The organism is Enterococcus alishanensis (assembly GCF_019218635.1).
Classification (GTDB): Bacteria; Bacillota; Bacilli; order Lactobacillales; family Enterococcaceae; genus Enterococcus_A; species Enterococcus_A alishanensis.
Map to the genome: position 1 here is coordinate 1 of NZ_JAHUZB010000006.1, position 57671 is coordinate 57671.

Here is a 57671-nt window from a genome sequence, read left to right on the forward strand (position 1 = left end):
TGTTCCTATTAATAGGAACGCCCTACACATTTGGTTCGTCTTATTCGTTCAGTTTTCAAAGGTCTATTTCTGTTGCATCAGCAACTTTTATATCTTATCAGATTTCAAAATTAAAGTCAAACACTTTTTTGAAATATTTTTTAAGATTTTTTTGAATTGCTTCAATGCGACTTTGTTAGAATAGCTGATTTACAGCCGTCTGTCAACAAGTTTTTTAAACTTTTTTTGAGCGACTCGCGCTCTTTTTAAGACATAAGATAATATACCAACATAATGCCTTAGGGTCAATCAAAATCTATACTTTTTTTGATATTTTTTTAGATGCGATTACTAATAAAAAAGTTCGATAAATCGTTCGGAAAAACATAAAAAAAAGCCCGAATTTTCTTTTTTAGAGAAAATTCGAACGTGTTTTTTTCTAGCGCATGGTTGGGAAAAGTAATACATCACGGATTGATTGGACATCAGTTAACAACATTACTAAACGATCAATCCCAATTCCTAATCCACCGGTTGGCGGCATACCATATTCTAAAGCTTCTAAGAAATCTTCATCCACACCATGGGCTTCATCATTTCCTTGTTCTTTTTCTTTTTCTTGTTCTTCAAAACGTTGTCTTTGGTCAATTGGATCATTTAATTCAGTAAAGGCATTGGCGAATTCGCGACCAACAATAAATAATTCAAATCGATCAGTAAAACGCCCATCTTCCGCATTTTTCTTTGCAAGCGGCGACACTTCTACTGGATGCCCAAAAATAAAGGTCGGTTGTTCCAAAGTTTCTTCAACAAAAGTTTCAAAGAATTCATTGATAATGTGGCCGACTGCCATGTTATTATTGATTTCTACATCGTGGGCTTTAGCTAGTTCACGAGCTTCTTCAATCGACATTTCTGGCCAAAAATCAACACCAGTTTGTTCTTTTATTGCATCTAACATATGGATTCGTTTAAATTCTGAACCCAAATCAATAGAAGCACCATCATAACTGATCGTAGTTTCTCCCAAGACATTTACTGCGACATCACGAATGATGCCTTCTGTTAAATTCATAACATCTAAATAATCGAAATAAGCAGTATAAACTTCCATCATAGTAAATTCAGGATTGTGTGTTGTATCTAAACCTTCATTTCGGAAGACCCGACCAATTTCATAAACTTTTTCCATACCACCAACGATTAACCGTTTCAAATGTAGTTCCAAAGCAATACGCAGATATAAATCAATATCCAAAGCATTGTGATGAGTAATAAATGGACGAGCAGTCGCACCACCAGCTTCATTGTGTAATACAGGTGTTTCGACTTCAATATAACCTAAACCATCCAAATAACGGCGGATTTGACTAATTATTTGACTGCGTTTTGTAAAGCGGTCAAAGCTTTCACGGTTTGAAATCAAGTCTAAATAGCGTTGGCGATAGCGTTGTTCGACATTGGTTAGACCATGATATTTTTCTGGTAATGGACGTAAAGCCTTTGTTAATAGTGTGATTTCTTGGGCTTTAATAGAAACTTCACCGGTATCAGTTTTCATAATTTCACCAGTCACACCGAAGAAATCACCTAGATCGCCTTTTTTAAAAATAGCATAGGGTTCTTCGCCAACTTCATCTTTACGGACATAAATTTGAATTTGGCCTTCACGGTCTTGTAAATGAGCAAAGCCCACTTTCCCTTTACCCCGTTTGGTCATCATGCGTCCAGCAACAGTTGCTGTTAATTGCATTTCTTTTAATTCTTCTTTGGTATCTTTATCATATTTTTCGTGTAATTCTTTTGAGTTTGCTGTGCGTTCAAAACGTTTACCAAATGGATCGATGCCTTCTGCTTGCAAGTTTTCCATTTTTTCACGGCGCACTAACATTTGGTCGTTCATTTCAGTTGTATGTTCCTCAGCCACGGATATTCCTCCTTAAAAATAGTTGTTCTTTCCTATAATGCCAATCAATTTAAAAAAAATCAAGGCGTAAGAGAGATTCTCTTACCCTTGATTGGTGATTTAGCCAATTTTTAATCGTGCTTCACTAACATCAGCAAAATTATCTAGTAAATCCAGCATCACTTGGCGGTCTTCCGTTTTATTAATTTTCGCTTTGACTTTAGCAGCTCGAGAAATGCCTTTTAAATAATAGCTAGCATGCTGACGAAACTCACGACAAGCGATTTTTTCACCTTTTAAATTGATTAACCGTTCTAAATGTAGTTTTGCTGTTTCGATTTTTTCTCTTGGTGTTGGTTCAGCGATTAATTCACCTGTTTCCAGATAATGTTGGGTGCGATGAATCATCCAAGGATTGCCTAGTGCTGCTCGCCCAATCATTACAGCATCAACACCAACTTCTTCAATCATTCGTTTGGCATCTTCGGGAGTTTTTATATCGCCATTTCCCATGAATGGAATGGAAATCTCGTTGGCAACTTCTTTTAAAATTTCCCAATTGGCTTTCCCTTCATACATTTGTACACGGGTACGGCCATGCATTGCAATAGCGGAAGCACCGGCTTTTTCTGCTGCCAAGGCATTCTCAACTGCAAAAACGTGTTGATCATCCCAACCAATCCGCATCTTGACCGTCACTGGAATATCCACTGCCTGAGAGACAGCTTCTACCATTTCATAGACTTTATCGGAATCTAATAACCATTTAGCACCAGCTTCAGCTTTAATTACTTTATTGACGGGACAGCCCATATTAATATCGATCATGTCAGCTTTCGTATTGGCTTGAACAAATTCCGCTGCCTCTACCAAAGAATCCTTACTACCGCCAAAAATTTGAACACTTAAAGGATGTTCTCGTTCATCAATGTGTAACATCTCTAACGTTTTTTTATTTCTAAAGTGAATTCCTTGGTCACTAATCATCTCCATCACCACTAGACCAGCACCAAATTCTTTGACAGTCACTCGAAACGCTGCATTAGTAATTCCAGCCATCGGTGCCACTACGACCCGATTAGGAATCTCTACGTTACCGATTTTCCATGTACCACTCAACGGTTTCACTACGCTTCCCCCAGTGCTGCTTGTTTCAAGACTTCTAGATCAGCTTCGCTATATTCATATTTGTCGCCACAAAAACGGCAAACGGCTTCCGCACCATGATCTTCATCAATCATCGCTTGAATTTCATCGGCTCCTAAAGTAATGATCGCCTTCGCAAATTTTTCTTTGGAAGAATCACATTTGAATTGAACAGGCATTTTTTCCAAGAAATTAATGTCATCGGTTGCTAATAAATTTTGTAAAATTTCTTCGGGTGTTTGACCTTCATCCAGCAAATTAGAAATCCGCGCTGTTTCATTTAAACGGGCTTCAATTGTGTCGATGACTTCATCTGTCACTCCCGGCATCATTTGAATCATAAAACCGCCAGCAGTTTTAATCGTGTCATCGGTATCAACTAATACAGAAACACCGACAGCAGATGGCGTTTGTTCAGAGACGGCTAAATAATAAGTAAAGTCTTCGCCAATTTCACCAGAGACAATCGGTACTTGACCAGAAAAAGGATCTTTTAAGCCCAAATCTTTAATGACAGTGAAGAATCCTTGCGTTCCTACTGCCCCACGAACATCAATCTTACCAGCTTCATTCAATGGCAAACTAATATGGGGGTTATCGATATAACCTTTTACATCACCTTGGCCGTTACTATCCACCACAATCTGACCCGCTGGACCATCACCTTGCACTTTAACGGTTAATTTATCGTCTCCTTTTAACGTTGCACCTAACATTAACGCACCTACCATCGTTCGTCCCAGTGCGGCTGAAGAGGTATTCCAAGTATCGTGACGGCGTTGAGCTTCTGCTACAGTCGAAGTTGCATCCACTGCATAAGCTCTCACATAGCCATTATATGCTAAAGCTTTTACTAAATAATCTGTCATTATATTCTCCTTTGTATGTAAACAAGATTCGCCATTCATCTTACTAGGTGTCGCCATTTTTTTCAACTGACGAACTTCTTTCTTAATAGAAGTACAAAAAAAGACGAAGGAAAATTTCCTCCGCCTCATTTTAATTATTGTTGATCATCACTAGTATCATCTGGTTCAATTGGGCCTGCTGGTTTTTCATCAGAAGCTTGTTTTTCAGCATCCTTTTGTTCCAAGGCGCGTTTAGCTTCTTCAAAAGTTGTTGCGTCAGCTTTCTCACTTGGATATAAGCTGTCGTTTTCAGGCATCTTGCCATCTTCAAACAATGATTTGATTGCTTTGGCATCTAATGTTTCGTACTTCAATAGCATTTCTGCAATTAAAGCATGTTGTTCGCGATGAGATTCGATGATTTCATGTGCTTTATCATGAGCATCCATCAAGATCTTACGAACTTCTTCATCAATTTCAAAAGCAACTTGTTCTGAATAAGCTTTAGTTTGTCCATAATCACGGCCAACAAAGACTTGATGATTGCCTTCGTATTGAACTGGACCAAGTTTATCACTCATTCCGTATTCAGTCACCATGCTGCGGGCTAAACCAGTTGCTTGTTCAAAGTCATTAGAAGCACCTGTTGATTGTACGTTGAAGATGATTTCTTCAGCTGTCCGACCACCAAGTAAACCAACGATTTGTTCAAACATGTCATCTTTAGTCATTAACATTTGATCTTCTTTTGGTAAAGCAATCATGTAACCACCAGCGCGACCACGTGGAATAATTGTTACTTTATGAACGACACGGGCACGGTTTAACACCATCCCAATGATGGTATGACCGGCTTCATGGTAAGCCACCATTTTGCGTTCACGTTCACTAATCACACGATCTTTCTTCGCTGGTCCAGCGATTACGCGATCTTCCGCTTCATCTACATCAGAAGCATCAATTTTTTTCTTGTTACGACGTGCAGCTACTAAAGCCGCTTCATTTAAGACATTTTCCAAATCCGCACCGGCAAAACCTGGTGTTTGTTGGGCAACGACTTTCAAATCAACATCGTCTGCTAAAGGTTTGTTACGAGAATGGACACGTAAAATGGCTTCCCGACCTTTAACATCTGGACGACCAACTAAGATTTGACGGTCAAAACGTCCTGGACGAAGTAAGGCTGGATCCAATACGTCTGAACGGTTCGTTGCAGCAATAACGATGACACCTTCGTTGCCACCAAAACCATCCATTTCAACTAGCAATTGGTTCAAGGTTTGTTCACGTTCATCGTGTCCGCCACCCATACCAGCGCCTCGTTGACGACCAACTGCATCGATTTCATCGATAAAGATAATCGCTGGTGCATTTTTCTTCGCAGTTTCAAATAAGTCACGTACTCGACTGGCACCGACCCCAACGAACATTTCCACAAAGTCAGAACCAGAGATTGAATAAAATGGTACGCCTGCTTCACCAGCAACTGCTTTAGCTAATAAAGTTTTACCAGTTCCGGGAGGTCCTTCTAGTAAGACCCCGGCAGGAATGCGGGCACCTAATTCAACGAAACGACGGGGATCTTTTAAGAATTCCACGACTTCTACAAGTTCTTGTTTTTCTTCTTCTGCGCCGGCTACGTCAGAGAAACGGACGCGATTGGCTTTTTTATCGGCTTCTTTGGCTTTCGATTTACCGAAGTTCATCACTCGGCCATTGCCGCCACCGCCGCCACCTTGTTGACCCATAATCATGTAGAAGAAGAAAATCATGATTAAGATTGGTAGGAAGCTGACTAATAATGTCACCCACATGCCGCTAGATGATTCTTCAGCTACATCGGCTTTGACATTTTGGTCACTGGCTGAACTAGTAATTTGGTCTAAAGTGGAGTCATTTGGTAAAGCAATTGTTGTAAAGCGAGTAGTATTAGAATCAGTTGATCCGATAATACTTAAACCGCCGCTGTTTTCAACTTTTTGGCTTTCTTTATACTCCCCAGTAATCCGGTACACACCGCCAGCTGGTTGGATCGTAAAGTTTTTTACTTTTCCATCTTCTAATTGTTCTGTGAAGGTAGAATACTCGATATCTGACGAAGATGAGCGATTGTCTCCAAATAAGAAATAGACAACCATCACCATTGCCAAGATTACGAGGATGTAATAGAGGGCGTTTTTGACCCCCTTATTATTTTTGTTCATAGGGTTCCTCCTCGAAGTTCTGATTCAAATTTGTTTTATCAATCCTGACCAATACAGTATATCATATAGTCTTTCTTAGCTGTCACTAATTTGATTGATAAACTTCTGGTTTTAAAACTCCAACATATGGTAAATTACGATAATCCTCAGCGTAATCTAAACCATAGCCGACAACGAATTCATTTGGTACATCAAAACCAACAAAATCGGCAGTAATATCTACTACACGGCCTTCTGGTTTATCTAACAAAGTCACAATTTTTACCGATTTGGCTTTACGATATTTAAATAAGTCTACTAAATAACCTAAAGTCCGACCGCTATCGATAATATCTTCTACAATTAAAAGGTCGCGACCTTCAACATTTGTATCTAAATCTTTGACGATTTTCACCTCGCCAGAAGAAACCGTTTGATTGCCGTAACTTGAAACATCCATGAAATCCATTTCCATATGAATGTCCATCTCCCGGCAGATATCTGCCATAAATGGTACAGCACCTTTTAAAATGCCAACTACCAGAGGGTTTTTATCCGCATATTCAGTGGTTAATTCTTTTCCTAATTCGACACAACGCTTTAAAATATCATCTCTAGAAACTAAGACTTTTTCGATATCGTTTGCTAGCATGCGTGTTCTCCTTTCATTCTCAAACTTAATCAAAATAATCAAGTATGTAGAGTATTTTATCAGTTTCCAAACTATTACTCAAACAAGAATTAACAAAAGGTAAAATTGCTAATATTTCTCCATTGGTATCTTCCACCAACCAGGCTTTCTCCCGTAAATCCACAGAAATTTTTTGATCAATAAAATAACGTGAAACCTTTTTTCGTAAATCTTTAGTTAGTTGAATACGATCGCCGGTTTGACGCTTGCGAATCGTTAGTGGAAAAGCCGTAGTTGCTGGTAAAAAAACTTGAAAGTTAGCCTTTTCAGCACTTATTTGCGTCTTTTTCCGTAAATTAAAACATGTACCATCTGACAACTTTTTTTCTTGGTGGAGGCCGATTTGAAAACTTTCTGTCACAACCATTTGTTTAGGCGTCAATGAAAATTGCTGATAACTTCTACGAAACTGCCAATCATCGCCTAAATCTTGCGACCATTGACTCGGTCCATCGTTAATTAAGGCCAGCATTTGTTGTAACTGTTGTTGAGAAATAAGTAAATTTGTATCTTCGGCAATCATTTGAAAGAAAAATTGCAAAAAATAATAACGTGAAGCACTTATTTCAGGCAAATCTGATAACTTAAAATTCCAACCTTGATCAGTTTTTTTAACGTTGTTTAAATTTTCTTTTAGTCCCCATTTCAGAGCCGTTTCAGCATCATTTAACTGTTGCTGGAACTGTTGAATGTGGCGTAAAAATTGTGGGTTTTCGGCTTTCAAAAGCGGAACTACCTTTTGTCGAATCCGATTGCGAAAATATTGTTCACTTTGATTACTAGCATCTTCAAAATAAACCAGTTGATTTTCTTTCGCATAGGAAATTAACGATTCTTTAGGTTCATTTAGTAAAGGTCGTAATAATCTCCCTTTGGTAAAAGGTTGAATTCTCTGAATACCCGCGTGAGCTTGTAAGCTACCACCACGAACTAAGCGCATCAACATGGTTTCAGCTTGGTCATCACTATGGTGAGCCGTCACTAAAAGATCATAGTTCTCTTTTTCCATCACATCTGCGAAAAACTGATAGCGAAATTTGCGGGCGCCAGCTTCCATGCCTTTTTCAACTGGTTGTTGCCACAGTGTTTGATAGAAAGGTAGTTTTTTTTCGCGACAATAATTTGCCAAAAATACTGCTTCTATTTCGGATTCTGCTCGCAACTGATGATTCACATGAGCAACTCCTATTGGCAATGCAAGTTTCTCCAATAGATCAAGTAAAACCATCGAATCCACACCAGTTGAAACAGCTACTAAAATTTTTTGAGCTGTAAATAATTCTGGGTTTAATTTTTTTAAATTTCTTTCCATCATATCCCTCAATTACAAAAAAAGCCGAGACAAATTTGTCCCGACTTGATTGATTCACTAGCTACGACGACCGCCACGGCCACCGCGTTTTCCTTCTGTATTACGGCGCAATGATAATAAGCGATCATCGCTGTCTTTCAAAAAGGAACTCATTAATGTATCGAAGTCTTCTTTTTTGTTGCCAAAATCTTTGTTATTGCCTTTTGAAAAGTTACCTTTATTTTGTGGTTTGCTAGGTCGTGTATCGCGACGTTCTCGGTTGAAAGTTTTTTTCTCAGGTTGCGGTCTTTCTGGTTGATCTTCCGCTTTGCGAATTGATAAACCGACTTTTCCGTCATCACCAACTGAGGTCACTTTGACCGTCACTTCATCACCAACAGTTAATACATCGTGAATATCTTTAACAAAACCATTTGAGATTTCGCTAATATGGACTAACCCAGTTTTCCCTTCACCTAAATCAATAAATGCACCAAAATTAGTGATGCCAGATACTTTCCCTTGTAGTTTTGCTCCTACTTCGATTGACATAAAAAGATTGTTCCTCCTACTTTATTTCCCAATTTATTATTCACTGCAACATTGCAGTTTCAGACTTTTGTTTTATTTTGCTGAGCTGTTACTTGAACTATCAGTCGATTCTTCTGGTAAAACAAAAATCAATTCACCATCTTTTGAGTAGTAGTAACGACTACGGGCCAATTTCGCAACATAATCGTCATTTTTTAATAAAGCGACTTCTTGTTGTAATGTTTCAACTTTATCATCTAATTTAACTGACTCTGCCTGGGTAGTTACTTTGATATCTTGTAATTCACTCAATTTTTGGCGCTCACTAAAAATCTGAACACCCATCACAATAAAAATAACCGCAGCAACCGCAAAGAAAACAGCTAAACGTCGCCGTTTAAAAATTAATTGACGGTGTTCTTTTTGAAACTTTTGAAATTGTTTTTTTGTGTAGGGATTACTAATCGTGGCAAGTTTTTTCTTTTCTTCTGCCATATAACGACTCCCTTTCGATTAATTTTCTCAACTATTATAACAACATTAAAGTTCATTGTCTATGTCATTCGTTGACTAATTCTCGTTATCTTCTCTACGTGTTTCGCTAATAATGCGATACATTTTCGCGGCATCTTCTTTTTTAGTTGATTCGTGTAACGCTTCCACAGCTACCTCTAACACTTTATTTCCAAATTGAATTTTAATCGTATCATCAACTTTAACTTCACTAGAAGACTTAGCTAGTTTTCCATTTACATAGATTCGACCTTTGTCTGCTACTTCCTTTGCAACAGAACGCCTTTTAATAATTCTCGAAATTTTTAAAAATTTATCTAAACGCATGTAATTTCCTACTTTCTTAAACGTAATCGCAATATTTTTTTACCAAATGGCAACATTAACCATTCACGAATACTCAACAAGTGTAACCGAATCGCTGCAAAAACAAAAGTCCCTCCACCGAGCATCACACCAATTAAGCAAATAATTAAGGTGGCTAGCCGTGATTCAACTTGCCCAAATAATATTTGTAAACCACCATAATAGCCAAATAGGCTAGCTGCCATTAGTAATAAGCAATAAATCAGATGCCGCAAAAAGCCTTGCTGATTTAAGTACTTCAAATTACCTAAAGCTGATTTTTTCTGCAAAAATAGCAGTGCTGCCAATAAACCTAATAAGGTAGCCAAACTAGCACCTGCATTTCCCCAAAGTTTAGTCAGCCAAATAGTCGTCAATAATTTAATCACTAAGCCAATTCCTGCCGCTTGAAAGGAGCTGCGATAAGAATTTTGGGCTTGGGCAATACTTTGATAAGCCTGAATCATCGCCATCAAAAAAATGGCAAAGACAAATATCACTAAAGTTAAATTGCCCCGATAATCTTTAAACAATGTGTAATTCACATAAGGCAAAAGCAACGCTAAGCCTAGCGAGGCTGCTGCTGCAATCCCACAAGTCAACCGTAGAAAAGTACCACTGGTTTGTTTAAATTTATTTTTTTCCTCACCAGATAAGTACTTTGTTAATAAGGGTAAAAAACTAGCACTTAAGGCTAAAGCGACTACTAAACCTAATTGAACCAAGGGCTGACCGCGATCATAAATTCCTTTAGCAACTTGTGCAGCATAGTCAGTTAAACCGTGATCAACCAAAGCTTTTTTAACAGTGAAAGAATCAATCAATTGAAACAAGATTAAAAATCCACTGTAAACAGTCATTAATCCTCCTTCAATCGTCATTCGTTTTATTAACTGCCAAGGTGCCGTAGCTTTTTTAAAGCCAATCGCATGACTATTTAATTTTCTTTGATAATACGCCAAAATCAAACAACCACAAATACCCCCAAAAACTGCTCCCGACATAGCAAAAACACCGGTCTGATAAACATCCCAAGCATATTTTTGAAAACACCAAGCAGCAGCTAAAATAATACTGACCCGAACGATTTGTTCCACCACTTGAGAAATGGCCGTTGGTACCATCTGCAAACGTCCTTGAAAACCGCCACGAGTAATGGACAAATAAGGCATTAATAGAAAAGTAAATGAAACTACTTGAATCAAAGGCGTTAATTGTTGATCACCCATTAGGCTTGCCAACATGGGACTCGTAAAAAAGACCATCGCCCATAAAAAAATCCCTAGACTACTTATAATCGGAAATAATTCTTTTAAAGCAGTTGCTTCATCCTTTATGCTGTTTCTTTCGGCGACATATTTCGAAATAAATTGAGGCAAACCAGATAAGGCTAGTGTCATCGCCAAACCATAAATTGGATAGACTTGTTGATACACATAAAAGCCTACATCCCCTGCTAAGTTTTGGTACGGTACGCGATAAATTGCACTTAAAATCTTGGCGACAAAAGATGCTAACGTCAAAATAAAGGCGCCTTGCATCATATTTTTCATGTCTTTATTCACCAAGGCGACCACCACCTACTCTTTGTACTTTTGTTCTCGTAAAGCTGCGATAAACAAGCCAATTTCACGTAACCAGACAGCTTGATCCATATTTTTATCAATACTTAATTTAATGACCATCTGCTCTTTTTCAACGCCCAGAGTCGCTTTTAATTTTGTCGCCGAGAGAGCCTCAAAAATTTGTTCAACTTGATAAGCTTTGGTACCAGCTTTACTCAAAGCAATCCGAATCTGATTGTCATTTTTCACGATACTTTCCACCAATGCCCGGTCGCCGTCCATCTTAATTTGACCAATTGTCAATAAGTGGGCGACCTCATCAGGATAATCTCCAAAACGATCAATCATATCTTCTTCTACTTCATTTAGCATATCGCTACTTTCCAATTCACGAATCCGTTTGTAGATTTCAATTTTTTGTCGTTCGTCTTCAATATAGTCACCAGGAATATACGCATCAATGCCCAAATTAATTTCAACTGAAGTCTTTTCAATTTGAACATTTTTTCCTTGTTTACGACTGACTGCTTCACTTAACATTTGTGAGTACATATCAAAACCAACGGCATCAATAAATCCATGCTGTTGTGCGCCTAATAAATTCCCAGCGCCTCGAATTGATAAATCCCGCATGGCGATTTTAAAACCAGAGCCCAACTCAGTAAAGTCTTTAATCGCTTGTAGTCGTTTTTCACTGACTTCATTTAAGACTTTTTGCTGTTCATACATGAAGTAAGCATAAGCTACCCGATTACTCCGTCCTACGCGACCACGTAATTGATACAAAGTAGATAAGCCCATATAGTCGGCGTTTTCAACAAACAAAGTATTCACATTAGGGATATCTACACCCGTTTCAATAATCGTCGTCGTCACCAAAATATCATATTGACCATCGATAAAATCAAGCAAAGTATTTTCCAACTGAACTTCCGTCATCTGCCCATGAGCAAAACTAATTCTGGCATCGGGAACCAACATTTGCAATTCTTCGACTTTTCGTTCAATTGTTTCCACCCGATTATATAAGTAGAATACTTGACCACCACGTGCCAACTCCCGTTCAATCGCTTCTCGAATCGCCCCCGGGTTAAATTCCATTACATATGTTTGGATCGGATAACGATTTTCTGGTGGTGTTTCAATGACAGATAAATCTCTCACACCTAGCATAGACATATGCAAAGTTCGAGGAATTGGCGTAGCTGTTAAAGTTAAAACATCGACTTGAGAGCGTAATTGTTTTAATCGTTCTTTATGTTTTACACCAAAACGCTGCTCTTCATCGACGATTAGTAAGCCTAAATCGGCAAAGTGGATATCTTGTGACAACAAACGATGGGTACCAACCACAATATCAATTTGACCTGTGCGTAGTTTTTCAATCGTTTCATTTTGCTGTTTTTTTGTGCGGAACCGACTTAATACGGCAACATTCACTGGGAAATTCTCAAAACGTTCCAGCATGGTTTCATAATGTTGCTGCGCCAAAATCGTTGTGGGCACTAAAAAGGCTACCTGTTTATTTTCTTTGATGGCTTTAAAAGCACCTCGCAAAGCCACCTCAGTTTTACCAAAGCCGACATCTCCTACTAACAAGCGATCCATTGGTCGTTTCTTCTCCATGTCGTGCTTAATTTCGGCACTAGAGCGTAATTGGTCATCGGTTTCGGTATAAGGAAAAGCATCTTCGAATTCTTTTTGATATTCATCATCTGGACCAAAAGCATAGCCAACTTCAGCCTCACGTTTGGCATACAATTCGATTAAATCATCGGCAATATCTTCAATTCGAGCAGAAACCTTACTTTTGGTTTTGCCCCATTCACTGCCACCAAGTTTATTAACTTTTGGCGGTTTCGCTTCAGAAGAAACATATTTTTGGATTAAGTTTAACTGAGTAACCGGAATAAACAATTTATCATCTTTTTGGTAAAGAATCGTCATGTAATCTTGGTGAACGCCATCGATTTCAATTGTCTCCATACCGATATACTTACCAATCCCATGATTAGCATGAACAACAAAATCTCCGGCTTTTAACTCATTATAACTTTTCAAACGCTCTGCATTAGAAATCGTCTGACGGCGTGCCCGTTTTTTTGTTACCTTTTGGAAAATTTCTCTTTCTGTTACGACCACCAATTTTTCTTGAGGTAATTCAAAACCACTTAAAACAGTTCCTTGCATGATTTGAGTCTGTTCAACTAACAAATCATCTGGTGTCGTTTGAAGGGCTTTGATTTCAACATCATGAAATTCTTGGGTTAATTTTTCTTTACGTTCATCATCGAAAACATAGAAAATTACCGTTTGGCCTTGTTTTTGCCAACGGTCTACCTCAGTTTTTAGTAAGTGCATTTGTCCAAAAAACTGTTGCATCGAACGATATTGAAAATGATGCAATCCTTCAAAACGCAGATTGCCCATTCCTTTTTGAAAGAGTGAGAAGAAAGTGGTCGTCAAGTTTGTTTGCTTTAATAAATCAATTAAATTCTCACCAAAAACTTGTTCTGAAAACACACGCAATTCAGCAATTTTTTGGGTTTGCCATTCAGCTTCTTCTCGTTCGATTTCACGATTGGTTTCCAATAAGCGGGTATAATCATCCACATAAAGGAAACTTTCTGAATTAAAATAGTCCAATAATGAATTTTTCTTACTATATAATAGGTCAGTATAGAAACGCGCATTTTCTGTTGGAATCCCGTCTTGCCAGCTAGCGATCAGTTGACCATAATAATCACTTAAAAAATCCTTATCATTTTGATCTTTCGTAACTACTAAGCGGTTCGATAACAACTGATTAACTTTTTCAGCGCCTTGCTTCAAATCTTCATCTGAAAAAACCAATTCCGTTGTCGGTGCAATCAAGACTTCTTGTAAATTCTCCACTGAACGTTGTGTATCAGCTTCAAAATATCTCAAGGAATCTATTTCCACATCAAATAACTCAACACGAACAGGGTATTCGGTAGTTAACGGGTAAATATCAATAATACTTCCCCGCATACTGAATTCACCGGGTTTTCCAACCATACTTTGACGTTCGTAACCCATTAAAACCAATTTTTGCGGTAAATTTTCTAAGTCAATTTCACTACCAATTTCCCATTTAAGCTGGCTAGCTTGCCAAGTTTCTGGGGTGGGTAAATATTTCCGCAAGGCAGCAGCTGGCACAATATAAATACCCTTTTCTTGCTGACTTAATGCCGTTAGGGTTGCCACCCTTTCACTTCGAGCTTCTGGTGAAGCAAAAGCCATCTCAGCTGACAACACTTCATCCACTGGGAAAACATGAACATCCTCAGTCAATTGGCGTAATTCTTCCGCCAATTGACCGCTGTAATACAAGTTAGGCACAACAATTATTATTTGATTTTGGAAAGTTTGAAAACTTCCTGCCATTACTAAAGCTTTAGCTGAACCAGACAATCCAGTGACTAATTGACGTTTGGCTTTTGCGGCTAATTGTTGTTGCCACTCTTTAACCAAAGAACTTTGATTAATAAATTCTACTATATTCATAAAAGGACTCTCCTAGTTAAAACGATTCATCGTTTGGACGAAGTCGTCAGTCTCTATGTAATCTTCAATTGCTTCTTTAGCCCGCATAACTGTATCAGTGATAATAGCTGTTTCTTCATTATTAAAAGAGCTTAATACATGATTGACAACTGTCTTATTATTCGACCGTCCAATTCCAATTTTCACTCGATCAAAAACAGATGTCCCTAAATGAGAAATTATACTTTTTAAACCATTATGTCCACCGGCACTACCTTTTTGACGCAAGCGTAATTTTCCTAAAGCCAAATCCAAGTCATCTGATACAACCACCAACTCTTCTGGATAAACACCAAAGTACGTCATCAACGGTCCCACCGCACGACCAGATTCATTCATAAAGGTTTGCGGCTTCACCAATAAAATCTTTTCACCATTAATAAAAAAGTCAGCTACTTCTGCTTCAAAAGTATTCTTTTTAAAAGTTGCACCATGAGATTTAGCTAATTCATCTACCACCATAAAACCCACATTGTGTTTGGTATTTTCATATTTCCTACCAGGATTTCCTAATCCAACAATCATTTTCATTTATTTTTCCTCACTATCTTAAACATGACAAAAGGCTGGATAATCAAAATGATTATCCAGTCGACTGGTTCATTATAGCACAAACTGCCACTTTTTGACGGTAAACGCTCCTGCTAAAATAGGTTTTTTTTACTAGATTTTCCAAAAACTTTATAATTCTTCTATCCCTTTTAATCGATACTAAAACGGTTTCTTATGAAACAGCAAAAAAAACTGTACTAATTGATGTGTTATTACGTGACAAATTTCATAAACTAGTGTTATTATCACACCAGTGAAAAGTTTATTTGAAGGGATTGGTCTAAATGACTGCCAACACAGTTAAAAAAGCACATCAAAAAGTGATCTTAGTAGGGGATGGCGCTGTCGGGTCAAGTTATGCGTTTGCTTTAGTCAACCAAAACATCGCACAAGAAATTGGCATTATTGATATTGATAAAAACCGCACAGAAGGAGATGCTATTGATTTATCACATGCATTAGCTTTTACTTCTCCTAAAAAAATATATTCAGCAAGTTATGCTGATGCCCATGATGCCGATTTAGTTGTCATCACAGCTGGCGCGCCACAAAAACCAGGTGAAACTCGTTTGGATTTAGTAAACAAAAATTTACGGATCAACAAAGGTATTGTAGAACAAATTGTTGCTTCAGGTTTTGACGGTATCTTCTTAGTTGCCGCAAATCCAGTCGACATTTTAACTTATGCCACTTGGAAATTCTCAGGTTTTCCTAAAGAACGCGTAATCGGTTCTGGTACTTCATTAGATACTGCTCGTTTCCGTCAAGCCATTGCTGAATTAGTCGACGTGGATGCACGTAACGTCCATGCTTACATTTTAGGTGAACATGGTGATTCAGAATTCCCAGTTTGGTCACACGCAAATGTTGCCGGCTTGCAAATTTACGAATGGATTAAAGACAATCCAGAAGTTAATGAAGAAGAATTAGTCAACCTATTCTTTGGTGTTCGAGATGCAGCTTACGAAATTATCGAGAAAAAAGGCGCAACTTTTTATGGAATCGCCGTAGCTTTGGCAAGAATTACTCGCGCTATCTTAAATGATGAAAATGCAGTTTTCCCATTGTCTGTTTATTTAGAAGGGCAATATGGACAAAATGATATCTTTATCGGAGCTCCCGCTGTTGTTAACGCCAAAGGAATCCAAAATATCATTGATGTACCATTAACTGATTCTGAACAAGAAAAAATGGATGCTTCGGCAAAACAATTAAAAGAAATCATGGATAAAGCTTTCGCTGATTTAGAAAATGAAAGTAAATAAATGAAGCTATTAGAAACTGTTGAGAAAATTCTCAACAGTTTTTTTAAATTTTACATTTAATTCAGACAGATGGCTCGCTTTTTCATATCAATATGTTATAGTAAATTGCGTACATATCTTTTTAGAATAAGGAGTTATTTCTAATGAGCCGAGCAGAAAAAAGAAAAAATTCAAGAGGCAAAAAAGGACTAATCATTGGATTAGGTTTAGTAGCCGTTGTGATTGTTGGTGGTTACTCCATTCGCAGCGTCCATTATAGTCAAAGATTTTTACCTAATACTGAAGCTAGTGGCGTTGATATCAGCAATTTAACTGTTGACGAAGCCAATCAAAAATTAGAAAAAGAACTTTCTGATACAGCTTTCATGATCAAAATTGATGGTAAAAATTGGAAAGAAATTAACCGTGACGATGTTGGTTGGAAATCTGATTATACTTCTGATTTGCAAAATATTAAATCAGAACAAAATCCATTTTCATGGGGCACTCAATTGGTTTCAGCGGCTAGTACCACTGATCTAGAAAATACAACAGTAGATTCTGATCAATTAAATGCCGTTGCTGCAGTAGTTAGAAATGATATACAAGCAACGAATGAAAGCCGCACACCCTCGACTGATGCAACCATCAATCAAAACGATAGTGGTGACTTTGAAATTGTTGCCGAAAAACAAGGAACCCAGATCGATGTAGATAAGGCTGCCAAAGCTTTCGAAAGTGCCGTTGAATCTGGAAAATCAACTATTGATTTTTCAAATTACTATACCAAGCCAGCTGTTACTAGCAATTCAACTAAGTTAAAGAATACTTTATCTAGCATTGATAAAATTGCTAATGTCAAAGCAACTTACAGCATCAATGGAGAATCGATTCAGATACCGTCAGAATCAATTAAAAGTTGGTTAACTACTGATGAAGCTGGTAACGCAACATTGGATCAAGAACAAGTCACAAACTATGTCACAGAATTAGGCAACAAATATAACACTAGTACGAACCCAACTAAATTTACTAGCACTAGACGTGGCGAAGTAGAAGTCCCGGCTGGAACTTACGGTTGGACGATTGATACAGAAGCAGAAGTAACTGCTTTAACTGATCAAATTTTAGCAGGCGAAAGCTTCACTCGTTCACCAAAAACAAATGGTTCGACAACCGCTGATCATAAATTAATTGACAACACTTATGTTGAAGTCGATTTAGAAAATCAGCACATGTGGTTCTATCAAAATGGTGAATTAAAACTTGAAACTGATATTGTCAGCGGAAAACCAACCACACCAACTCCTGCAGGTGTAAATTATATTTGGAGCAAGGAAACCAATACAACTCTACGAGGCACAAATGATGATGGCAGTAAATATGCCAGCCCAGTAAGTTATTGGATGCCGATTGATTGGACCGGTGTTGGTATTCACGATTCAGACTGGCAAAGTGCTTACGGTGGTAGCCGTTGGTTAACTTACGGATCTCACGGTTGTATTAATACCCCACCAGGTGTAATGAGCCAATTATTCGGGATGGTTTCTGTCGGTGTACCAGTCTTAGTCTTTTAAAAATAAACGCTTAGTCCATTGTGACTAGGCGTTTTTTATTGCTGCAAAACACAATAAAAGGACTGATCAACGACCAATCCCTTTTGCCTTATTTATTCTGCTGAAGTAAAGACCTCTGACACATCATCGTCATCTTCCAGTTTATCAATTAATTGTTCGAGTTTTTCTTTTTGCGCAGTTTCTAAAGCAACTGTCGTTTGCGGCACCATTGTTAATTCTGCTTGTGCCAAAGTTAAACCGTCAGCTTCCAACTGATCGCGCACAGTCGTAAAGTCTTCAGGTGTTGTATAAATTTCAAAAACCTCTGGCGATACTTCCAAATCTTCCCCACCAGCTTCTAACACATCTTCAAACATTTGATCTTCATCAATAGCTAGTCCCTCACGCTCAATCACAATATATCCTTTTCGATCAAACATATAACTAACCGAACCCGTTTCACCTAAATTGCCACCATTTCTGGTGAAAGCTACTCGGACATTGGTTCCGGTCCGATTACGATTATCTGTCAAAGTGTGAACTAAGACGGCTACACCTCCAGGTCCATAACCTTCATAAGTAATTTCGTCATAATTTTCATTATCGCCAGCAGAAGAAGCTTTTTTTATTGCACGATTAACATTATCGTTTGGCATGTTCGCCGCTTTAGCTTTATCCATTACCAATCTTAATGAGGGATTATCGGACGGATCAGGACCACCAGCTTTGGCAGCCATATAAATTTCTCGCGATATTTTTTGGAAAATCTTCCCTCTTTTGGCATCTTGTGCATTTTTTCGCCCTTGAATATTGTGCCATTTGCTATGTCCTGACATACTTCATTCCTCCTAAATTATTCATCTTAATAATTGTCTCGCGAACCAGCATTTCCGTCAAGAATAAATCATTTTCTTCGTTGTTTGAAAGATAATATTATCGTAAGAATGACCGTTGCTGTTAATGCACCCACCGCATCCAGCATAACATCTTGAAATAATGGTGTTCGTCCACCAGTTAGCATTTGGTGAAATTCATCTGTTGCTGCATATCCAGTAGCTGCCAATGTAGCAAAAATCAGACTTAAGCCCTTAGCGGAATTTTTCAAATTTGGATATAATCCTAAATATAAGCTACCACCTAATACAAAATAAGTGAAAAAATGCGCGCCTTTTCGAATGAAAAATTCGATAAATTTACTATAACCTTGTGCCTGAATACTTACTTCGCTATCTCCGTACTGAAATGCAATTTGGCTCAGTTGAGTTTTAAAAGGTTGCGTAGTTAAAAATTGCTGAATCGTCGATACTTGACTTTGTTCTTGATAAGTCATCGATGAACTATAAAATAAAATTATCATTACTGCTAAAGCAACAACAAAATAAAGTCGCCCATTACGATGGTTTTTTATAAATAATTCCTTCACTTGATACTCCTTCTAAGATACAAAAAAACTGAGCCAAGAAGACTTGGCCCAGTTTGTATAGTTTTGAATTAACCTAAAACATTCACAGCAAAGCTTGGTGCATAATAAGCAGTGCTTCCGATTGTTACGCTTTCGCCTGGTTGAGGTGCATGGATATATTGTCCTCCACCTAATGCGATTGCTACGTGGTAAGAACCACCTTGGCTACCCCAGAAATATAAATCTCCCGGTTGAGCAGCACCTACTGAGATAACTGTTCCAGCTGATTCTTGAGGAACTGTCCAGCCACCGATACTCATGCCAACTTGTGCAAATACGTAAGAAGTGAAACCTGAGCAGTCAAATCCTGAAGGAGTTTTTCCGCCCCATACATAAGGAACACCGATATATTGTTGTGCAATTGAAGTAATTGATGCGCGTGATGCACTTGCTCCAGTACTTGGTGCTGGTGTAGGAGTTGTTGGTGCTGGCGTTTCAACTACAGGTGTTTCTACTGCTGGTGTTTCAACTACAGGCGTTTCTGTAGTATTTGTATTGTCATTGCTTACTTCTGGTGTTGAAGGTTCAGTCACACTCGGTGTAGTTGGTTCAGTTACACTTGGTGTTGTTACTTCAGTTGCTGGTGCTTCAGTTGTAACAGAAGTAGAGCTTTCACTTGATGCTTGTTGTTGTGCTGCTTCAGCTGCTGCTTGCGCATTTGCTGCCGCTTGTTGTTCTGCTGCAACTTGTTGTTGCTCAGCAACTGCTGCTTGTTGTTCTGTTTGTAGGCTTGCTTTTTCATCTTCTGCTGTTGCTTGATCAGCAGCATAAGTTGTTTGTTGTACTTTCAAATCAGCTTGCGCTGAGATTAAGTTACCTTTTTGTTGTTCTAATTCAGCTTGGTTAGCTTGAATTTGTTGTAATTGTTGTTCGTTTTCAGCTTGCTTTTGTTGAACTGCTTCTTTATCCGCTTTTTGTTGTTCAACTAAATCATTGTTCGCTTTAACAATTGTTGTCATCGCTTGAATGCGACCAACAGCATCTGAGAATGATTCTGCATTTAATACCACGTCAACTACATTTGTAGAATTTTGTCTTACTTGGACTTGACGTGCTTGTTTTTGGATCATTGCAGAACGTTTGTCAATGCGCTCTTGTAAAGTAGTAATTTGGTCTTGCAAGTCTTGAGAATTTGCTTGCAATTCTGATTGTTGGGCTAATAAATCTTGTGCCTTTGTATTAATGTCTGCAACGTCTGATTCTAATGAACTGATTTGAGACTGAGCGTCAGTCTGTTGGTTTTGTAAACTAGAGATTTTTGAATCTTGATCGGCTATTTTACTATCAAATTCATCGGCTGAAGCTGCATATGGAGCTGCTAGGGCACTTAATGTTACTGTAGTTAGCATTAATGCTGATAACAAACTTTTTTTCACTTTATAAATCCTCCGACTACTGTTTAAGTTTTTTATTTTTGAATTTTATTAGACTTTTTTTCTAACACAATGCAAAGGATACCACAGCTTTGTGTCATAGAGATAATAGCTTTGTTACAAAAGTGTTTCATTTCAAATATAAATTGTTGAGGGTTTGTCACAATAAAAAAAACAAAGGATTGCCCTTTGTTTTTTTCTCTTCATACGATTTGATCAATGACTGCTAAATCAGAAATTGGCATCCTCGTCTGGGTTATTTAAAATCGCTTCGATTGGAATAATTACAATAATAAAAACCACAATGTTGGCAATCAAACTTGGCCACAAATTTTGAGTAATAAAGTACAACAGATTCACTGAGACCAACCTAAAAACTAGCTGCAGCAATAACAACGCCACATTCCAAATTGTCACAAAAATAATCATACCAAAAAACATGGTAAAAATATTTTGATGAATTATCTTGCCAAATTTATACATTAACCAAACAATAAGTGGCATCACAGCCGCATAAATACCAATCATACCTGTGTAATAAATATCGATAATCATTCCGATAACAATCATAGTAATGATTAAAAATTGTTCGTTGACTAATTTAGAAATAACTAATAAAAAAACCAAGGTAAGATGAACACTTACTAAATAGCGGTTATCAAAAAAACTAGCTATTACTGATGAGATATGGGCATCTAGCAGTAGTGAGAGAAATAAAATGAATGGAGCTAAAATTTTTACTTTGTCTTGTCGAATCATTCGCTAGCATCCACCGATCGTTGAATAATTGTCACTACTGAAAAATCAAACATATCGGCATAAGGTTTGATATAAATTTCTTTTGCCAAACCATAACCAGTCGTTTTGACTTCGGTTACTTCACCAATTGGCAAGTTCGCTGGCGAGTTACCTCCCAAACCTGACGTTTGCACGATATCCCCTTTTTTAATATCAGAAGTTTCTGTTAAGTCATCAGCGATCAACTCTTGTTTTTTCTTACGATAGCCAGACAAAACTCCATAACTATCACCATCATCCGTTGAAATTTTAACTGGGAAACGATTGACGTCATTGCTGTCAGTCGTTAACAACTCCACTTTAGAAGAATTTGCACTAGCTTCTACTACTCTTCCTACTAGTCCCGCTTGAGACATTACCGCCATATCTTTTTCAATACCATCGGTGGTTCCTTTATCCACCACCAAATTATCTTGCCACGAATTTGGTGAGCGGGTAATGACATTGGCAGTTACTTTATCGTAATCGCTCAAAGTTTCGTTTAATTCTAATTCATCTTGTAATTGACTAATTTCTTTTTCTTGGTTCTTATTACGCTGTTCTAATTCTTCGTATTCATCAATTTTTTCTTTTAAACGTTGATTTTCAGTATATGTTTCAGTCAAGTTTGAGACTGTGTCGATTCCCTCAACAATCCAACGACCAGGCGCAGAGATAACTTTATCGACCGCACCGACGATGTCATTGACACCAGATTGGAGCACATTTGTTTTAGAACTTTTCGAGCGCGAATACGCCGTCAAGCTTACTGTTGCAATCACCACGATGATAATGATCAAGATGATGATGATATTTTTATTTGGATTGAACTTTTTCACGTAGGCACCTCAAGATATTATAAATATAGATTAAATTTTACCACTAAATTAGGCTTAACTAAAGGATTGACAGTCGCCTTTAAAGAATTTTATTATCTCAAAAAATAAAAAAAGATTGAGCAAAAATTCTCAATCTTACGCGTCTTTATTTTGGGTGATCGCCACAATTCCACTAGTAAATGAAACCGTTGCGGGTTTTCCAATAAATTCGTTGCTTCCTAAACTGATCGGAGTGGCAAAATTAGTTTGAGTCAAAGTATATTTGGCCTCATTGATTATTAAATTATCAACAGCAGTCAAACAAATAATACCTAGATATTTGGTTTCAGGTAATTGCTGAATCAAATGTTCGCCTGGCGGTAAATAAGAAAAATGATTTTGTTTATCTTGAATGACTAATTGTTGTAGAAACGGAAAAAAGCGTGGTTCCAATCCTAACCACAAATTCGACAACAGATGATCTAAGCGGCCACCCGTTGCGCCGATTAATTTAATTTTAGCGTTTGGAAATTTTTCAAAAACCTTGCTCACAGCTAATTGCGTATCCGTTTCATCTTTTTCTGCCGGCGAAGTAAGAATCTCTTTGGCTTGCGCAAATACAAACCCCTGCTCTTCTTCGGTCAGTGAGTCGAAATCACCAATTGTTAGATCAGGAATGATATTTCGCTCTAGTAAAAATAAATTTCCGCGGTCAATTCCTACAACATAATCAAACCCATCAACGGAAAAAGCTGGCCAGTCTTCCGGACTTCCGCCAGCTACTAATAACACATTCATTACTGAATCACTTCTCTTAAATCATCAATCGCTTTTTTAATATCTTTAGCGCCGTAGATGTAAGAACCTGCTACAAAAACATCGGCGCCCGCTTGGCGACAAAGTTTTGCTTCTTCTACTTTGATGCCACCATCGACTTCGATTTCATAATGATAACCTTGTTCTTTTCGCAACGCTGCTAATTCGGCAATTTTATCTAATTGATTTTCAATAAAGCCTTGACCACCAAACCCTGGGTTAACAGTCATAACTAAAACTTGATCACAGTCAGCCAAAACGTATTTTACATCTTCCACTGGTGTACCTGGATTCAGCACTACTCCTGATTTAACACCAGCTTGTTTAATCATTTGAACAGCGCGGTGTAAATGAGGTGTTGCTTCTGCATGCACCATGATAATATCTGATCCTGCTTTAGCGAAATCCTCAATATATTTTTCTGGATCGCTGATCATTAGGTGGACATCCAATGGTAATTTGGTAATTGGGCGTAACGCTGCAACCACGCTAGGACCAAAAGTAATATTCGGTACAAAATGACCGTCCATTACGTCGACATGAATATAATCCACACCATAACCTTCCACAAGTTTTACATCTTCTCCCAATTTGGCAAAATCCGCGCTTAAAATCGATGGTGCAATTTTCATAATACCTACTCCTTTTTCTTTTTATATACTGGACGTCGTTTTTCGATGTCCTGTAAAAATTGTAAATAATTATCATAACGAGATTGGGCAATTTCCCCCTGCTCTACTTCGGCTTTGACCGCACAACCTGGCTCTTTCACATGACGACATTCTCTAAACCGGCAATTGACAGAGGCTCGCACAAATTCAGGAAATTCTTTAGGTAAAGTTTCAGAGGTTAAATCCAAAAACTCAATCGAGCTAAATCCCGGTGTGTCAGCTACTAAGCCACTAAATATAGCTAGTAACTCAACATGTCGAGTAGTGTGTTTACCCCGTCCCAGCGCTTCCGAAATTTCTCCAGTAGCCAAATCTAACTCGGGCACCAATTCATTTAAAAGAGTTGATTTTCCAGCACCTGATTGACCCATAAAAACTGTCAGTTTATTTTTAAATAACGATATTAATTTATCTTTTTCATCTAGCCCCGCGATTACAGAGTAACCAATGCCTTGATAGAGTTGCTTAATTTGATTAGCTAATGGCTGATCTTTAGCCAAATCAACTTTTGATAAATATATAACTGGTTCGATATTTTTTTCCTCTAAGGTGACTAAAAAACGATCCAGTAAATTATAAGAAAAATTCGGTTCAACTAAACTAATAACTACGACACCCAAATCAACATTTGCCACTGGTGGTCTGACTAATTCATTTTTTCGCGGTAAAAGTTCCAGCAAATATCCCTCACTGTTTTTTTCACTACTAAAAACAACTTCATCACCAACCAGCGGTGTCAGCTTTCTTTTTCGGAAATTTCCTCGACCTCGCGTTTGATAAGTTTGACCATTACTGTATACATAATAAAAACCACTTAGCGCTTTGCGAATCTGTCCTTCGATGATATCGCCTCCGTTCTTTTCACTTCGTATTGTATCATAGTTTGTTGATTTATTATTTGAATTTAATCATTTAAGTAAAAAATACCTTCCGCCAAATCAAGGCGAAAGGTATTTTAAAAGAAATTAACTACTGCTTGAAGAACTACTTCCACTGGAGACAACGACATTAATTGTTTCTCCTGATTTAATTGTGGCACCACCACCTGGGCTCGTTCGAATAACATTGCCTACTGGAACTGAGTCCGAGGCTTCTTCACTAATTGAAGCAGTTAAGCCTAAACCTTGTAAATAACTTTCAGCGGCTGCGCGACTAGAACCGACCAAATCTTTTAAGGTAAGTTCGCCTGAACCGCTTGAAACGACAACATTTACTGTGCCGCCCTTTTGAACAGTTCCACCACCGCCAGGGCTCGTCCGAATGACTATACCAGCCGCAACAGAATCAGAAGCTTCTTCACTGATTGAGGCGTTCAGACCCAAACCTTGTAAATAACTTTCAGCAGCCGACTGACTAGAACCAGTTAGTTCATTAATCGTGATGTAGTTTGAACCAGAGCTCACTTTTAAAGTCACTGTATCTTCAGCTGAAACTTTACTACCGTTTACTGGCGATTGACTAATTACTTGTCCAACAGGCACCGTTTCACTACCTTCATCCGTTCGATTAATCTGACTATCACTCAAACCTAATTCGATTAATGCTGCATAAGCTTCATCGTAGGTCATCCCTTGATAATTGCCTAGTTTATATGTTTTAGGTCCACTAGAAACTCTGAAAGTTATTGTATCTTCCTTAGGATCTAGCTTTTCTCCCGCTTTTGGTGATTGACTAATAATATCCCCTTCAGCAACTGTATCACTAGCGCTACGTCTAACTTTGATATTTCTTAAAACAAAACCACGTTTTTGCAAGTCACTTTGAGCAGAGGTTAAAGATTCTCCCTTATAATCTTTCAAAGTAATTTTTTTCGAGCCTGTACTAACAAATAATTGAACTTCAGAATTACGATTGACACTTGTTCCAGCTTCGGGACTAGTGCGAACTACATTGCCTTCGTCGACAGTATCATCAGCGATTTCTATAACTTCACTGTCGACCGTAAGATGAGCATTTTCTAGGGTTGAGGTTGCTTGCTCGACCGTCATATTCTGTACTTGCGGTACCGAAATATCTCCTCGGCCAAAAGCAAAATAACCAATCCCTAGCAGGGCTATTAAAGCGATAATCCCACCAATAATCAATCTTTTTTTCCGTTTATTTTTCTTTTTAGGCTTATTGTTCTTTTTTGGTTTTGTCGATTTTTCCAGTTCAACTTTAGGTTCTGGCATTACTTCAGCTTCGGCTTCAATTGGGGTAATTGCTTTCGTTTCCCCCATCATTGCCATCGGTGTCCAAGGCATTTGGTTGAGCCCCGCACTAGTTAATGCTACTGACAAATCAGCTGCCATCTCATCCACCGTTTTATAACGATCTGCTGGATCTTTAGCAGTTGCTTGTAAAACAATATTTTCAAGAGATTGAGGAATTTTAGGGTCCAATTGTTTTACTGAAGGAATCGGTTCTTGAAAATGTTTTAAAGCAATTGTTACCGCTGATTCCCCATCAAAAGGTACATTACCAGTAATTAATTCGTATAAAATAATCCCTAATGCGTAAATATCTGATTGTTTGGTAGCCATACTTCCACGGGCTTGTTCTGGTGATAGATAATGCACTGAACCCAGTAAAGAATTGGTCTGAGTTAATGAAGTCTCTGACAATGCAATGGCGATTCCAAAATCAGCAATTTTCGCGACGCCTTCTTCATCAATTAACACATTTTGTGGTTTTAAATCCCGATGAATAATGCCGTGTTCATGAGCCAAACTAACTGCTGATAAAATCTGCTCCATGATATCCACAATTTTTGCATAAGGAATTGGGCTGTGGGTTTGAATATATCGCTTCAAATCCATTCCTTGCACAAATTCCATAACTAAATATTGCATGCCACCCTCTTCATCAACGTCATAAACACTGACAATATTCGGATGAACTAATTCGGTTGCAGCTAAAGCTTCCCGCTGAAAACGTCTGATAGCTGTCTGGTCATTTTGAAAATCAAATCTTAGTACTTTGATTGCAACGTCACGATCTAATATTAAATCATGCGCTAAAAATACATTCGCCATGCCTCCACTACCAATACTAGCCAAAATTTTGTAGCGTCCATTGACTAGCGAGCCGATGTTTATCATGACTGATCCTCCTTCTCAAAGTGAATCAGCAAAACAGTAATATTATCAGAACCGCCCGCTTCATTAGCCGCTGAAATGAGACTCTTGGTTTTTTCTTCGATTGTCAAATCACTCGTAATCGTCACTAAAATGTCTTCTTCACTGACCATATTAGTCAAACCATCTGAACATAATAACAAGTAATCGCCTGTCTGATAAGTAAACTCAGAAACATCCACTTCCACACTTCCGAAAACACCGATGGAACGAGTCAGAATATTCTTTTGTGGATGGACCGCCGCCATCTCTTCAGTAATTTCTCCTGACTTCACTAACTCATTGACTAGGGAATGGTCATCCGTTAGTTGAACGATTGTGTCTTCGCTAATTTGATAAGCGCGACTATCTCCCACATGAGCCAAGGTAAAGCCATCTTCAAATAAAGCAGCTGAAACAATTGTTGTTCCCATTCCCTTGAGACTTTCATTAGTGTTTCCTTCATGATAAATTGTTTCATTCTCTTTTTGAATTTCGGTTACAAACCATTCATTGATTGTCTGATCATCAGAGATATTTGATTGGCTCCATGCTTCTCCTAAACCATCAACAATCATCTTACTGGCAACATCGCCAGCTTGATGCCCGCCCATACCATCAGCTAAAATTGCTAATTTCAGATCTGCCTGATTAGTAAAAACATTCGCGTAATCTTGATTAGTGTGGCGTCTTTTGCCAATATCTGATTGAAATTGAATTTCCATAACAGGTACTTCACCTCTACTCTTTTTTTTCATTCCGCAAATAAAAAAGCCGTCAGTCATAAAATCTTGTGGGTACAAGGTTAACATTTGATCTTTGATTTGCTCAGCAAGTGTCTCATTCACAGCTAAATCAATCTTCTCGAATTCTGGATGATCTTGCAAAAAGCCAGCAACCACTTGTTGATTTTCTTCAGGTGCAATTGTACACGTACTGTAAACTAAAATACCATCAACTTTTAAAGTTGGCGCACAGCTGTCTAAAATAGCCCGTTGAATTTTTGGTAATTGGACAAAGTCGGCCGATTTTTTTTGATATTTCAAATCGGGTTTACGACGCATTAAGCCTAAACCTGAACAAGGCGCATCAATTAAAATACGATCAAAAGATTCTCGCTGAAACCGATTTTCCACCTCTCTTGCATCCATCTCGATTGTTTTAATTTGCTCTGAGACGTGTAGACGTTCGGCATTTTCTCTTACTAATTTTAACTTATGGGCATGAATATCTAAAGCGGTAATTTCTCCAGTGCCATCTAACAGTGCTGCAATATGGGTGGTTTTTCCTCCAGGTGCAGAACAAGCATCTAGAACTTTTTGCTCTTTTTCCAATTCCATTACTGGTGCAACCAGCATTGAGCTTTCATCTTGAACCGTTATCAGGCCTGCTTGGTATAATTCACTACCTGCCAAAAAGCCTTTTTCAGCAACGATTCCGTAAGGTGAAACCAAGCTTTCCCAAGCATCAATGCCTTCTTCCGCTAATTTATTCAAAGCCGCTTCCCGACTAATTTCCCTTAAGTCTACTCGAGCACTAACATGACTAGGTTCTAATAATGACAAACCTAACTCTCTAGTCTCTTCTTTGCCGATTTCTTTAATGAATTTTTCGACTAAAAAGCGAGGCATACTGATTTCAGTCGCCAAACGCTCGATTGGATCTTTGATCGCTTCAATCTCTGGAAAGCCACGTCGCTGCATGCTACGTAATACACCGTTAACGAATTTACCAATTCCAGCATTTCCCTTGGCTTTGGCAATTTCGACGGCCTCATTTAAAATGGCGTGGTCTGGTACCCGATCCAAATAAATCATTTGATAAGCAGATAATTGTAATAATTGATTGACCCAAGGTTCAACTTTTTTTGCTCGTTTGATGAAAGGGGCCACAAAATAAGCCAACGAAATTTGACGGCTTAAAGTGCCGTAAACAATCTCTGTTAACAAAGCTGCATCTCTTTTATCAACTTGATTTTTTTTAATTAATTCATTTAATAATAAATTAGAGTAGGCACCGCCATGGTTGATTCGCTCTAGAGCTTCCAAAGCGGTAAATCTAACGGAGTGCAATAATTTTTTAGGAACTTTTGCCATTATTCTACCTTTTGTCCTTCTTGAACTTTTTGTCCACTACCATTTAAAAACGCTTGAATTGTTTGTTGCGCCTTGCCTGCTGGTTGTAATTCATCGATTTGTAAAACGGTCCCTTCACCACTAGCTATTTTCAAAGCTTTTTTACTCCGTTCGATAATTGTACCAGGAGCTTGATCGGTTTTTTCAGCTGTGATTGTGGCTTTAAGAATTTTCCAGTGGGTACCTTGGTAAGACGTATAAGCAACTGGCCAAGGATGCATGCCGCGAATTTGATTATTAATTTCAGTTGCTGTTTTTTGCCAATCAATCACTTCTTCTTCCCGCGTAATATTTGGTGAGAAAGTCACTTGGCTTTCATCTTGCGGAGTAGGTTGCAAAGAACCAGCCACAATCTTTGGTAAAGTAGCTAATAATAACTCTTTTCCGACACTACTTAATTTGTCAAACATCGTACCAACATCATCTTGATCAGTAATCGGAATACTTTTTTGACTGTAAACACCGCCAGCATCCATTTTTTTGATCATTTCCATGATGGTTACACCGGTTTCTTTTTCGCCATTAATGATGGCGTAATGAACTGGCGCACCACCGCGATATTTTGGTAATAAAGAAGCATGCACGTTGATTGCACCAATTTTTGGGACTTTCAATAGTCGTTCTGGTAAGAATTGACCAAAAGCAGCTGTCACGATTACATCCGGCTGCAATTGTTCAATCTGATCTAATTCTTCTGAACCACTAATTTTTTCTGGCTGTAAAACCAATAAATCGTGTTTCAACGCAGCCTCTTTAACAGGCGTCGCAGTAATTATTTTTTTACGTCCCACTGGTCGATCTGGTTGCGTGACGACGGCTAAAACCTCATAGCCTTCAGTCAACAAACCTTCTAAAATAGGCACAGAAAAAGCTGGTGTACCCATAAATACTATTTTAGTCATCTTCGTGTTCCTCCATATATTTTTCTAAATCGGCTGGCGCAATTTTTTCAATCATTTGGTCGATAAACAATTTACCATCTAAGTGATCAATCTCATGTTGGAAACAACGAGCTAGATATCCATAAGCAGTCACTTCCATTTGATCACCCTCACGATCGTAATAACGGATCGTAATTTCATCTGCTCGCTTGACCGTTCCAAAAGTTTCTGGAATCGATAGACAGCCTTCTACATCAATTGTTTCCCCTTTTTTTTCGATAATTTCAGGATTAATCAGATCAAAGCGGTCGCCCTCTTCGATTTCAACTACCGCAATCCGTAAGTTACGTCCAACTTGTGGTGCCGCGATGCCAATCCCATCATGAGCCAGCATTGTTTCATACATATTATCTAATAAATCAATCAATTCGTCCGTCATATAAGGGACTTCTTCCGCAACTTTTCTTAATTTATCATCCGGATGCAGTAAAATTGGTAAACGCATATTTTCTCCTTTAAATAAAATACATCGGTTCATTGTCTAAGGCAATTAACAGTCCTTGTCGTTGATCCTTTTGACTCGTCTGTAAAATGTCTTCCAGCACCGCATGTAAATTAGGTTCGTGTTTATATTTAATAATCATTTGGTAATAGTAACGATTTTTAATCCGCATAATAGCCGCCGGAGAAGGTCCTAGCACAATACTTTGAGGACTAAGCGAACTTTTTAGTTGTTCCGCCAATTGGAAAGCCTTTTGGGCTGCTTTGATTTCTTCTTGGTGAGAAACGGTTACTTTGACAGTGAAATAATAGGGCGGATAAGCTGTCTGATGGCGCATCCGCATTTCCATTTGATAGAACTTTTCATAGTCATGTTCTTTTGCCAACTGAATTGTATAATGCTCCGGATTAAAGGTTTGAATGACTACTTCACCGGCTTTTGCACCCCGGCCTGCACGACCGCTAACTTGGGTAAGTAATTGGAAAGTCCGCTCGCTAGCTCGAAAGTCAGGTAAATTTAAAGCCGTATCGGCATTCAAAACACCTACTAACGTTACATTAGGATAATCCAGTCCTTTCGCAATCATTTGCGTCCCTAGTAAAATATCAGCCTCTTTATTTTCAAAAGCAGTTAAGATTTTTTCGTGAGCTCCTTTACGGCGTGTCGTATCGACGTCCATTCGTAAAATTCGTGCCTCTGGAATGAGCTGTTCTAACTCTTCTTGGACTTTTTCGGTACCTGTACCAAAATAACGAATTTTATCTTTGCCACAATTGGGACAGCGATGAGGAATTCCTTCTTCATGTCCACAATAATGACAACGCATCGTTTTCGTATCCATATGTAAAGTTAACGAAATATCACAATTGGGGCAAGGTAAAACATAGCCACAATCCCGACACATCACAAAGGAAGAATAGCCACGGCGGTTTAATAGTAAAACACTTTGTTCACCCTTAGTTAAGCGATCTCGAATTTTCATTTCTAAACTGGCTGAAAACGCCGAATTCAAGCGATTTTTCATTTCTTCCCGCATATCAATAATTTCTGTTTGCGGTAAGGTAGCTTGCGGATTGGCTCTTTTGGTTAACGTTAATAATTGATAAACACCTTTTTGGCTCCGGGCCCGCGATTCTAGTGAGGGTGTTGCTGAACCTAAAATGACAGGACAATGATGAAATTTTCCTCGCCAAATAGCTAAATCTCTGGCATGATAGCGAGGTGTTTCATCTTGTTTATAACTTGTTTCATGTTCTTCATCAATAATAATTACACCCAGATTGGTTAGCGGAGCAAAAACTGCTGAACGAGCGCCCACAACAACTTGAGCTTCGCCCCGTTCTAGTTTACGCCATTCATCATACTTTTCACCTTGTGATAAACCACTATGTAAAACTGCAACAGCTGAGCCAAAACGCGATTTAAAGCGGGTCACCATCTGAGGTGTCAAAGAAATTTCCGGTACTAACATCATGGCTGTTTGTTGCTTTTTCAAAACATCAGCAATTACTTGTAAATAAACTTCTGTTTTACCACTACCGGTGACTCCTTCTAGTAAAAATGTCCGGTGTTCCTCTGTTTGAACCTTCTCAGTTATCGCTTGATAAGCAGTTTGCTGTTCATCATTTAATTTAATCGCCGTGGTTTTTTGAAAATCTCTTTCAGCAAAAGGATCACGATAGGTTTCGATTTCTTCAAAAGCCAACCAGCCTTTTTCTTCAGCTTGATTTAAAATACTCAAACTAAAATTTTCTTTAACCTCTTTGACAGCAATTTTCTCTGCTTCTGACAAATTAGCTAAATAATCTAACAATGCCAGTTGTTTTTTTGCACCTTTGCGGATCGTTGCAACCAATTCGTCTTTTGCTGATAAATCAAAAGTCCGTTTGAGATAACGTGTAGTTTTTACTTTATTTTTGGTATGAACTTCATACCGCAGTTCAACCAAGCCATCCTCTCGTAATTGAGCCATTTCTTTTAACCAACCATTATTTTGTGCTTCATCAAAATCAATAAAATCGCCGTTATTGAAATATTTTGCCTTTAATTCAGCAGCATCATTCAATAAGTATAAGCGTTTTTGGTAATTGGCTTTCATAACACTTGGCAACATGGTTTGTAGACAAGTAATTTTAAAAGCGAAAGTTGTTTCTTTCATATAGTCAGCTAATTGTAATAATTCTTCAGTTAAGACTGGCGCTAAATCTAACACTCGGGTAATTTCTTTTATGTTATCTGGTAACGGTTGTGGGGCTGGTTGAATCCCAATAACAAATCCTTGGAGTTGTCTAGAACCAAAACCAACTTCTACCCGCATACCTGGTATTACTTTCATTTGAGGCGGAATCAAGTAACTGAAAGGTTGATCCGTCTGCATTGCTGGGACATCGACTATCACATCTGCTAAATTCATTTTTCCGCCTCCATTCTTATGTAGTGTACTAAATAATTACAAATTTTTCGTAAAGTTGTGAAAAACTTTTTTTCATAAAAAAGGGAGCTGGAATATTTTAACAACATCCCAGCTCATTCTTTGATTATTTTTCGTTGTTTACACGGTTTTCAACTTCACGTTGTTCCCGTTCACTTTGTAAGCGGCGTTCTTCTGCTTCTAATTTCATTCGTTCACGTTTAATTTCTGGATGCGGATCATTGATTACTGTGCCAGCATCAATTTCTTCTAATGCCTGGCCGACACTTTTAACAGATTCGAATGATTCAACCGTTGGCTGTGCTCCGGAATCTATTTCATGAGCTCTTTTACTAGCAAGAATCACTAATGAATACTTTGAATTTACTTTATCTAATAAAGTATCGATGGAAGGTTTTAACATCATAAGCTTTAAATCTCCTTTAACATTTTAATATATTTTCCGATTACCCGATCAACTCGGTAATGTTCTGCGACAATAATATCTTTGATTCGGTCAACTGCTAAGGGTACTTGATCATTGACCACAGCATAATCATACAGAGACATCATCTCAATCTCTTCACGAGCAGCTGCCATTCGTTGATCAATTACTTCTGGGCTGTCCGTCCCGCGTCCAACAATACGGGCTTTTAATTCTACTAAATCAGGCGGTGTTAAAAAAATAAATACGCCGTCAGGAACTTTTTCTTTGACTTGTCCGGCTCCTTGGACTTCAATTTCCAAAAAAACATCTTTGCCCTCGTCTAAAGTTTGATTGACATAATTTAGTGGCGTACCGTAGTAATTGCCGACATACTCTGCATATTCCAGCATTTCGCCAGCTTCAATAAGTGCCTCAAATTCTTCTTTCGTACGAAAATGGTAATCAACTCCGTCTACTTCTCCCGGCCGCATTTGGCGCGTCGTCATGGAGACAGAATATTGAAAATCATTGTCGTCTCGTTCAAAAATTGCTTTTCTGACAGTGCCTTTTCCGACACCAGAAGGTCCAGACAAAACAATTAAAAGTCCTCTTTCAGACATAAAAACGCCCTTTCATAGTCTTTTTTAGCTAAGTTGTATTGTGCACTTTTTTTTCAAAGATTTCAAGTGGCATTTTGCTGTAAAGAGCGTCCTTTCGGAAAACTTACTCGACATTTTGAATTTGTTCACGTATTTTTTCTAGAATCGTCTTTAATTGTACCACAATATCTTTGATTTGAATGGGACTCGACTTAGAACCGATGGTATTCACTTCACGATTAATTTCTTGTAATAAAAAGTCTAACTCACGCCCAACAGGGATGTCTTTTTGTGAAAGTTCCGCTAATTTAGTCAAATGAATAGTTAGACGATCCAATTCTTCGTGAATATCTCCTCGTTCCAATAAGATAGCCAATTCAGTCAACAAACGATCTTGATCGACTGTATTTCCAAGATATTCCTGCAATTTGGCTTCGTAACGCTTTTGATAATCTGCTTCGTAAAGGGTGACAAAAGATTTTAATTCTTCTACTAACTCAAAAACCTTTTGCTGATAATCTACTAAGACTGTCAAAATACCAGTACCTTCTTGGCTGCGGCTGGCAATCAGTTGATCAAAAGCTTGCTCTGCAGCTTCAATCACTAAATCTGCTAACGAATCTGAGTCCGTTTTTTGTTCCTCCAGCTTGATATAATCTGGTTGACCCACCAGCTTGATTAAAATATCTTCTGTCGATAAATTAATGGCCCCTATATGTTTCGCACCTGCTTGCATTTTTTCAATCAATTCTGTAATCAGTGACCAATCAATCGCAACTTGTTTGGTACCGCTATTGATTGGTGTTAAATTTAAATATAGTTCCACTCGTCCTCGCTGCACTTTTTCTTTGGCAATTTGCCGCAAAGCCGCTTCGTGAGGATTTAATTCTTTAGGTAGCCGAATTTGTAAATCTAAAAATCGATTGTTAACACTTTTTATTTCTAAAGATAATTCGTAAAAATCATTGCTAACAACTGCTTGGCCGTAGCCAGTCATACTTTTCATCAAGATAGCTCCTTACATTTTAGTTAACTGCTCTTTTAGTGCTTCGAATTCTTCATTGGATAAAGTAACTCCCTTACCCATTTTTTCATGATTTGGTGCCCAATCTCTTAAATCAAACTTCGGTGGTCGCCCATTCCAGCTAATTAAATTTAGCTCTTTACGCCAGCCTTTGGGATTTTCTGATAAAACCACAATTTCTTCTACAATTTCATAGCTAAAATCTGCCATGAGCATTCCTCCTCAAATAAAATTCTATAATTCTTCAATCATCAACGCGATCAATTGATAGCAATCAAAATAATTGGTTCTTTGGGCTCTGCCAAAATGCCAGCGCACCCGATCATTTAATTTTGCACCAACTTCCAGTTGATTTTTAATCGCTTTTTTAAAGGTATCTATATCATACACTTTAACTGGATCAACTTGTAATCTGGCGGCTAAATATTCTAAAATAACCAGACTGATTTCTTCAATCTCGGTTGCCTCACCAAAAAAATCACTAATTTTTTTTTGCAGTTCATTCAGAGAAACAATTGGCAATTGCTGGTTGGCTTTTTTCAAAAAGTCGCGACTAGCTTTTACAAAGTCTGTTTTTAAAGTAAAACAATAACGTCGGCCTTTAAAATCACCTAAGCTTCGTTTTGCTTCTAAATAGCCTAGTTGCAAATTCTTTTGTGCCGTGTTTTTTTGGAAGATTAAAAAATCACCTAAATTCCAATGACTTTTCAAACTGACATCGACAATCTCTTTTGAAAAAACCGGATGTTTGTTAAATCCTGGGCCTTTTACATCGATACTAATAAGCCTTGTAGCACCTAAAGAAACTGCCACATCCTGCGGTAGATTATTACGATAGCCACCATCAATATATTTATTGCCGTCAATTTCCGTTATAGCCATGACTGGAAAAAAACTAGAAGAAGCCAGCATCCACTGAATTTCTTGCTGTGGTTTATCTAACAAATTGACGATTGTTTCTTTAAACTGCGGAAGTTTGGTTGTCACAACATAAACAGGACATTTCAATGGTCCCTTGGCTAAGAATTTTTCCAACAGTTCTTTTAAGGGTGCTGTTGAAATTCCTCGTTGTTCCAACGACGCACTCACCAATTGCTGAATTTGTTTTCTTTGAGTCGCATAATCAATATCTTCCGCTTTTTCAAAGGCCAATTCTAAGACTTGCTGAGTAGAAATTTGTTGCCATAATTTTTGCGCTGCTGAAAAATCCCCTTGTGCAATCAACGCGCCATTTAAGGCCCCAACTGATGTTCCCACAATAAAATCAAACTTGATTCTTTTTTCCAACAACGCTTGCCAAACACCTATTTGATAGGCTCCTCGGGCACCACCGCCCCCCAAAACTAAAGCCGTTTTATCAAACAATTCTTTTTGATAGCTCCCATTAACAAAAGTATAATTATAGTTTTGCAGTAAATCTGTCACAACGAGCTCTTCTGCTAGTTCCAATGAAATTTTTGAAATAAAGTGTCTACGAGCCGCTTGTTCAATCTGTTGCAACCCCTCACTAAGATTGAGATTGGCTAAAATTAAAATATTTTCAATTTTCCAGCTTTGGGCAGTTTGTTTTACCACTAGCCAAAGATCTTTATTAATAGCAAAGGCCTTCTCGTGTTTTACTGCGACTGAAAAAGTTTCTCGGCCTTTTTGATGAGAAGAAAAAAAGGGTAAAAGTAGTTTTGCTTCAGAAAAGTCAGCCATTATTAATTGCGAACCAAATACCTGCTTCATTTTTCTCCTCCTTTTTTAGTTAATTATAGCAAAAAAAATCAGAAATTTAGTTGGGCTAAATTTCCAATTTTTTTAGAAAGTTTTTTGTTCCATTTCAAATGCTCGCTTCATTTTTTTTGTAGCTTTTTTTATTGGAGTGGTTTTCTTTAAATCCCCTTGAACAATAATTCGAGTGACACCATTCATCTCACCACAAGTAATCAAAGTAATTTGTTTTTTGCCAGGTGTTGTCTCGATGTACTCTACTTGAGTTGGCTGAACTCGTACTTTCAGACTCACTTTATATGTATAAATCTTTTTTAAATCAGTAATATAAACGATATTTCCAGCTTCAACATTTTCCAACGGTGTAAACAATAAATCCTTCCGCGAAGCCCGGTGACTGGCTAACACATAATTACCTTTCCCCATTTTTTGATCTTCGGCCAACGTTCCCGCGCCATAAAGCAGCGCTTCATTAGATAAACCTTTGAAGATTGGCAAACTTATTCCAACGCTTGGTACGGCGATGCCACCAATTACTGGCAAACGTTTATTACTTAGCTGCGCCCGCAAAACAGCTTCTGTACTAGCAGGTTCAACCGCATCAAAGTCAAAAGACGCATTAGCATTTTCATTTTTTCTTAGTTGGTCTTCATCGAGGTTGGAAATACCATAACGATCCCCGTTTAATTGAATTAAAAAATCTTTGATTTGATTATTAAAAATCAAAGCCAATCCAACAATAAATAATAAAACTAAAAAGCTATTTAATAGCCAATTTCGCTTTTTCTTCTTAGTTTTCGTCATTTTCCCACCTCATTTCGATTTAATCATAACATATTTTTTCAAGTTGTCCTATAGTCTACGACTTAAAATGAAAGCGATGTTTTATGAAAATATCATCGTTATCTTTTCAAAACAAGTAAGAATTTCACTAATTAATTCACACGGATTCAGCTCTTTTTTCTCTAATTTAAATATATTTGTAATGTAATTTTAAAATAAAAGTTACAAGCTTTTTTTTGATGCATGAGGTAAAATAAAATTAACGAAAGAAAAAGGAAGCGTGAAGAGTGTGGCTGAAATGTTATTTGTATATATTGATACAACCAGTAATGCTGTTTTTTCTAAAGGGCTCTCACCACAAGATTTTGTTGAAGGGATCGTCCACCAGCCGGAACATCTATTACTGTTAAATCCTGCAGCAAGCGCCGGCGAATTTGATTCTCACACCGGGTTAAAAATTATTAATGGTACTAATGCTGTCAGCAATTTTTTTAGTATCCGTCAATTGAATAGTCCCAGTGCAGCAAAATGGATTGATTTCACTGATCCAGCATTGCTAAAAGAATTATCTCCTTTAGAGATTTCTGAGTTGTTGTATTTTGGTCATATGAAGACCCACTTACATTCACCTTTTTTTTACAAACTTCAAAATAACTTTGTCTATTTTAATTTTGGTAACGATACAATGCGGGTTTATTATCGCTATTTAGATGAGTTCTATCGGATTTTGGCCAACAAGCTTAGTAAGATCGTTTTAGAAAAAAACAATTTTCGTAGAACACTTTTTGCTCGTGGTCCACAAGTTGCAAAATTGGATGGCGAAATTTTAAAACAACTTTATCCTTTCTTTCAAGAAGGAGCAATTTTTAATATTCCGCAAGAGCCAGTTGAAAACCAACAATTCCACATTCCGATTTACTTATCAGATGAAAAAGGCTGGCGCCGTAGTCAAATCAACTTACGGAAAGAACAAAAAGTAGCTGAATTAACTTATGATTTAAATAAAAAAATCTGGCATTTAGAGGTTGAAGATGATGATTTAGCCTTTTCATTCCACTAAAAACAATCTGGAAAAATATTTCTGGATTGTTTTTTTGCAGCAAAAAAACGCCATCAGATGGCGTTTTTCCGATTAATTAGTAGTTTTTTCTAATTTAGCTGCAGACTTTGGTAAAAATAATTGTGGTGTTTTTTTGGCAATGATGACAATTACAATGCTAGTAACCGCTCCTGTGGCAATAAAATTGATCCCATTAGTGACGAAAGAAAATAGTACTGGTCCCATGCCCCAAACAGCATAGCTGCCCCAAAAGACAACACCGGCAACAAAATGCCAAAAGAAACGGGCAAAACTTCCAGCAAAACTTCCTAAAATGACACTTCTTGTTACGCCACGACTATCTCCAGCAATTAAAGCCTGTTTTAAAGAGTCTGAAAAAAGTCCCGCAAAGCCTGCAAAAGTAAAGGCAATCGGATATTCAATCAAGACTTGCGGTACGCTTAAGAAAAAAACATTCCCCATTGGAAAATGTAAAATCCCCCAAATGAATGCTGCGATTAAGCCAGCCTTCAAGCCTCTTCGTAAAGCGAAAATAGTTAATGGAATCATTCCTAACGAAACCGTTAAGCTACTACCAATGTTGGTTGGTACCATCGACAATAATAGTGATAATGCGGCAAAAATTGTAGCTTCCATCATAATTCTAGTTCTTTCATGCATAAAAAAACTCCTCCTTTTTTGAACATACAGCTCACAAAGGAGAAGCAACAGCTATTACTTCTTCACAATTCCTACGTTCGAATTACCGAAACAGGTTCTAGGGTTTAGAGTAGACTCAATCTCAGCCCGAAGGCTCCCCTTTGCGAAAGTATTATTCTATTTTGACAAATTCATTGTAACATAAGTTGAAAATTTCACCAATATTTTTACAATTAACGGGAAAAAGTTTTTTGATCATCACTGTCTAAACGAGTTGTCACTTTTTTTACATCTGCTAAATTCAACATTAATAATTGCTGATCAGTAGTTTTTAACATAAAAGTTTCTCCCCTAACATGGCTTGGCAGCCAGCCAGAAACAGTTCTAAATTTTTTATTCTTTTTAGGTGCTTCAATTTGTAAAATCACATAGCTTTTCTGCAGAGACGCTAACTGTAACTGACGAAAAATCGTCGAAGTTGCTTCAGCTGCCTGCTTCTTTTCCGCAGTGTCATTGACAAAATCTGAAATAAAACGCAACGGAGTGGCAGAAAGTTTTTTGAAAAAATTTTCTTTTTCGGATTTTTTCATCTAGTTAACCTCCTCTAAAAAGTTACGATTATTTTAACATGGATACTTATTTTTTTTCAAGATTTCTAAGCCTGATTAAAAAAACTTAACCAAGGCTTTAAACCTGCCGTAATCAATCCGTATGTCTCCTCAAAATCACCAGTGTACCATGGGTCTGGAATGCTTTGGCCTTGTTTTTCTGGCAAAATATCTAAATATAATAAAATTTCAGCTTTACTATCAGCTGGCGCCATTTCCTTTAAATCAGATAAATTTTCGTTATCCATTGCAATAATATAATCAAAGCGATCAAAATCAGTTAGTTTTATCTGACGAGCCACAATCCCTTTAGTTGAAATATTGTGTTGTTTTAATATTTTTTGTGTCCCACGATGCGGGGGATTTCCTACTTCCCAAGAACTGGTGGCAGCAGAATCAACTAAAAAATCAGCTTGCTGTCTTTCTTTCACAAAAGCATCACGAAAAATCGCTTCGGCCATTGGTGAACGACAAATATTTCCCATACAAACAAATAATATCTCTTGCATATCTTTCCTCCATTTTTTTATTTCGTGCTATCATGAAAGCAATTCAATCAAAGCGAGGTCCTTTTCATGAGTCAAATTTTTATTTCTGCAGAAATCCCAGTCGCCGGCTATCAAGTCCTCGATCAAGCCAAAGTTGACTATCGAGTTTTTCAAGGTGACGGTTTAATTTCAAAAAAAGAATTACTAGAAAATGTAGCTGATATTCAAGTTTTGATTACGCCACTTTCAACTACTGTTGATCAAGAAGTGATTGACGCGGCACCCCATCTAAAACTAATTGCTAACTACGGGGCTGGATTTAATAATATTGACAGTGCTTATTCTGCCACAAAAAATATTTACGTCACCAATACACCGCTAGTTTCTACTAACGCCACTTCTGAGTTAGCTGCTGGTTTAATTATCGCTTTATCCCGTAGAATTGTCGAAGGTGATGACTTGATGCGGCACGAAGGTTTTTCTGGTTGGGCACCTTTATTTTTCCGCGGTCATGAATTAGCTGGGAAAACTTTAGGCATCATTGGTATGGGACAAATTGGACAAGCTTTAGCTGAAAAAATGCTGGCTTTTGGCATGAACATTATTTATACCCAACGCCATCCATTAACTGATGCGCTTGAACAAAAATTACACGCCCGTTACGTCAGTCAATCTGAAGTGATTGAACAAGCAGATATTATTTCAATCCACGCACCGTTGACTGATCAAACACAACATTTATTCAACCAAGCTACTTTTGCGAAAATGAAAAATTCTGCCTTTTTGATTAACGCAGCCCGCGGGCCCATCGTTGATGAAGTAGCCTTAGTGGAGGCACTTAAACAAAATGAAATCGCCGGTGCTGCCTTAGACGTTTTTGAATTTGAACCAAAAGTTACCGAAGCTTTAAAGGATTTTAAAAATGTCATTTTGACTCCTCACATCGGCAATGCCAGCTTTGAAGCCCGTGATGCCATGGCAGAAATTGTGGTTCAAAATGCCCTAGGTGCTTTAAATAATCAACCCATTAAATATGTCGTCAATGACGTAAAATAATTGCCAAAAAAGTGATTAGGACTATCTTAATCACTTTTTTCTGTCTCTGATTGATACAATCGATAAGCAAAAAATTCAATATCTTTAGCGAAACGAAAAAGCTGCGCGGCAATTTCCATCGGTGTCGCCTGAACCTTTTTCAATAACCAATCAACTAAGATGCCCCCACAACCGTATGCTAGAAAACGCGAATAAAAATCTTTATCAGCTGCACTCAATTGGGCTTCATGATCGACATCTTCAAACAAACGGACAAATAATCCTTGAGTCAAAGCGGTAAATTCTCGAACCAATACCTCAGAATCACTAGTAACAGTTTTAAAATAAAAAGTTTGATACTTTTCCATTGTTCGCAACATCTTTAAAACGGCCTCTTCCCAGTTGTCTAAAGATAAATCATCCGCTTGTAAATAATTTAACCCTGTCACAAAATAGCTATAATGCAATAAATCCTCTTTATCTTTGAAATGATAATAAAAGGTTTGTCGATTTAATCCCGTCGCTTGTGTAATATCTGAAATCGATATTTTTGCAAAATCTTTTTTTTCGATCAGTGTAAGTAATGCTTGTGCTAATTTATCTTTGGTCTTTTTTCCTTCAATCATCCATTCACCTGCTTAGTTGGGATAAGGATAGTTAAAATGCTGATAGGCTAGTTCAGTCGCTACTCGACCACGAGGAGTCCGTTTGATAAAACCCTTTTGAATTAAGAAAGGCTCGTACATATCTTCTACCGTTTCTCGTTCTTCACCAATATTTACAGCAATCGTACTTAATCCCACCGGTCCACCATGATAAAGTTCAATCATCGTTTTCAATAATTTTTGATCGACTAAATCTAAACCAGCTTTATCCACTTGTAGTAATTGCAACGCCTGATCAGCAATTGATTGATCAATCACACCATCTGACTGAACCTCTGCGTAATCCCGAATTCTTTTCAACAAACGATTGGCAATTCGTGGGGTTCCCCGTGAGCGACGGGCAATTTCCACTGCACCGGTATCAACAATTTCCGTTTGAAAAATATCAGCTGAACGTAAAACGATTTCCCGCAAATCACTTTCCTGATAATATTCCATGTGACTGATAATCCCAAAACGATCTCGTAAGGGTGCAGATAACATACCAGCTCGCGTTGTTGCCCCTACTAATGTAAATGGCGGTAAGGGAAAATGCACTGGATGTGCCGTCGGACCTTGCCCTACCATGATGTCTACATAATAATCTTCCATAGCTGAATATAATGTTTCTTCTGCAATGCGAGGTAGCCGATGAATTTCATCAATAAATAAAACATCGCCAGGTTCCAATTCATTTAAAACCGCTACTAAATCCCCTGAGCGCTCAATCGCAGGTCCACTAGTTGAACGGATTTGTACGCCCATTTCATTGGCAATCACCATCGCCATAGTCGTTTTACCTAAACCAGGAGGTCCATATAATAAAACGTGATCTAATGCTTCTTCACGATTTTTAGCTGCTTCAATATAAATACTTAATTCTTGTTTGACTTTATCTTGGCCGATATATTGCGCCAAATACTGCGGACGCAAAGATTTTTCCAGACTTTTATCACCAGTTTCTAGCTCTGGGGAAACGATCCGTTCTTCTTCCACTACTGATCCTCCTGACAATTATTTTTTCATCATTAATTTCAATGCTTGTCGCAAGTATTCGTCTGTGCCAGAAAGTTCTTCTTTCTCTAAGACTTTTTGGACTTTGGCGATTTCTTTGGCAGAATAACCTAAAGCAGCCAGAGCTTCCATCGCTTCTTCCAAATCATTGCCAGTCATCTTCATAAACAGTTGGCTATCATCTAGTAATTCAGCTAATTTGCCTTTTAAATCTAACACAATTTGATTGGCAGTTTTTTTACCGACACCAGGGAATTTAGTTAAATAAGTAATATCCCCCGCTTCGACAGCGCCAATTAATCCTTGCTGATCATCATTTGCTAAAATAGCTAGCGCGCTTTTCGGTCCAATGCCAGAAACGGAAACTAACCGTAAAAATAATTGTTTTTCTGCTAAATCTTCAAATCCATATAATAATTGTGCATCTTCCCGCACAATTTGTTGTAAATAAATCGTCACCACTTGTTCTAGCTTGCCGGTATAGCGATAAGGATTGGCTAAATAAATGAGATAGCCTAAACCATTGACCTCTATTACAACATAGCTTGGTGTAATTGCCGTTAATTTTCCCGTAATGTATTCGTACATGATTATTCCTTTCTGCACATATGTTCTCATTATTTTAGCACAAAAAATCATGAAAAGAAAAAAGCTGTGACCGCAGCCACAGCTTTCATTATTTGACGATATCTTTATATTCTCCGTAACCGGCTTTTTCCATTTCCTCCAATGGAATGAAACGTAAGGCTGCGGAATTAATGCAGTAACGTAATCCGCCTTGATCTTGGGGACCATCATTGAAGACATGCCCTAAATGCGAATCAGCATCTTTACTGCGGACTTCTACTCGGTGCATACCATGAGAGAAATCAGCTTTTTCTTTGACACCGCGTTTTTCAATTGGTTTTGAAAAGGCTGGCCAGCCACAACCAGCATCATATTTATCACTGGAAGAAAACAAGGCCTCACCACTAACGACATCTACGTAAATGCCTTTTTGATAAAAATCATCGTATTTACCAGTAAATGGTTGTTCAGTCGCACTTTCTTGAGTCACTGCGTATTCGATATCTGACAAATTTTTCTTTAATTCATCTTTATTCATTGCAATCCCTCCTTAGTGACACCAATCATAATCCTTTTTTAAAAAAAATCGAGTTATTTGCTTAGACCTCAAAATTTTTTAACATTTGATTTACTTCACCGACCGGAAAACCGACAATCGCATAATAATCGCCAGTAATTTTTTCAACGAACACGCCAGCTTCATGTTGAATGCCATAGCCCCCAGCTTTATCAATATAGTCATCCGTGTCTAAATAACGATATATTTCTCCATCCGTTAAAGGGAAAAACTTCACCTCGGCTTGCGTTAATTTTTCAGCCATTTGTTCACCTTGACGTAAAATTACTGAAGTATAAACTAAATGACTGCGATTACTTAACATTTTCAACATTTTATAAGCATCAATTCGATCTTTCGGCTTACCCAAAATAATGTCGTCCGCCACCACAACTGTATCACAAGCAATTACTAAATCTTCGGGATGCTCAGCAGCAATTGCGGCTGCTTTTTCTTGCGCCATCTTCATGACATATTCTTTTGGTCCGTATAAATCTTTAACGTCTTCATTGATATCCGCTGGTTGAACTGAAAAATCCGAAACTAGCCAACGTAATAATTCTTGGCGACGTGGGGACTGTGAAGCTAAAATAATCATAAGTTTTCCATCCTTTTTAATGGGGATCTTGAATTCGTTTAAACATATGCTCCATATCTGTATTACTAAAATGAATCAACACTGGACGACCGTGGGGACAATTAAAAGGATTTTCACATTCTGCTAAATCTCTTAATAGAACTCGCGCTTGTTCTGGATTTAGATGGTGATTGGCTTTAATTGAACGTTTACAGCTCATCATAATCGCTGTTGCTTCACGGAATTTTTTTACACTGACACTACCTGTAATCAGCAACATATCGATCATCTCAAGAATAATACTTTCTTCTTGTCCGGCAGGATACCAAGTGGGATGTGCTCGCACAATAAAACTATTAGCGCCGAACTCTTCCAAATAAATCCCAACATCTTGTAATAATTCCAACTGTTCCTTTAATTTAATTGCATCACTGTTAGGATAATCTAAAACAAACGGAACCAATAATTCTTGTAAATCATTGCTGACATCACCTATTTTTTCACGGAAGTATTCATACTTGATTCGTTCTTGTGCTGCATGCTGATCGACAATGTATAACCCATCCCGACTTTGTGCAAATAAATAGGTACCATGCATCTGACCAAAATACTCTAACATCGGAAAACGTTCAGTTGGTACTTCTTTATCTAATTTTGTCATTGCTTGTTCGACTAATTTTTCACCAGCCGCTGTACTTAAATCAAATTCAGGATGCTCAAAATTTTCTTCCACTTCAATCTCAGCTTCAGAAAAATCAGTTGACTCATTTACTGGTACCGGTTCATCTGTTGTTTCAAAGACTGGCGTTTTTTCTGGTGCAATTGTCGTTGTTTCTTCAACAGTGACTTTCGGTTGTTCCTGCTCCACATAAAAAATGCCGGTAGTTGGATCAAAATTAAGATCACTTTTCTTTTTTTCACTAGGTTTTTCCAACGGCAAGTCCATTTGTTCCGTTTGAATTTGTTCGACTTTTCGTTTAAAGGTCGCATTTTCTGCCACATCAGGAATTAAATTAATTTCCCGTAAAGCTTCCGCGATGCTTTGAGTGATCAGTGCTGTTAGTTCTGTTTCTTTTGACAAACGAACTTCTTGTTTTGTTGGGTGCACATTGACATCCACTAACAGCGGATCCATCTCAATTTCAATCACGGCAATCGGAAAACGGCCCACCATTAATTTAGATTGATAACCACTGACAATCGCTTTATTTAATAGGAAATTTTTAATGTAGCGACCATTAATCATGACCGACAAATAATTGCGACTTGCTCGCGTGACTTCTGGTAAAGAAATATAACCATTCAGTTTAAAATCCAAATCTTCAGCTTTAATCGGGATCATTTTTTTTGCAGTTGCTACCCCATAAATACCGGCAATTGTCTGTTTCAAATCTCCTTGACCACTTGTCGTCAACATTTTATGACCATCATGAACTAAACGAAAGGCAATTTGCGGATGACTCAGTGCCATCCGGTTCACAATATCACCAATATTTGATAATTCTGTTTGTAAGCTTTTGACGTACTTCAAACGGGCTGGCGTATTGTAAAACAAATTTTCCACGGTAATTTTGGTACCTGTTCGCGTAGCAGTTGGACGTTCTTCTTCAATTTTTCCGCCTCGTAAAAAGATATACGAGCCCACTGTTTCATCTGCCGTTGCTGTTTCTAAGGTTAATTCAGAAACAGAAGCAATCGAAGGCAAGGCTTCTCCGCGAAAACCTAATGATCGAATTCGAAACAAATCATCACGACTATGAATTTTACTGGTGGCATGACGTTTAAAGGCATTTTTTACATCCTCTTGCGGAATACCTTCACCATTATCGGTAATTTGAATTTTTTTCAAACCAGCTTCTTCCAACAACAAATCAATTTGTGTAGCTCCAGCATCAATCGCATTTTCAATTAATTCTTTTACTACTGAGGCTGGGCGTTCCACCACTTCCCCGGCGGCGATTTGATTGGCTAGTTGTTCTGAGAGTTCTTGAATTTTTGCCATGAAAACCCTCCTATTTTTTAAATCCGTTTTTGCAACTCAATTAATAAAGTAAAGGCATCAATAGGGGTCATATTTAATAGATCTGCTTTTTTCAATGCATCCACCACACTAAGTTCAGCCGTCGAAACTTCGCTAAATAAAGATAATTGCTCATTTTCGGGTGTTTCTTCAATTTTTTCTACCGGACTATCAGCTTCTAACATGGTTAAAATAGTGGTTGCCCGTGACAATAGTTCTGTTGGCATTCCAGCAATTTTTGCTACATGAATCCCGTAACTTTTATCGGCGGGACCATCCATCATTTTATGCAGGAAGACCACCTCGCCATTTTGTTCTACTGCACCTACATGAATATTTTTCAAATGAGGCAAGGCTTCTTCTAAGACAGTTAATTCATGATAATGGGTTGAAAATAAAGTTTTTGCCTGTACATTTTTATGGATGTACTCGATGATTGCTTGCGCCAATGCCATCCCATCATAAGTAGCTGTTCCACGACCTAATTCATCAAATAAAATCAAGCTGTTGGGTGTCGCATGGCGTAATGCTTGATTGGCTTCCATCATTTCCACCATAAAGGTTGATTGACCGGCAATTAAATCATCACTGGCACCGATCCGAGTAAATATTTGATCAAAAATCGGCAGTTCAGCTTTTTCCGCTGGAACAAAACAACCCATTTGGGCCATAATAACCGTCAACGCTAATTGTCGCATATACGTACTTTTCCCAGACATATTCGGACCAGTGATTAATAAAATCATTTCGTCTTTATTCATTTTAACGCTGTTAGGAATATACTCTTGATGTCCTAAGACCTTCTCAACGACGGGATGACGACCTTCAATAATTTGCAACTCGTGACTGGCAGCTTTCATTTCTGGTTGAACATATTGATAACGTTCACTGACAGTCGCAAAGCTTTGTAAAACATCGGCGGCACTGATACTTTTTGCTAATTTTTGTAATTGGGTAATTTCTTTTTTTACTTCTTCTCGGACACCTAAAAATAGATTGTATTCTAAAGTCACCGATTTTTCTTCGGCTTCTAAAATCAAAGTTTCCAGACGTTTTAGTTCTGGTGTGATAAACCGTTCTGCATTGGCCAGGGTTTGTTTACGCTCATAGCGACCTTCTGCTAAATTAGCAAGATTAGATTTTGTAATCTCAATATAGTAACCAAAAATACGATTATAACCAACTTTTAGATTCTTAATGCCAGTTTCTGCCCGCTCTTTGGCTTCTAATTCTGCCAGCCAAGTTTTGCCATTTTTCATCGCTTCACGATATTCATCTAGCTGCTGATTAAAACCATCTTTAATCACATTTCCTTCTGTGATTTGCAGTGGTGCATCTTCATTAATGGCATGATTGATTAAATCCACCAGTTCTTCCATCGGATTCATATCAACCAATAAGTCATTCCATTCTCCTTGGTTAATCCCTGTTAATAATCCACGAATTTGCGGAACTTGGGCTAAAGAAGTTTTTAGCTGTAATAAATCGCGGCCATTAACACTACCAAAAGCTACTCGACCTGCAAGTCGTTCTAAATCATAAACTTTAGTCAAGGCTTCTAATAAATCCATCCGTTCAAAATATGCATTCAATAAAGAAGCCACCATTTTTTGGCGAGCATCAATCTGACGTTTTTGAATCAAAGGACGGTCAATCCATTGTTTTAATAATCGTCCTCCCATAGCCGTTTTGGTTTCATCCAATAACCATAAAAGAGTGCCTTGTTTTTTTCCAGTTCGAATTGAACGTGTTAACTCCAAATTGGTTTTAGAAAAATAATCCAATTTCAAGAAATGTTCTGGCTGATATTCCTCAGCTTTTTGCAAGTGACCTAGGCTACGTTTTTGCGTCACGGCTAAATAAGTCAGCAAGATACCCGTAGCTTCTTTTTCCCATTCATCTTGAATATCTGCAGTTAGAAAATTAAACTCAGCATTATCTTCGACCGTTTCCTGAATAGAAAAAACTAGTCCCAATCGTTCTGCCAAATTTTTCTTCAAGGTTTCATCAATTTCAGTGCCTAAGACAATTTCTTTTGTTTGTAGAGCTGTAGCTTCATTCATGACTGCCTCGTTATCGGCTAGTAGGGCAGTTTTTAATTCACCTGTCGATAAGTCTACATAAGCAAAACCAAATCTATCTTTTTTCTGAATTAAAGCCGTTAGAAAATTATTGGTCTTTGCTTCAATTCCTTTACCTTCCATTAAGGTTCCAGGAGTTATTAATTGGACAACTTCCCGTTTCACCATTCCCTTGGCTTCTTTGGGATCTTCCATTTGTTCGCAAATAGCGACTTTATATCCTTGCTCGACTAGAGTATCTATGTATCCTGCCGCTGAATGATGGGGAACACCGCACATTGGAATTGGATCATCAGCGTTACGATTACGACTAGTTAAAGTTAATTCCAATAATTGTGACACATCTATCGCATCTTGATAAAAAAGCTCGTAAAAATCACCCAGTCGATAAAATAAAAAGGCATCAGGATATTGGGCTTTGATGGCTAGATATTGTTCCATCATCGGCGTATTTTTAGTTTTTTGAGGCATTAATGCTCCTCCTCCATTGCGTCATTGACTTCTTTTTGAATCATTGTGGTTAAATGTTGTAATAAATCATTGGCTTCATATAAAGCATCCCGATAAGCAACTACTTGTGGATGCGTATCAATCTGTTTTTTCAAATCATCTGCTCGTCTAATTGCTGCTTGTTCGGCTTCTGGTTTGCCATAATGAGCAAACTGAACCGCTTCTTTTTGAGCTGCCTCCATCGCGTCTTCTAGTGCTTGTAAATTTTTATTTTGATCGACTCGCTGTTTTATTTGCTGGTAGTTTTGAATGATTTCATTTTCTTGTAAAAGGTTGGTCAACTGTTCTAAAACTTCATTTACTGCTTGCTCATCTGCTAAACTCATCGCTTACTCCCTAAACGGATGGTCTTCATTAATTAAAATATTTTCAATTTTTTTAGCACGACCATCTTTATCTAAATCAATTACACAGCCGGACAAAACAAATCGGCCTTCTTCTACTACTTCAAAACGTTTTGGCAAAGCTGTCATAAATTTCTCAATCACCGGCCCACGCTTCATTCCTAAAATACCATCATAGGGTCCAGTCATACCCACATCCGTTAAATAAGCCGTGCCTTTTGGTAAAATTCTGGCATCATTGGTTTGGACATGAGTATGGGTACCAACAACGGCAGAAACTTGCCCATCTAAATACCAACCCATCGCTTGTTTCTCACTAGTCGTTTCTCCGTGAAAATCAATAAAAATGTATTCTGTCCGCTTGCGAGCTTCAGCCACCAATTCATCGGCTTTTCTAAAAGGATCATCCAAATCATTCATAAATACCCGACCTTGCAAATTAATTACCGCTAGTTCTAATTCATTTATTTTAATAAACACAATTCCTTGACCTGGCGTTCCTGCTGGAAAATTTGCTGGTCGAATCATTTTTTTTGCATCACCAATAAATTCAAAAATATCGCGATTATCCCAAGTATGATTGCCTAAAGTCACCACGTCGACACCATCTTGTAAAAACTTTTTATAAATTTTTTCAGTAATCCCCCGACCGCTAGCCGCATTTTCGCCATTGACAATTGTTAATTGCGGATGGTATTTCTTTTTTAACCGTGGTAAATATTCTGTTATGGTGTTACGACCTAAAGAGCCTACAACATCGCCAATAAATAATAAACGCACACTTTTTCCTCTTCTCTAGTTAACTTCTTGCCTCATTATAAAGGTTTTTCTTTTTAAATAAAAGGCAATCAAAAAAAGCAACCGAGTGATTAACAAACGGCTGCTCTTACTTTACTTAAACTAATTCTAACTCTACTAATGCGTTCCAAATACCATCATGGTCATTTGTGTCGGTCACAATATCCGCGGCCGCTTGTACGTTTGCACTAGCGTTACCCATCGCCACACCGAAACCAGCTGTCCGTAGCATTTCAATGTCATTGTTACCATCACCAAAGGCAATCACATTTTTTTGTTCAATGCCCACTTTTTTTGCTAAAGCTAAAATGGTTTCTGCTTTAGAACCTCCGCGAGGAACAATATCCACACTATTTTTATGCCAACGAACGAATCTAAATTCGGGAAATGCTTCTTTAAACTCGACATCGCTTGATTCATCAAAGTATAAACAACCTTGATAAACATTATGTTCAGTTAAAAAATCTGGATCTAATGGTGGTAGCGGTCCACCAAAAGATTTCATCGCATCTGATAGTAAAGGGAAGTTGTAATCTGTCACACGTCCAACTGAATCTAAACCAAATAAAACCGTATCAATTTGTTTTGAACTAGCGTAATCAATCAAACGTGTCAAAGCTTCACGATCTAATAGATGTTGATAGACTTGTTCATGTTCTAAGAAGGCCGCCGAACCATTGCAAACAACATAATTGCCACAAGCCAGTTGATGAATCACTTCGTTAGCTAATAAACGAGAACGTCCTGTTGCGATTGTTACTAAATGTCCAGCTTTTCTTAATTCACGAATTCCTTTTAATGTACTATTCAACGGTTCCTTTTGACTATTTAACAACGTACCATCAATATCCAATGCGATTAATTTTCGTTCCATCATTATTCCCCATTATATGTATTTACCTAGATAGGCAATTTCCATTGTATGAAATTTTAAAGCAGATTGCAAAATATATTGCACAATAATCTTTATTATAGCCCGATAAATCTGTTTCTTTTAAAGAATATCCTTGACTCTCCACTAGAAAATCGCTTATACTGGAACTTGTGTAAAATAATGCAGCAGAAAAGTAATAGCCCGTCCCCAGTTTCTTGCCGTACTCGGTTCAATTGCGTAACCGCGGCTGCAAAGGTGAAGATTGAAGAAGGAACTGCACGGATATGAATTTTTCAACGGATTATTTTACTCCAAATAAACTTATTGGAGGAATTTTTCAATGTCTCGTTATACAGGACCATCTTGGAAACAATCTCGTCGCCTAGGTATTTCATTATCTGGCACAGGTAAAGAATTATCACGTCGCCCATATGCACCAGGTCAACATGGACCAAACAGCCGTGGTAAAAAATCAGAATACGGCTTGCAAATGGCTGAAAAACAAAAATTACGTTTCACTTACGGTTTAAATGAACGTCAATTCCGTAACATGTTTATGCGCGCTAGCAAAATCAAAGAAGGTAAACACGGTGTTAACTTCATGATCTTACTAGAACGTCGCTTAGATAATGTTGTTTACCGTCTAGGTTTAGCAACTACTCGTCGTCAAGCTCGTCAATTAGTAAACCACGGTCACGTGACTGTTGATGGCAAACGCGTAGATATCCCTTCATATGAAGTGGAAGTTGGCCAAGTTATTGGTATCCGCGAAAAATCTAAAAACAATTCTTCTATTAAAGAAGCAGTTGAATCAGCTTTAGGTCGTCCAGCTTTCGTAAGCTTTGACGATGAAAAATTAGAAGGTTCATTATCTCGTTTACCAGAACGTGAAGAACTAAACCCAGAAATCGACGAAGCCCTAGTCGTAGAATACTACAACAAATTACTTTAAGATTTCATGCAAAACATCCCAAATCCTCTCGAGGATTCGGGATGTTTTTTTGTTTTAAAAAATACTGCCTAATGATTATAAGTGGCAGTATTTTATATTTATAAGGTTAGATGGAAAATTTTTCATTTTCTATTAATTGTCTAACATCCGCCAAACTTCTCAGTTTAGATATCTTATTTATAATTTGAGGATGGTCAAAGATATGGATGAGTGACTCATAAATTTGAGAAAAATAATGACGATCCACGTAATTAACAGCAAATAATAAGACCACATGAACACGTTCATCATCCCATTCAATGCCTTTTTTGCTTATAACTACAGCAATACTTGTTTTTATTGCATCCATTTGTAACGAATGCGGAATAGCAATATTAGAGAAAGCTGTAGACGCTGCATTCTCACGTTGTAATACACTCGTTTCAAAATTTTCTTGTACTACCCCTTTTTCTTCCATCGTTTCGCACAATTGATGGATTAGGTCCATTTTATTTTTAAAAACTAGATCGCTGTAAAATAAATCTTCAGAAAAATACTTATTGAAATTTTCTAATAAAATTTTTCTTTTTTGATTCCGTTGAAAAACTGTTAAACGCTGTAGTATTATGTTTCTATTTTCACTATTTATAAACATCGGAATACGAATAATCGTATAAGGTCCACTTAAAGAAATATCTACTGTGGTGAACAAAAGATCAAATTGATAATTATCCAGTTCTTCAATCTGAGAAATCACTGCTTTAATATGAACATCGTTATTCACAATAGCGACCAATTGTTGTTCTACACTGCTTGCATGAAAATTATAATTAGGCGTAAACAAAACTGCTTGGATTTTCTCCTCGTTAACTTTTTGCCGCTCAATTTCAGATGCTAAATGGATAGCAATATAAGCAATTTCATCCTCAACTACATCAATGTGGTAGATTCCCTCAATTCGTAAAGAAAAAAACACCGCAATATCAAAGATCATCCGACAGTCCACTTTAATATTCTCCAATAACGGATTTCGATTGTAACGCTTATTGGTTGCACGTTGAATCAATCCATGCACATGTAAAGAAAATTGAGAAAGAAAATATGGATTGATCAAATTGATACGATAAATTTCATTTACTTCATTAGCAATTTGTTGTACATCTTCCAATAGTTTTTTTTCAACAGCTCCTACAATTTCTTTAAAAGAAACTTCGTTGACTTGGCTTGCTGTAGTTAAAACAAAATAGGCAATCTCATCCTTATCTCCTTGGTTTAGTGAAATAGAAAATGTCGCCTCGAATTCTTCCCAAAGTGCCACGATAAGCTTGTTAGTATCTTCATTATTTTTTCTTTTATCTAATCCTGAAGTTTCTTCGATATGATTTCCTTTCTCTACTCGTTCAATCAAAATTAATAAATGAAGTAGTAAATTCATAAAAGCAAAATCATTTAAATAAGCATGATATTTTTTAAAATTCAGACGGATAATTTCTTCGGTTTTTTCAACAAAAGCATGACCAAATGTTTCTTTGATTGGCGCCAGATCTAAAAATTGCCAATTGGTTTCCTCAGATACTGCATAAGCAGCCAGCCTCCTCAGATCTTCTTCTTCGCCTTGAATGATGATATTATCTTTTTTTGATAGAAAACGTACCTGGAAACGTTCAAAAGTTTTATTCATTCGCTGCAATGTATTTTTTAAGGTCGAGTAACTCACAAATAACTCATCAGCTATTTCATAAATATCTTGAGATGTTTTTTTTAACATTACCGTACGAATAATAAAAAAGGCACGTTCTATGTATGTTTGAGGAATGCTTGATTTTTCATTAGACAACATTGTCATTCCATATTCATTTAGCCAGTAGCCAGCCCTAGAAGAATCAATTATTTTATCTTTACTTTGGTCATTCATTTTATAAATTAAATTTTTAACACTGTTTTTTGATATATCCAGCTGTTTTGCTATATAAAAGGAGGATACGGGTTGTGTTTGACGTGCCAATAAAACTAACAAACGTGCTTCTTTCCGTCTCATAAATAGTTACCTCCTTTTCTGTTATCTTAATTTAATCATACAAATTGTCTTTTTTTAATTCAACTAAACTTTTATACCTTTCGGACCAAAAGCTTAGTTGATTCCAAAAATTGGGATAGAGATAATAGTTTTATCAAGAAGTGGAGGAAATTATATGGAAACAATCAAAATTATGCTGTGCTGTGGTGCCGGTATGTCCAGTGGGATGCTGGCTAATAAAGCTCGTAAAGCTGCAAAAAAATTGGAGTTAAATGCTGAAGTTTCTGCTAGAAGCGAAAGTGAAGTTCACAAACACTTTCAAAATATTGACATTCTCTTTCTGGGTCCTCATTTTTCATCCCATCAAGAGCAATTTAGTAAGATGGCTGCCCCTTTTAATGTACCTGTGCTAGTAATTCCAAAAAAAATTTACGGTCTGCTTGATGGTGAAGCACTAATCAAACTAGCAATAGAAACATTATCAGTTAAAGATTAGGAGGAAACGATAATGAATAAATTTATCGATTGGTTGAATGATTCATTTGCTCCAGCAATGCAAAAAATTGTAGATCGTCCTTGGGTTGCAGCTGTTTCTAGTGCCATGCAAAAAAATTTACCATTTATTTTATCTGGCTCACTTATTTTTCTTTATGGTGTTTTTAGAGATATGTTTCCGCAGCTACCTGATTTATGGCCTTTGGCTGCAAATACATTTGGGCTACTAGGCTTGATTACATCTTTTATGATTGCCAATCAAGTTATGGAAAAATTACGTCATTCAGACTATTCAGTGACCGCAGGTATTGTCGCCATCGCCGTTTATTATATGTCTACAATGCCAACTGAATCAGATGGTTTTACGATGATTCCAGCTGGACGCTTTGGTCCAACTGGTATATTGGTGGGCATTATTGTAGGGATTTTTGTATCAGCCGTATTTAATGCTATAGCCAAGTTACATTTATTTGAGAATTCAAGTATGCCAGATTTTGTTGCCAACTGGATAAATAATATTATTCCTATATTACTTAGCGTTGGTACGGCGGCACTTGTAACATTATGGTTAAAATTTGATATTTTTGCAGCAATTTTAAATATTTTCTCACCCATTCAAAATATGGGACAAACCTTGCCGGGCTTTATTCTAATTGTTCTAATTCCTAATTTCTTTTATTCTATCGGGGTTTCCAATTGGTTATTCACTCCGTTAACCACTACTATTTTCATGGCTGGTATCACGGCTAATATTGAGTTAGCAGCAAACGGAATGGCCCCGATAAATATCGTAACCAATGAGACTGTTTATACCGCTGGATTAATTACGATGGGTGGTATGGGTGCTACTCTTACATTAAATTTGATGATGATGTTTTCAAAATCTAGTTCATTAAAAGCGACTGGCAGAATCTGTATTCTTCCTTCAATTTTCAATATTAATGAGCCGATTGTATACGGTACACCTATTGTTATGAATCCTTTATTGATGCTTCCTATGTGGATTAATTCTATCGTCGGTCCAACAATTGTTTGGCTTGTTATGCGAACTGGACTACTAAATATTCCAGCAAAAATGATTCAAGTTGGCCAGATTCCGGCGCCTGCATCAACTGTTATGATTACCAATGACTGGCGTGGTATTCCTGTTTATTTAGTAATGTTTGTTATCTTCTTTTTAATCTGGTATCCATTTTTTAAAGTTTTCGAAAAACAAATGATTTTAGAAGATGCGATCGAAGCAGAAACAATTTAATACCTTAAATTCTTGCTGTAAAGGAGAGAAAAAAATGATCAATCCTGAAATATTCGAAGAAGTATCCATGCAAATCATTCTTTTTGCCGGAGATGCTAGAAATTTTGCTCAAAACGCATTAGATGCAGCTATGCAGGAAGACTATGCTCAAGCTGAAAAGTATTTGATTGAGGCACAAGAAAATATCACGGCTGCACATTTGGCTCAAACTGATATGATCCAAAAAAGTCTTTCTGAAGATAAATTAGAATTACCTAACCTATTATTTATTCATGCTCAAGATACTTTAATGACGATCATGAGTGAGCTAAATTTTGCCCATTCAATGGTAAAAATGCATAAACAATTAACGAACAAAATTAATGAAGAAAGGAAGTAATCTCATGAACAAAAAATTTCCAGAAGGATTTATGTGGGGAGCATCCACTAGCGCTTATCAAGTTGAAGGAGCTTATCTTGACGATGGAAAATTACTCTCTCAACAAGATATTTTAAATAAAAAAGAAGGTTTTGCTGATACTACTGTTTGTAGTGACCACTATCATCGTTATAAAGAGGATGTTGCTTTAATGAAAGAAATGGGTTTCTCTTCTTATCGTTTTTCTATTTCTTGGCCTAGAATTTTCCCTGATGGCGGGACGAAAATCAATCAAAAGGGGGTTGATTTTTATCACGACTTAATTGATGAATTATTAAATGCAGGGATTGAACCAATTCCAACACTCTACCATTACGATATGCCATTGGCCTTAATTGAAAAATATAATGGTTGGATTGACCGTCAAAGCGTTGTCGATTTTGAACGTTACGCTGATTTTGTAATTAAAGAATATGCTTCAAAAGTAAAATATTGGACAACTATTAACGAACAAAATATTATCGTTCAATACTGGGATACAAAAAACATTGTTGATGAAAAATATCTTAATAACGAACAAATTAAGTATCAAATCAATCATCATTTGAGTCTTGCACATGCTATTGCCTGTAAAAAAGTGCACGATTATGTACCAAATGGGATGGTAGGTGCACCAATTGATTTCACTCCAATTTATCCAGCAACAACTAAAGGAGAAGACGCTGTAGCTTCAGCCAATGCAAATGCGCTTAGAAATCTTTATTATCTTGATGTTTATTTTAAAGGACATTATAATGAAGCTGCTTTCATCTACTTGCAAAAGAACAGTTTGGCGCCAGTGATGTTACCGGGTGATGAAGAAATATTTAAGGATGGCTATTCTGATTTTTTAGCAGTGAATTATTATTCTAGTTATTGCGCCAAAGCAACACAACCTGGAGCCAAGCGACGAATGTCTGGTGTGAATTTGACTGGAGAAAAAGGGGCAATTTCTGGTTATGAAATTCAACCTGATTTTTATGAAATTGTTCGAAACGACAACCTTGAAGCTACACAATGGGATTGGACGATTGATCCTGCTGGCTTAGAGTTCTCACTACGCTATATTCATGATATGTACGGTGTCCCAATGATGATTACTGAAAACGGCTTAGGTGCTCCAGATATTTTAGAAGATGATGGTAGCGTTCATGATCCTTATCGTATCGAATTTTTAACAAAACACCTAGCTGCCATAAAACGCGCAATAGATTATGGTGTCAGTATGATTTCCTATAATGCTTGGACAGCAATCGATTTGTTGAGCACAAGTAATGGCTACAAAAAACGCTATGGATTTGTTTATGTTAATCGAACAGACGATGACCTCAAAGACCTAAAGCGCTATAAAAAAG

Annotated in this window: 54 protein-coding genes, 1 pseudogene and 1 riboswitch (1 of these 56 running past the window's edge); of the genes and pseudogenes, 9 read left to right on the plus strand and 46 right to left on the minus strand. The window is 37.5% G+C overall.

The window, feature by feature from the left end; translation table 11 throughout:
* Positions 1 to 418 precede the first annotated feature (418 nt).
* The 12 genes from lysS to pth all read right to left on the minus strand — a co-directional run bounded on the left by lysS (position 419) and on the right by pth (position 15096).
* Positions 419 to 1882: a lysine--tRNA ligase gene (lysS, locus tag KUA55_RS13710; protein ID WP_246601548.1), complete on the minus strand. Its 1464-nt coding sequence runs from the start codon at positions 1880 to 1882 to the stop codon at positions 419 to 421.
* Positions 1883 to 2005: 123 nt separating this feature from the next.
* The gene (gene dusB / locus KUA55_RS13715) at positions 2006 to 3004 is read right to left on the minus strand and encodes a tRNA dihydrouridine synthase DusB (RefSeq protein WP_218327155.1); all 999 of its coding nucleotides are present in this window, start codon (positions 3002 to 3004) and stop codon (positions 2006 to 2008) included.
* Between the two features lie 8 nt (positions 3005 to 3012).
* Positions 3013 to 3900 carry an Hsp33 family molecular chaperone HslO gene (gene hslO, locus KUA55_RS13720; RefSeq protein WP_218326956.1) on the minus strand — a complete coding sequence of 296 codons (888 nt, stop codon included), beginning with the start codon at positions 3898 to 3900 and terminating at the stop codon, positions 3013 to 3015.
* 134 nt (positions 3901 to 4034) lie between these two features.
* Positions 4035 to 6083, minus strand: coding sequence for an ATP-dependent zinc metalloprotease FtsH (gene ftsH / locus KUA55_RS13725; RefSeq protein WP_218326957.1), 2049 nt, complete (start codon positions 6081 to 6083; stop codon positions 4035 to 4037).
* Positions 6084 to 6168: 85 nt separating this feature from the next.
* Complete coding sequence (gene hpt / locus KUA55_RS13730; RefSeq protein WP_218326958.1) at positions 6169 to 6714, minus strand: hypoxanthine phosphoribosyltransferase; 546 nt, start codon at positions 6712 to 6714, stop codon at positions 6169 to 6171.
* 25 nt (positions 6715 to 6739) lie between these two features.
* Complete coding sequence (tilS, locus tag KUA55_RS13735) at positions 6740 to 8065, minus strand: tRNA lysidine(34) synthetase TilS (protein ID WP_218326959.1); 1326 nt, start codon at positions 8063 to 8065, stop codon at positions 6740 to 6742.
* A 57-nt stretch (positions 8066 to 8122) separates the two neighbouring features.
* Entirely contained in the window at positions 8123 to 8596 is a 474-nt protein-coding gene (locus tag KUA55_RS13740; protein ID WP_218326960.1) for a S1 domain-containing RNA-binding protein, read from the minus strand.
* Positions 8597 to 8668: 72 nt separating this feature from the next.
* Positions 8669 to 9070, minus strand: a complete 402-nt coding sequence (locus KUA55_RS13745; protein WP_218326961.1) for an FtsB family cell division protein — start codon at positions 9068 to 9070, stop codon at positions 8669 to 8671.
* A gap of 75 nt (positions 9071 to 9145) precedes the next feature.
* The gene (locus KUA55_RS13750) at positions 9146 to 9415 is read right to left on the minus strand and encodes an RNA-binding S4 domain-containing protein (protein ID WP_218326962.1); all 270 of its coding nucleotides are present in this window, start codon (positions 9413 to 9415) and stop codon (positions 9146 to 9148) included.
* Positions 9416 to 9423: 8 nt separating this feature from the next.
* Entirely contained in the window at positions 9424 to 10974 is a 1551-nt protein-coding gene (locus KUA55_RS13755) for a putative polysaccharide biosynthesis protein (RefSeq protein WP_218327156.1), read from the minus strand.
* A gap of 39 nt (positions 10975 to 11013) precedes the next feature.
* Positions 11014 to 14526 (minus strand): transcription-repair coupling factor, encoded by a 3513-nt coding sequence (gene mfd / locus KUA55_RS13760; RefSeq protein ID WP_218326963.1) that lies wholly within the window; start codon positions 14524 to 14526, stop codon positions 11014 to 11016.
* A gap of 12 nt (positions 14527 to 14538) precedes the next feature.
* Positions 14539 to 15096 carry an aminoacyl-tRNA hydrolase gene (pth, locus tag KUA55_RS13765; protein ID WP_218326964.1) on the minus strand — a complete coding sequence of 186 codons (558 nt, stop codon included), beginning with the start codon at positions 15094 to 15096 and terminating at the stop codon, positions 14539 to 14541.
* Between the two features lie 305 nt (positions 15097 to 15401).
* Here pth and KUA55_RS13770 point away from each other — a divergent pair, with 305 nt between their 5' ends.
* Together KUA55_RS13770 and KUA55_RS13775 are read left to right on the plus strand one after the other, a co-directional pair.
* Complete coding sequence (locus KUA55_RS13770) at positions 15402 to 16382, plus strand: L-lactate dehydrogenase (RefSeq protein ID WP_218326965.1); 981 nt, start codon at positions 15402 to 15404, stop codon at positions 16380 to 16382.
* A gap of 143 nt (positions 16383 to 16525) precedes the next feature.
* The gene (locus KUA55_RS13775; protein ID WP_218326966.1) at positions 16526 to 17938 is read left to right on the plus strand and encodes a L,D-transpeptidase family protein; all 1413 of its coding nucleotides are present in this window, start codon (positions 16526 to 16528) and stop codon (positions 17936 to 17938) included.
* A gap of 92 nt (positions 17939 to 18030) precedes the next feature.
* On the opposite strand, the gene KUA55_RS13780 is transcribed toward KUA55_RS13775, so the two are convergent.
* The 20 genes and pseudogenes from KUA55_RS13780 to KUA55_RS13870 form a co-directional block, all read right to left on the minus strand.
* Positions 18031 to 18753, minus strand: coding sequence for a YebC/PmpR family DNA-binding transcriptional regulator (locus tag KUA55_RS13780; protein ID WP_218326967.1), 723 nt, complete (start codon positions 18751 to 18753; stop codon positions 18031 to 18033).
* 68 nt (positions 18754 to 18821) lie between these two features.
* Positions 18822 to 19325 carry a VanZ family protein gene (locus tag KUA55_RS13785; RefSeq protein ID WP_218327157.1) on the minus strand — a complete coding sequence of 168 codons (504 nt, stop codon included), beginning with the start codon at positions 19323 to 19325 and terminating at the stop codon, positions 18822 to 18824.
* A gap of 83 nt (positions 19326 to 19408) precedes the next feature.
* Positions 19409 to 20755: a C40 family peptidase gene (locus tag KUA55_RS13790; RefSeq protein ID WP_218326968.1), complete on the minus strand. Its 1347-nt coding sequence runs from the start codon at positions 20753 to 20755 to the stop codon at positions 19409 to 19411.
* Between the two features lie 228 nt (positions 20756 to 20983).
* A complete protein-coding gene (gene mreD / locus KUA55_RS13795) occupies positions 20984 to 21511 on the minus strand; it encodes a rod shape-determining protein MreD (protein WP_218326969.1) in 528 nt (175 codons plus the stop codon).
* Positions 21508 to 22368 carry a rod shape-determining protein MreC gene (gene mreC, locus KUA55_RS13800; RefSeq protein ID WP_218326970.1) on the minus strand — a complete coding sequence of 287 codons (861 nt, stop codon included), beginning with the start codon at positions 22366 to 22368 and terminating at the stop codon, positions 21508 to 21510. The genes mreD and mreC overlap by 4 nt, the downstream gene beginning before the upstream one ends.
* Positions 22369 to 22503: 135 nt before the next feature.
* Positions 22504 to 23145, minus strand: a complete 642-nt coding sequence (locus tag KUA55_RS13805) for a thiamine diphosphokinase (protein WP_218326971.1) — start codon at positions 23143 to 23145, stop codon at positions 22504 to 22506.
* Positions 23145 to 23795 carry a ribulose-phosphate 3-epimerase gene (gene rpe / locus KUA55_RS13810; protein WP_218326972.1) on the minus strand — a complete coding sequence of 217 codons (651 nt, stop codon included), beginning with the start codon at positions 23793 to 23795 and terminating at the stop codon, positions 23145 to 23147. Before rpe ends, KUA55_RS13805 begins: the two co-directional genes overlap by 1 nt.
* 5 nt (positions 23796 to 23800) lie before the next feature.
* Entirely contained in the window at positions 23801 to 24679 is an 879-nt protein-coding gene (gene rsgA, locus KUA55_RS13815) for a ribosome small subunit-dependent GTPase A (protein WP_343214732.1), read from the minus strand.
* 120 nt (positions 24680 to 24799) lie between these two features.
* Positions 24800 to 26914 carry a Stk1 family PASTA domain-containing Ser/Thr kinase gene (gene pknB / locus KUA55_RS13820; protein ID WP_218326973.1) on the minus strand — a complete coding sequence of 705 codons (2115 nt, stop codon included), beginning with the start codon at positions 26912 to 26914 and terminating at the stop codon, positions 24800 to 24802.
* Positions 26911 to 27687, minus strand: a complete 777-nt coding sequence (locus KUA55_RS18390) for a Stp1/IreP family PP2C-type Ser/Thr phosphatase (protein WP_343214733.1) — start codon at positions 27685 to 27687, stop codon at positions 26911 to 26913. Before KUA55_RS18390 ends, pknB begins: the two co-directional genes overlap by 4 nt.
* Positions 27676 to 29025 (minus strand): annotated as a pseudogene (gene rsmB, locus KUA55_RS18395) (16S rRNA (cytosine(967)-C(5))-methyltransferase RsmB); the annotation flags it as partial. The pseudogene rsmB and the gene KUA55_RS18390, both read right to left, overlap by 12 nt.
* On the minus strand, positions 29025 to 29966 hold the full coding sequence (fmt, locus tag KUA55_RS13830; protein ID WP_218326975.1) for a methionyl-tRNA formyltransferase: 942 nt from the start codon (positions 29964 to 29966) through the stop codon (positions 29025 to 29027). The gene fmt and the pseudogene rsmB, both read right to left, overlap by 1 nt.
* Positions 29959 to 30450 (minus strand): peptide deformylase, encoded by a 492-nt coding sequence (gene def / locus KUA55_RS13835; RefSeq protein WP_218326976.1) that lies wholly within the window; start codon positions 30448 to 30450, stop codon positions 29959 to 29961. The genes fmt and def overlap by 8 nt, the downstream gene beginning before the upstream one ends.
* Before the next feature lie 10 nt (positions 30451 to 30460).
* A complete protein-coding gene (gene priA / locus KUA55_RS13840) occupies positions 30461 to 32860 on the minus strand; it encodes a primosomal protein N' (RefSeq protein ID WP_218326977.1) in 2400 nt (799 codons plus the stop codon).
* A gap of 124 nt (positions 32861 to 32984) precedes the next feature.
* Positions 32985 to 33284, minus strand: coding sequence for a DNA-directed RNA polymerase subunit omega (rpoZ, locus tag KUA55_RS13845; RefSeq protein WP_218326978.1), 300 nt, complete (start codon positions 33282 to 33284; stop codon positions 32985 to 32987).
* 5 nt (positions 33285 to 33289) lie between these two features.
* Positions 33290 to 33904, minus strand: a complete 615-nt coding sequence (gmk, locus tag KUA55_RS13850) for a guanylate kinase (RefSeq protein WP_218326979.1) — start codon at positions 33902 to 33904, stop codon at positions 33290 to 33292.
* Positions 33905 to 34007: 103 nt separating this feature from the next.
* Positions 34008 to 34889 carry a YicC/YloC family endoribonuclease gene (locus KUA55_RS13855; protein WP_218326980.1) on the minus strand — a complete coding sequence of 294 codons (882 nt, stop codon included), beginning with the start codon at positions 34887 to 34889 and terminating at the stop codon, positions 34008 to 34010.
* A gap of 12 nt (positions 34890 to 34901) precedes the next feature.
* Positions 34902 to 35117 (minus strand): YdbC family protein, encoded by a 216-nt coding sequence (locus tag KUA55_RS13860; protein ID WP_218326981.1) that lies wholly within the window; start codon positions 35115 to 35117, stop codon positions 34902 to 34904.
* 24 nt (positions 35118 to 35141) lie between these two features.
* Positions 35142 to 36638: a patatin-like phospholipase family protein gene (locus KUA55_RS13865; RefSeq protein ID WP_218326982.1), complete on the minus strand. Its 1497-nt coding sequence runs from the start codon at positions 36636 to 36638 to the stop codon at positions 35142 to 35144.
* Between the two features lie 72 nt (positions 36639 to 36710).
* The gene (locus tag KUA55_RS13870) at positions 36711 to 37427 is read right to left on the minus strand and encodes a class A sortase (RefSeq protein WP_218326983.1); all 717 of its coding nucleotides are present in this window, start codon (positions 37425 to 37427) and stop codon (positions 36711 to 36713) included.
* Positions 37428 to 37695: 268 nt separating this feature from the next.
* Between KUA55_RS13870 and KUA55_RS13875 the strand changes: the two genes are divergently transcribed.
* Positions 37696 to 38466, plus strand: a complete 771-nt coding sequence (locus KUA55_RS13875; RefSeq protein WP_218326984.1) for a hypothetical protein — start codon at positions 37696 to 37698, stop codon at positions 38464 to 38466.
* A 72-nt stretch (positions 38467 to 38538) separates the two neighbouring features.
* On the opposite strand, the gene thiT is transcribed toward KUA55_RS13875, so the two are convergent.
* The 3 genes from thiT to KUA55_RS13890 form a co-directional block, all read right to left on the minus strand.
* A complete protein-coding gene (gene thiT, locus KUA55_RS13880; protein ID WP_218326985.1) occupies positions 38539 to 39126 on the minus strand; it encodes an energy-coupled thiamine transporter ThiT in 588 nt (195 codons plus the stop codon).
* A 51-nt stretch (positions 39127 to 39177) separates the two neighbouring features.
* Positions 39178 to 39276, minus strand: a riboswitch (TPP riboswitch).
* 62 nt (positions 39277 to 39338) lie between these two features.
* Entirely contained in the window at positions 39339 to 39695 is a 357-nt protein-coding gene (locus KUA55_RS13885; RefSeq protein ID WP_218326986.1) for an SAM domain-containing protein, read from the minus strand.
* Between the two features lie 65 nt (positions 39696 to 39760).
* Positions 39761 to 40222, minus strand: a complete 462-nt coding sequence (locus KUA55_RS13890; protein ID WP_218326987.1) for a low molecular weight protein-tyrosine-phosphatase — start codon at positions 40220 to 40222, stop codon at positions 39761 to 39763.
* A 66-nt stretch (positions 40223 to 40288) separates the two neighbouring features.
* Between KUA55_RS13890 and KUA55_RS13895 the strand changes: the two genes are divergently transcribed.
* Positions 40289 to 41257 carry a 2-hydroxyacid dehydrogenase family protein gene (locus tag KUA55_RS13895; protein WP_218326988.1) on the plus strand — a complete coding sequence of 323 codons (969 nt, stop codon included), beginning with the start codon at positions 40289 to 40291 and terminating at the stop codon, positions 41255 to 41257.
* A gap of 26 nt (positions 41258 to 41283) precedes the next feature.
* Here the strand turns inward: KUA55_RS13895 and KUA55_RS13900 are convergent, their stop codons facing one another.
* The 10 genes from KUA55_RS13900 to KUA55_RS13945 form a co-directional block, all read right to left on the minus strand.
* The gene (locus tag KUA55_RS13900) at positions 41284 to 41862 is read right to left on the minus strand and encodes a TetR/AcrR family transcriptional regulator (RefSeq protein ID WP_218326989.1); all 579 of its coding nucleotides are present in this window, start codon (positions 41860 to 41862) and stop codon (positions 41284 to 41286) included.
* A gap of 12 nt (positions 41863 to 41874) precedes the next feature.
* Positions 41875 to 42876, minus strand: a complete 1002-nt coding sequence (gene ruvB, locus KUA55_RS13905) for a Holliday junction branch migration DNA helicase RuvB (protein WP_218326990.1) — start codon at positions 42874 to 42876, stop codon at positions 41875 to 41877.
* Between the two features lie 18 nt (positions 42877 to 42894).
* Positions 42895 to 43482 (minus strand): Holliday junction branch migration protein RuvA, encoded by a 588-nt coding sequence (ruvA, locus tag KUA55_RS13910; protein ID WP_218326991.1) that lies wholly within the window; start codon positions 43480 to 43482, stop codon positions 42895 to 42897.
* Positions 43483 to 43570: 88 nt separating this feature from the next.
* Positions 43571 to 43999, minus strand: a complete 429-nt coding sequence (gene msrB / locus KUA55_RS13915; RefSeq protein WP_218326992.1) for a peptide-methionine (R)-S-oxide reductase MsrB — start codon at positions 43997 to 43999, stop codon at positions 43571 to 43573.
* A 61-nt stretch (positions 44000 to 44060) separates the two neighbouring features.
* Positions 44061 to 44615, minus strand: a complete 555-nt coding sequence (locus KUA55_RS13920) for a Maf family protein (protein WP_218326993.1) — start codon at positions 44613 to 44615, stop codon at positions 44061 to 44063.
* A 16-nt stretch (positions 44616 to 44631) separates the two neighbouring features.
* Positions 44632 to 46596, minus strand: a complete 1965-nt coding sequence (gene mutL, locus KUA55_RS13925) for a DNA mismatch repair endonuclease MutL (RefSeq protein WP_218326994.1) — start codon at positions 46594 to 46596, stop codon at positions 44632 to 44634.
* Positions 46597 to 46613: 17 nt separating this feature from the next.
* Positions 46614 to 49166, minus strand: a complete 2553-nt coding sequence (gene mutS, locus KUA55_RS13930) for a DNA mismatch repair protein MutS (RefSeq protein ID WP_218326995.1) — start codon at positions 49164 to 49166, stop codon at positions 46614 to 46616.
* Positions 49166 to 49531, minus strand: a complete 366-nt coding sequence (locus KUA55_RS13935) for a YlbF family regulator (protein ID WP_218326996.1) — start codon at positions 49529 to 49531, stop codon at positions 49166 to 49168. Before KUA55_RS13935 ends, mutS begins: the two co-directional genes overlap by 1 nt.
* Before the next feature lie 3 nt (positions 49532 to 49534).
* Positions 49535 to 50329, minus strand: coding sequence for a TIGR00282 family metallophosphoesterase (locus KUA55_RS13940; protein WP_218326997.1), 795 nt, complete (start codon positions 50327 to 50329; stop codon positions 49535 to 49537).
* Between the two features lie 115 nt (positions 50330 to 50444).
* Complete coding sequence (locus tag KUA55_RS13945; RefSeq protein ID WP_218326998.1) at positions 50445 to 51221, minus strand: HAD family hydrolase; 777 nt, start codon at positions 51219 to 51221, stop codon at positions 50445 to 50447.
* A gap of 340 nt (positions 51222 to 51561) precedes the next feature.
* Between KUA55_RS13945 and rpsD the strand changes: the two genes are divergently transcribed.
* Positions 51562 to 52173 (plus strand): 30S ribosomal protein S4, encoded by a 612-nt coding sequence (rpsD, locus tag KUA55_RS13950; RefSeq protein WP_218326999.1) that lies wholly within the window; start codon positions 51562 to 51564, stop codon positions 52171 to 52173.
* Positions 52174 to 52279: 106 nt separating this feature from the next.
* Here rpsD and KUA55_RS13955 read toward each other — a convergent pair whose 3' ends face one another.
* Positions 52280 to 54190, minus strand: a complete 1911-nt coding sequence (locus tag KUA55_RS13955; RefSeq protein ID WP_218327000.1) for a BglG family transcription antiterminator — start codon at positions 54188 to 54190, stop codon at positions 52280 to 52282.
* 154 nt (positions 54191 to 54344) lie between these two features.
* On the opposite strand from KUA55_RS13955, the gene KUA55_RS13960 reads away from it, so the two are divergent.
* The 4 genes in view from KUA55_RS13960 to KUA55_RS13975 are tightly spaced (at most 34 nt apart) and all read left to right on the plus strand, a layout consistent with a single transcriptional unit that may run on beyond the window.
* Positions 54345 to 54665, plus strand: coding sequence for a PTS sugar transporter subunit IIB (locus tag KUA55_RS13960; RefSeq protein ID WP_218327001.1), 321 nt, complete (start codon positions 54345 to 54347; stop codon positions 54663 to 54665).
* 12 nt (positions 54666 to 54677) lie between these two features.
* A complete protein-coding gene (locus tag KUA55_RS13965) occupies positions 54678 to 55919 on the plus strand; it encodes a PTS sugar transporter subunit IIC (protein ID WP_218327002.1) in 1242 nt (413 codons plus the stop codon).
* Between the two features lie 34 nt (positions 55920 to 55953).
* Positions 55954 to 56298, plus strand: a complete 345-nt coding sequence (locus KUA55_RS13970; protein WP_218327003.1) for a PTS lactose/cellobiose transporter subunit IIA — start codon at positions 55954 to 55956, stop codon at positions 56296 to 56298.
* A gap of 4 nt (positions 56299 to 56302) precedes the next feature.
* On the plus strand, positions 56303 to 57671 hold the 5' portion of the coding sequence (locus KUA55_RS13975; protein ID WP_218327004.1) for a glycoside hydrolase family 1 protein. It continues 53 nt past the right edge of the window; 1369 of the gene's 1422 nt are visible here — the first part of the coding sequence; the start codon lies at positions 56303 to 56305; its stop codon lies beyond the right edge, outside the window.

Excerpts from the sequence above, each read along its gene's own strand:
- lysS (WP_246601548.1), bottom strand. The coding sequence starts at position 1,882 with ATGAACGACCAAATGTTAGTGCGCCGTGAAAAAATGGAAAACTTGCAA.
- hslO (WP_218326956.1), bottom strand. The coding sequence starts at position 3,900 with ATGACAGATTATTTAGTAAAAGCTTTAGCATATAATGGCTATGTGAGA.
- ftsH (WP_218326957.1), bottom strand. The coding sequence starts at position 6,083 with ATGAACAAAAATAATAAGGGGGTCAAAAACGCCCTCTATTACATCCTC.
- hpt (WP_218326958.1), bottom strand. The coding sequence starts at position 6,714 with ATGCTAGCAAACGATATCGAAAAAGTCTTAGTTTCTAGAGATGATATT.
- tilS (WP_218326959.1), bottom strand. The coding sequence starts at position 8,065 with ATGGAAAGAAATTTAAAAAAATTAAACCCAGAATTATTTACAGCTCAA.
- KUA55_RS13740 (WP_218326960.1), bottom strand. The coding sequence starts at position 8,596 with ATGTCAATCGAAGTAGGAGCAAAACTACAAGGGAAAGTATCTGGCATC.
- KUA55_RS13745 (WP_218326961.1), bottom strand. The coding sequence starts at position 9,070 with ATGGCAGAAGAAAAGAAAAAACTTGCCACGATTAGTAATCCCTACACA.
- KUA55_RS13750 (WP_218326962.1), bottom strand. The coding sequence starts at position 9,415 with ATGCGTTTAGATAAATTTTTAAAAATTTCGAGAATTATTAAAAGGCGT.
- KUA55_RS13755 (WP_218327156.1), bottom strand. The coding sequence starts at position 10,974 with ATGCAAGGCGCCTTTATTTTGACGTTAGCATCTTTTGTCGCCAAGATT.
- mfd (WP_218326963.1), bottom strand. The coding sequence starts at position 14,526 with ATGAATATAGTAGAATTTATTAATCAAAGTTCTTTGGTTAAAGAGTGG.
- pth (WP_218326964.1), bottom strand. The coding sequence starts at position 15,096 with ATGAAAATGATTGTTGGATTAGGAAATCCTGGTAGGAAATATGAAAAT.
- KUA55_RS13770 (WP_218326965.1), top strand. The coding sequence starts at position 15,402 with ATGACTGCCAACACAGTTAAAAAAGCACATCAAAAAGTGATCTTAGTA.
- KUA55_RS13775 (WP_218326966.1), top strand. The coding sequence starts at position 16,526 with ATGAGCCGAGCAGAAAAAAGAAAAAATTCAAGAGGCAAAAAAGGACTA.
- KUA55_RS13780 (WP_218326967.1), bottom strand. The coding sequence starts at position 18,753 with ATGTCAGGACATAGCAAATGGCACAATATTCAAGGGCGAAAAAATGCA.
- mreD (WP_218326969.1), bottom strand. The coding sequence starts at position 21,511 with ATGATTCGACAAGACAAAGTAAAAATTTTAGCTCCATTCATTTTATTT.
- KUA55_RS13805 (WP_218326971.1), bottom strand. The coding sequence starts at position 23,145 with ATGAATGTGTTATTAGTAGCTGGCGGAAGTCCGGAAGACTGGCCAGCT.
- rpe (WP_218326972.1), bottom strand. The coding sequence starts at position 23,795 with ATGAAAATTGCACCATCGATTTTAAGCGCGGATTTTGCCAAATTGGGA.
- pknB (WP_218326973.1), bottom strand. The coding sequence starts at position 26,914 with ATGATAAACATCGGCTCGCTAGTCAATGGACGCTACAAAATTTTGGCT.
- KUA55_RS18390 (WP_343214733.1), bottom strand. The coding sequence starts at position 27,687 with ATGAAAAAAAAGAGTAGAGGTGAAGTACCTGTTATGGAAATTCAATTT.
- fmt (WP_218326975.1), bottom strand. The coding sequence starts at position 29,966 with ATGACTAAAATAGTATTTATGGGTACACCAGCTTTTTCTGTGCCTATT.
- def (WP_218326976.1), bottom strand. The coding sequence starts at position 30,450 with ATGCGTTTACCAATTTTACTGCATCCGGATGATAAATTAAGAAAAGTT.
- priA (WP_218326977.1), bottom strand. The coding sequence starts at position 32,860 with ATGAATTTAGCAGATGTGATAGTCGATGTCCCAGCAATGCAGACGGAT.
- rpoZ (WP_218326978.1), bottom strand. The coding sequence starts at position 33,284 with ATGATGTTAAAACCTTCCATCGATACTTTATTAGATAAAGTAAATTCA.
- gmk (WP_218326979.1), bottom strand. The coding sequence starts at position 33,904 with ATGTCTGAAAGAGGACTTTTAATTGTTTTGTCTGGACCTTCTGGTGTC.
- KUA55_RS13855 (WP_218326980.1), bottom strand. The coding sequence starts at position 34,889 with ATGAAAAGTATGACTGGCTACGGCCAAGCAGTTGTTAGCAATGATTTT.
- KUA55_RS13860 (WP_218326981.1), bottom strand. The coding sequence starts at position 35,117 with ATGGCAGATTTTAGCTATGAAATTGTAGAAGAAATTGTGGTTTTATCA.
- KUA55_RS13865 (WP_218326982.1), bottom strand. The coding sequence starts at position 36,638 with ATGAAGCAGGTATTTGGTTCGCAATTAATAATGGCTGACTTTTCTGAA.
- KUA55_RS13870 (WP_218326983.1), bottom strand. The coding sequence starts at position 37,427 with ATGACGAAAACTAAGAAGAAAAAGCGAAATTGGCTATTAAATAGCTTT.
- thiT (WP_218326985.1), bottom strand. The coding sequence starts at position 39,126 with ATGCATGAAAGAACTAGAATTATGATGGAAGCTACAATTTTTGCCGCA.
- KUA55_RS13885 (WP_218326986.1), bottom strand. The coding sequence starts at position 39,695 with ATGAAAAAATCCGAAAAAGAAAATTTTTTCAAAAAACTTTCTGCCACT.
- KUA55_RS13890 (WP_218326987.1), bottom strand. The coding sequence starts at position 40,222 with ATGCAAGAGATATTATTTGTTTGTATGGGAAATATTTGTCGTTCACCA.
- KUA55_RS13895 (WP_218326988.1), top strand. The coding sequence starts at position 40,289 with ATGAGTCAAATTTTTATTTCTGCAGAAATCCCAGTCGCCGGCTATCAA.
- KUA55_RS13900 (WP_218326989.1), bottom strand. The coding sequence starts at position 41,862 with ATGATTGAAGGAAAAAAGACCAAAGATAAATTAGCACAAGCATTACTT.
- ruvA (WP_218326991.1), bottom strand. The coding sequence starts at position 43,482 with ATGTACGAATACATTACGGGAAAATTAACGGCAATTACACCAAGCTAT.
- msrB (WP_218326992.1), bottom strand. The coding sequence starts at position 43,999 with ATGAATAAAGATGAATTAAAGAAAAATTTGTCAGATATCGAATACGCA.
- KUA55_RS13920 (WP_218326993.1), bottom strand. The coding sequence starts at position 44,615 with ATGATTATTTTAGCTTCACAGTCCCCACGTCGCCAAGAATTATTACGT.
- mutL (WP_218326994.1), bottom strand. The coding sequence starts at position 46,596 with ATGGCAAAAATTCAAGAACTCTCAGAACAACTAGCCAATCAAATCGCC.
- mutS (WP_218326995.1), bottom strand. The coding sequence starts at position 49,166 with ATGCCTCAAAAAACTAAAAATACGCCGATGATGGAACAATATCTAGCC.
- KUA55_RS13935 (WP_218326996.1), bottom strand. The coding sequence starts at position 49,531 with ATGAGTTTAGCAGATGAGCAAGCAGTAAATGAAGTTTTAGAACAGTTG.
- KUA55_RS13945 (WP_218326998.1), bottom strand. The coding sequence starts at position 51,221 with ATGGAACGAAAATTAATCGCATTGGATATTGATGGTACGTTGTTAAAT.
- rpsD (WP_218326999.1), top strand. The coding sequence starts at position 51,562 with ATGTCTCGTTATACAGGACCATCTTGGAAACAATCTCGTCGCCTAGGT.
- KUA55_RS13955 (WP_218327000.1), bottom strand. The coding sequence starts at position 54,190 with ATGAGACGGAAAGAAGCACGTTTGTTAGTTTTATTGGCACGTCAAACA.
- KUA55_RS13960 (WP_218327001.1), top strand. The coding sequence starts at position 54,345 with ATGGAAACAATCAAAATTATGCTGTGCTGTGGTGCCGGTATGTCCAGT.
- KUA55_RS13965 (WP_218327002.1), top strand. The coding sequence starts at position 54,678 with ATGAATAAATTTATCGATTGGTTGAATGATTCATTTGCTCCAGCAATG.
- KUA55_RS13970 (WP_218327003.1), top strand. The coding sequence starts at position 55,954 with ATGATCAATCCTGAAATATTCGAAGAAGTATCCATGCAAATCATTCTT.